The organism is Spirochaetota bacterium, assembly GCA_025061835.1.
Taxonomy (GTDB): Bacteria; Spirochaetota; Brevinematia; order DTOW01; family DTOW01; genus SKYB106.
Genome location: JANXAC010000001.1, coordinates 230,686 through 278,130, shown reverse-complemented (window position 1 = coordinate 278,130; position 47,445 = coordinate 230,686). Strand labels below are relative to the sequence as shown.

Genomic DNA, 47,445 nt, shown 5'->3' with positions numbered 1-47,445 from the left:
TCTTCTAATTCAGAGTTTCCTATTCCTGTATATGATATAAGTCTAGGGGGAGCTAAAATAGAGATTGAACAATATTTATCTAAATTTCTTGAACCTGGTGTTAAGGTAAAAATAAACATTAAGTTTGATGATGGGAAAATCTTGACATTGAGAGGTAAAGTTCTAAGAATAGATACAGAGGAAGACAAGCTCTTCGCAGCGATACAGTTTGAAGACATAAGTAAGATTGATGAGACTATTATATCTGATTTTGTGACGAAGAATAATAAGTAGGAGGTTTTATGGCTATAAAGAGAATAGAGAAGGAAAGAAAAGAAACATATCAGCAATTGTCCCAACCTATAAAATCTGAAATTGATAACATACGAAAAAAGATTCAGAATGTTGAAGTAAGTAGTATGAGGGAGAGCGGTTGGGGGGATTATAAGTATTTTATTGTAGCAAACTTATACACGGAGATTGCAATAAACTACATAAAGATGAATAGAATTAGTGTCCATGTAATGGATCTGAAGCAGGATGAATTACTTGAGAATGCCAGAAAATCGCTTTATAATGCGATAGCAAACCTTGAAAAACTAGCAGGAGATGTTCTTGATGGGGATCTAAATGAAATTAGTGAGAGGCTTAATAATATACCTAGAATGACTCCTTATAGGAGACTATACTTGGTTAAGAAGATAGAACTTACATTAAAAGTTCTATCTGAGGAATTAGAGGGAGGCAAGTGGAAATATAAATTGCTTGAAATGTTTTCAAAACTTGCCGTTGTAGCGAAGAATTTGATAAACTTTAGAGAATTCACAAGTATGTCTCCCATGAACCCAAACTATAGATACTATAATGAGTTAATAAGTTATGCTAAGGATCTGATGAAGAAGTCTGCTGATGATTATAGAGAAAAGTATGAAATATCTGGTCATGAGGTTGCAGATATGCGTAAAGCACAAGAGTTTCTAAAAGCTATAATGCGCATAAACAATGTTCTTGGTTATTACGAAGAATCAAAAGAGATAAAAAAAATAATAGATAAATGGTCTCAAAAGATGGAAGAAGATCTGAAAGTTAAGGAAAATAGGAAATAGGGTTTAAAATATGGGCAGACTACCATTTGACAAGATCTTATTAGGAATAGTTTTAGTTTTAGTTATAATAGGTTTGGTAAATTTATACAGTATTACCTATTACTCTGATAAATCCATATTTTTAAGACAGATAATATGGATAATACTAGGATTTGCTGTTTTGGTTCTACTACTATTTACAAACTATGAAACATTAATAAATTGGGCTATACCTATATACGTGCTCTTACTTATTCTTACGGTACTTACCATCTTCGTCGGGAGAGAGATTAGAGGAACGAAGAGTTGGCTAAACATCATGGGTATGGGAATACAACCTTCGGAGTTTCTTAAAATAGGTGTTATTCTTCTAACTACTAAATACATAACTAGGGAAGGAGTAGATGTCAAGAAATTCTCAACTTTTTTGGTCGTGTTGCTGATCTTCCTCATACCAATTGGAGTTATAATGTTACAGCCCGACCTAGGTATGGCAGTATCTTACTTCATACTTTTTCTTATGCTTTCACTTGTGATAGGACTAAATATTAAATACCTACTTATTTTACTTTTCATTGGATTTTCCTTATCCTTCTTCCCGTTCTTTAATGCTTATATTGACTTCCTTACAAGGGTTGGGGTCATTGAACAAGTGCCGAAGTTGATCAATGTCTTAATATCAAGAGAATTTGCTTACGCCTTTCTGGTCTCTTCGTTGGTTATATTCATAGTATCATTTGTGGTTTCAAGGTTTATGAAAGATAAGGTTAGGTTGATACTAGGTATTCTTCTTATACTGTTTTCTTCTGGATTTTTGGTCGGTAATGTAGCGTATAACAATCTTAAGCCTTATCAAAAGAATAGACTTATGGTCTTCTTTAGCCCAGAAATAGATAGATTAGGTGCTGGGTATAATGTGATTCAGTCGGAGATAGCAGTTGGGTCAGGTGGTTTATTTGGTAAAGGTTTTATGAAGGGGTCTCAAAACAAACTCAATATCCTGCCTGAAAAGCATACCGACTTCGCTTTCGCAGTCCTTGCTGAAGAATGGGGGATAGTAGGAGCGTTATTTGTAATCACTCTTTTCATAATACTGTTTTACAGACTACTTTGGCTGACAAGCAATGCTGAAAACAAAAAGGCATATCTTATACTGTGTGGTGCTACCGTTGTGATATTTGTAAACTTTGCTATAAATATGCTTATGGTCCTAGGTTTGGCGCCTGTAACTGGATTGCCCCTTCCATTTATATCTTATGGTGGTTCTTCAATGATAACTAATTTAGCATTGATTGGTATGGTGAATAATATTTACAAGGAGAGGTTCTTACTATACTAGTAAGCGTATATACCTATCTTGTTGTTCTTGGCTTGTTGTTCTGCAGTCCTTATTCGGAAAGAGTATCTACCCTTTAGCATATAGGGTTTTGCGAGACCTTGTCTTACCATATATTCGTTAACTAGAGTTCCATTTAGCCATACCCATCCTAGATTTCTCCTATACCTATCAACACCTTCTATCTCCACAGATACAGTTTTTCCCATAATCAAGCTACGGAGTCTCCATTTTGCTTGATGACCTAAATCAAGAAGCGCTTGAGGAGGAACTCTTACAAAAACGTTATATTCGTTACCTTTATATACCTTAGTTATGTCTTGTTTGAATTTTGCGTTTCTCTTGGTTTCAGGTGCGTCTATACCTAGTAGCCTTATATCGTAGTATCCTTTGCCCTTTACATATATTGTTATGGTGTCTCCATCTTCAACTTCTACAACCTCTCCAACAAGAGTAACACCAAATATACTGCTAGATAAAATGAACACTATGAAAAGTGAAATTGAAAATCTCTTCATACTGTAATGATAAAATTCTTATAACCTAAGATACATCTAAACTCATCAAGAAAGTTTATTTTGAAAATTTAGGATCATACATAATACACAATAGCAAATAGTTAAAGGAGAAAAGTATGAAGTTGTTAGGCATAATTCCACTAATAGTATTCACAGTGCTAACATCGGATCTTCTGGCTCAACAGCATCAAGGCGAAGGAAGTAAGATGGTAAAACAAACCAACGTATCTCCAGTTGTAATTATGGTTCATCTAACCAAAGACAAGGGTATGGATGCAGAAATGGCAACAAGGTTTGCTAACATCTCTTTAGATAGGGGATACAAAACTGTTATCTGGCTAACCTCCGATGGCGTTAAATTAGCAGATGTGAATGCTAAAGAAACACAGGAAGTTAAGGCAATCAAAGATTTTATTTCAAAAGGCGGGAAAGTTTATGTCTGTCCTCATTGTTCCAGAGTTTTGGGCATCAAAGAGATAATAAAGGGGACTGAGTTTAGCACTCCCGAGATAGTTTTTGGATTACTTGAAGATAGTAATGTAAAAGTCATATCTTGGTAGGTATCTGTAAATCTTCTGAAAATAAGTGTAACCTTTTTATTAAAATTCTTATCATAGTTTTAAATGGATGATAATGAATTTTTCTCCTCAGTGTTTGAGGAGGTTAAGGAAATGCTTGTTGGTTACTTCATAGCGAATGGAATTAATAGTAATGATGTTGAAGAACTTGTAAATGAGACATTCCTTCTCGCTTGGAAATACAGGACTACATTAAGAGAAAGAAGAAAAGTAAAAAATTGGATATTCACTATAGCAAGGAATGTTCTTAAGGCTTATAAGAGAATGTTGATAAAACAGAGAAGATTTTTTACCAACCTTAATGAAAACATTTCGCTACAGAAGGGAATAAGGGATGATGAAGATACTTCACTACTTCTAGACATCATAGACAAACTCCCACAAATGTATAAAGATGTATTCATACTTTTCTATGTAGAACAGAGGAGTTTGAAAGAAATATCCGAGATTATCGGAGTGTCCGAGAATAGTTGTAAAGTTAGACTCTTCAGAGCAAGAGAGAAGATAAGGAAAATTCTGGAGAAGTATAATGAAACATAAGATCATTAGAGAAGAAATAGAGGATTACATCCTTGGACACAAAACTGTTTCAAGTAAGACACTAGAACACCTAAATGAATGTGAGGAGTGTAGAAACTACCTACGAAAAATTAAGAAACTTTCTAGAGGACTTGAGAAGATAAGATTACAGAAGCACATTATCTTACAGAATATTACCATTTCACTTGATAAAAAACAGAAATTCAGAATACTAGGTATTAGTTTATTAATTCGTAGATTTAGGTATATAGTGATTGAACTTATTACAATCATCGTATTATTTGCAGGATACATATCGTTCTTTGATGGTCTAAAAGATGGCATATCCTATAGATATAAGATAGACAAGAATTATGTAGATGATGTTTATATACTTTTAGAGAATAACTCCAGCGAGAATCAGGAGATTTTTCAGACCATATTTGATTCTTATGTAGATGATCAAAAGGATGGAAGTTTTGTTTATCCTGATTATGCTGAATACTATTTTTCATTTCTAGAGGATTAATTTTATAGACTTGGCTGGTTGTAACCTAGTAAATTTTTTTGAAATCTATATTATTAGAATTCTTTGGAGGTATGTATGAGAGAGATATACAAGATTGTCAGTTTGATTGTGGCAGCTACTATATTCTTGCTACCTGCTGCATTTTCAGAGCCGCCAGATGCTTATTATATGCATTTTGGTAAAGGCAAGCATGAAAAGTATCACTTTGATTTTTCAATACATAAACTTATGAAGATACTTCACTTTTCAAAGGAATTAAACCTTTCATCTGATCAACAGGACAGAATATTCAATATAATACTACAGACAAAACAGAGAAACGATAACATCTCAACGGATATCATGAAACTCAAGTATGATATTTCAAAGGAAATGTCAAAACAACAGCCTGATTTCAACAGAGTTAAGTCTCTTAACTCACAGATCACTCGTCTAGAGAATGATTTTGAATTGAATATTAAAAACTCTCTAGCAGATATCCTATCAATTTTAACACCAGAGCAGAGAGAGAAACTTAAAGATTTATCGCCAAGTAGAAGGTTTATGGGAAGAGATCTGAAACAGCAAGATAGATAGAAAGGTTTGATTCTTCTTGAATCCTTTCAAATCTCAAACCTGTTAGACTGTAATTTACCCACGCTATCAACAAAGCGTGGGTTAATTTGAACTTCAACAAAACTGGTCCTAAAATTACTTCAGTAAGGATCTATGATAGAAGACTACTACAAATCTGTAGAAGAATACTACAATGATGATTCTATCTCCTATCAGGATAGGCTAGAAAGCAATCTAATTCTTAACTCAATGAGAGATGACTTTAGAAAGATAACTAATAAGTATATTCAAACTCTAGATAGTTTTAATAATGCCCTTGAGATAGGCTGTGGAACTGGAGTTGACCTTGAATACTTTTCTGGAACCTATCCAGATGTTTTCTTTTTAGGTATTGATATATCGCAAGGTATGCTAAATATCGCAACGGAAAGGTTGAGGAATGCAAAGAATGTAAAATTGCTTAAAGCTAAAGTTGAAGATATTGAGAAGATGGATACCAAGTTTGATCTAATATACACATATTTTGGTGCTTTAAATACAGTTGAAGATCTGAATAGGTGTGCTGAAACAATACGGGATAAAACCTCTGAAAATGGTATCGTTGTTATTACAGTTGTTAATAAATACTACCTTTTAGGATTACTGTTTAACTTACTAAGAGGTAGGTTTAGAAAAGCATTTGCGAGAGTAAAGGATAAATGGGCTGGATACTCTCCAACAAGGAAACTCAACTCTCATCCATACTCATATAGACAAGTCAAAAACGCTTTCAAAGGAATGAAACTAGTTTATAGAAAAGGTTATTCAATAGTAGCACCCCCCTGGTATTCGTATGGTAAAACCTCTATAGGACTCTACAGAGTTCTTAATAGTTTTGATAGTATCCTAAACTACTTTCCAGTTCTATGGAGTCTTGGCGAATACTCTCTCTATGTATTCAAGAAACATACTATCAAAGTTTGAGTGCTTAAAGTGGTAATTCTTGATATCTTGATGGAGTGTGTTGAGCTTTAAAGAAAATTTAAACGCTTCATATGCTTCAAAACCATGTTTCATTATTAGTTCAAAACTACCTATTCTTCTTAAGCCCAACCCAAAGTAGTTTTCCAATCTCTTACAAAGTTCTATTTGTTTTAGATTTATGTTTGAAAATAAATTATAAATGCCTTGAGGTTTATTACCGACAATCCAAAGAGACATGTTGATTGCATCATCAACACTTATGATCGTCATATTGTTGTCTCCTCCAATATACACAGGAACATACCCAAATTTAAGTTTATCAACGTAGAACATCTTGAACCATGAACCATTACCGAATACCCAAGGTAGTCTAATGATGTATATAGGTAGATCTATAACCTCTTTCAGAAAAGGTATCTCTTGTAAGAAGTAGCATCTATGATAACTTATAGGATCTAGACTAGTATTCTCAAACGCTTCATCCTTGAACCCATAAACTAAACTTCCTGAAAAAAACACAACCTTTGGAGGCTTTGTTATTCGCTTAAGAATGGAAACTATTCTACTATTAGCCCAGTAGCCAACCATAGATTTGATAATTCTACCTAGTGTATTACTTGAACTTAATCTTCCTAGATGGAATATTATATCAAAACCTGTGAGCAAAGACTTGTCAATCTTCTCAAGGCTTGATTTAATAATATTCACTCCCTCAATGTTGATAAGACTTTTGTGTTGTATCACAAAAACTTCTAACGAACTGTCAGAAATTAATCTACTAACAAGGTGTCTTCCTATGAAACCACTAGCACCTATGACTAGTATTCTTTTACAATTCAATTCCATATTTTTTTATCTTTTCATTGAAAAGTCTCAAAATTCTACTACTATTGTCGGTAAAATTTATTTTGCAAATTTTGTCGTTTATCTCAATATCTCCTGAGATTGAGTCGTATTTGTGCTTAAGGAATTCCAACTGTAATTCCATAATTAATTTTTCACTTAAAAAACTGTATAGAGCACCAAGAATATTCTTGAATAACTTCTTATCTTTTGATTTCGCTATTTCGTAAGGTCGGAAGTTTGGAAGTAAACTGTATATCCACCTGTTTGCGTCAATAAACATTTCGTAAATGCCAACATCAAAGACAGGAATTAGTTGAGCAATTTCTCTTGCTGTGTATATGTTCTTTTCGCTTATCTCTAGATTATTTTCAGATAAGAAGAAATTAAGACAATAAAACTTTCTTCCAAGAAGTTTGTTTGCTATCTTTGATATTATCATTGAGAGAAACCTTGTTTTGTAAAGTTCCTTTGATGTTATTATGAAAAGGTCAATATCTCCAACACTTCCGGCAGCGATGCTACCACTTATACCTACAAACTTAATTCCTGGCACAGTATTGCCTAGTAGATTACCAAATCCTATACCTTTTTTTAGGAGTTTAAAAGAGTCGTTTATTGTGTTTAGTCTGTTCTCAAAACTTTTCTCTTCACCTGATAAGCAGAACAAACCATTATTATAACTGATCATTCCTTCTTTCAAGAGATTTATAATATTACCGGAAAGAGAGTAATAATCAATTTCAACTTTGTATAGATACTTGTGTATTTCGTTGTATGTCAAGGGCCAATTGAATATTGATGAGTAGCACAGTGTTGAAATTATTCCTTTCTCTACATCCCCCACTGGAATATCCTGTCTATCCTAAATCCTAATCTCAAATAGTTGTCCTCCATTCCGAACATACTTGACCTTACAGTAGCAAAATATGTATTGCCTATCGTGAATAAGAAATGGTGTCCATAAGTGTCAATCTTAAGGCCGAAAACAAAGTTGTCACTTTGACCATTTACTCTCAGGAAAGTAGGATAATATTCACCTACTAAAGATACTTTGTAGCCGTCTGGTAGTTCTAGGTATCCTATGGAAGTAAATATCCCTAGTCCAAAACCTTTGTAAAGGTAGTCATACCCAACATTCACTCCGAAATCAATAACATCAAAGATAGGCATACTTTGGATACTTAACACACTGAAGATATTATTGTGTCTTGAGTAGTTGTTATCTATCATTTCCTTCGTATTGTTGTACTCAACAGTGATTGAAGGCTTAACAAAACCGAAATCGTAAGCATAACCTAAACCTATATGATAACCGCTAAAGGCGTTTTCATATCCGAAATGAAACCTAAGTCCATCAATAGGATAAAACGCTATCTCTAGATACATGCTTACACCAGTGTTGAGAAAGAAGAATGTATCAATTATATCGTTGGTTACTGGTCCTATGAATCTATGTTTTATCGTATATGTTGAACTGCCACCTTGTATTGTTGAAGGATTTAGGAAGTTTATACCGCTTCTTTCGTAAGAATGAACATGTAATGATAATAGTATAACTAAAAGTATGGATGTAAATATTCTATTCATATCTAAGCTCCACTTTTTCTAAACATTTATCCATTTTATTGAGCATCCCATAGAAGGGTGTTGCTCGGATGGGGGGTTTTTACCTTGTATCAGTAGTTCGCATGCTTCTTTAAGTTCTTCTTTCTTGACCGCTGATAAATCTTTCCAGTTGTCATCAAATCTACCGTGATAGAAGAGTTTCATATTTTTGTCAAGTAAATATATATCTGGAGTGCATTCTGCACCGTAAGATCTGGCAACCTCTTGTGTTTCATCAACTAGATATGGAAATGGTATCTTCCACTCATCAATCTTCTTTTTCATCTCCTCAACAGAATCGTCAGGATATTCTTTATTAGCGGCGTTGGAGTTTATAGCAACTACATTAATGCCTCTTTTCATAATATCTTGAGATAACTTTATTAGTCTTGGCCATATAGCCTTTGCGTATGGACAATGATTACAAGTAAAAACCACAAGCAATCCTTTCTCTCCCATAAGTTGCTTTGAGGAAAACTCCTTACCGAAAGGGTCTTTCAAACTAAATTCCGGCATAACCTTACCGATCTCAATAAGCCTAGACTCAACTGCCATAGAGACCTCCTTAAGTATATAAGTTTAAGAAATTTGGTTTTGTATGTCAAATGGATATTATTTTGCTAGAAAATCTGGAGATTTTACACTTCATTTAATATAATTACGTTTGTTAGAAAAGATGATAGTTGTATTCATGATGATACTTTGAGGTTTTGTTTATTTGAACACGAAATGAACAAACACAAGATGAAGTACTTGCTAGGTTGTAATGGCTATCTTTTTTGAAGCGCAATAAATAATTATTTAGTTGTGTAGGATTGTAGGTCAGTGATATTAGGGAATTAGTTAAGTTTTTAATTAAGGATATTTTCTTGAACTTTACATTCAGAATTTTTATACTTTTTTTAAGTAGTTGTTAAAAGCAAAGAGATTATGAAGACAAACATATCTTTTCCTAAAGGTATTGATCCTTTGATTCTTTCAGGTGTTAATGATGTTAACATCAAGATAATTGAGAGCAACTTCAAAGTTAAGGTTTATCTTACTGATAACTCGTTTGTTGTTGTTGGTGATGAAGATAGTGTTAAAACTGTCAGAAAGGTTATAAACTCAATGATAGATCTTGCTACTAACGATAAGATTGTGTCTGATGATGATATGAACATCATAATAAAACAATACAAGTATCACGATCCATCAAAAGATATAGACCTTGAAAATATAATGCTTAAGGGGGTTGTAGTTTCAAAGAAGAATAAGGTTGTAAGACCTAAAACCTACGGGCAATCTGAGTATATGAAAGCAATAGAAGAGAATGATATAGTTTTTGGAATCGGTCCAGCAGGAACTGGCAAAACATATCTTGCTACCGCTATGGCTTTAAATTACCTACACAGAAATCTTGTGGCTAGGATTATACTAACGCGACCAGCAGTAGAAGCGGGTGAAAATCTAGGTTTCCTTCCTGGCAACCTTGAAGAGAAGGTGAATCCATACTTAAGACCTCTATACGACTCTTTGTTTGACATGCTTGGACCTGAAGAGTACTTTACGCTAATGGAGAAAAATGTTATTGAAATAGCGCCACTTGCATTTATGCGAGGAAGAACTTTAAATAACTCTTTCATCATCCTTGATGAAGCACAGAACACGACAAAAGAACAGATGAAAATGTTCCTAACAAGGCTAGGATTTGGCTCTAAAATGGTTATAACAGGAGACATAACTCAAAGCGATTTACCGAAGAACAAACATTCTGGACTGATACACGCAAAGAAATTGTTTAATGGCGTTGAAGGAATAAAGATAATCTACCTAGGTAAGCAGGATGTTATAAGGCACGAACTTGTTAAGAAAATTATAGAACTCTACGAAAACGAAGAAGAATTATGAAAGAAGACATAATAACAATAGACGGTCCAGTTGGTGTAGGTAAGAGCACGATAGCAAAGATAATAGCAGAAAAACTGTGTTATGTCTACCTAGATACTGGTGCTATGTATCGGGCCTTGTCTCTTAAAGTGATTAGACTTGGTATTCAACCAAATGACACTGAAAGGGTCTCTGAACTCTCTAGAAATACTGACATATCCTTTGAAGGTGGTAGGGTATTTCTAGACGGAGAGGATGTATCATCTCTTATAAGAACCAGAGAAGTTGAAGAGATTGTCTCAATTGTCTCTTCAATACCTGAAGTTCGTAGGAATATCGTTGCAATCCAGCGAAAAATTGCAAGCAAAGGCAAGGTCATTATGGAAGGTAGAGACTGCGGAACTGTTGTAGCACCAAACGCTAGATATAAATTCTACCTTGATGCATCTGTTGAAGAAAGAGCAAGAAGAAGACTATTAGACAAGAAATACTCAAATCAGGACCTAAAACTTGAGGATGTAATAAAATCAATTCAGCAACGAGACCAACTTGATAGAACACGGCAAGACTCACCTCTTACAATACCAGGTGACGCTGTTGTCATAAATACAGATGGGTTAAGTGTAGAAGATGTTGTAAGTAGAATATTGTCAGTCATTCAAGAGAAACAATCAAAACCTTAAGAGTATTGAACTTTAGAATTCAATAAGTATAGGCGTATAAGGTCTTGTAGTAAGAAAGCTTAAGTTGATTTAAATTTTTGTGCTTCTAAGATTAGTAGTTTATCTCACTAAACTAGGCTTAAGGGAAATTGTAGGTTATAAAGACAATTTATGTAATCTGTGCTTTGTTTTTAAACAAAATTGGGTTTTTAATGCGCTTTGGCAACTTGTTTTTGCTCTTCTAGGTGTTTGATATGAGTTGTGTCCTCAACGTTTGAAGGAACTACCTTCCAAAACAGACTGATATACTTATCAAAATTATCAAGAATTTCTTTTGCCTTAGTGCTAGAAGTGTATTTATAATGTTTTTCTAGCATCTCTTTTAGGATTTTAATGTCTCCGTCGGTTGTGTCAATTCTCTGTATTGAAACCATTTGTGGGTTGTAGAGTTTTGGGAAGACATTTTCCTCATCAAGAACAAACGCAAGTCCTCCACTCATACCAGCACCGAAGTTTTTACCTACCTTACCTATTACAACAACAATACCGGCGGTCATATACTCACAACCATGGTCTCCAACTCCTTCAACGACTGCCTTGACACCACTGTTTCTGATAGCAAATCTCTCACCAACTCTACCTCTTATATAAACCTCACCACCTATAGCACCATAAAGTAAAACATTACCAGCGATAACATTCTTGTATGGGTCAAACTTAACATCATCAGAAGGTTTAACAACTATCCTACCACCAAACATTCCTTTACCGAGGTAATCATTAGCATCACCTATAAGTGTTAAATTGATACCTTCAATGATAAAGGCACCGAAACTTTGTCCAGCATTTCCACGGTATTCAATGTTTATCTTCGCATTCTTGAGAGGATTATTTTTCTTATACATCTTGACTATGTAGTTTGAGATTTTTGCTCCTACTGTCCTATCGGTATTTCTGATCTTGAATGAGAAATTAACTTCTCCGGAGTCGTTCTGGACTACTTTCTTGAAACTATCGTCGTTTATAACCTTGTCATCCAGATGTTCTCTCTCTGGAATTTCGTTCTTATTACCACTATACCTCAAAAGATTTCTATCATATCCTGAGTAGTCTTGTAATATGTATCCTAAATTGATATTATTAGTTTTTGGTAAGAACACTTCTGACTTCGGTTTGAGCAGGTCAGTTCTACCTATGATGTCTTGCAGGCTATTGTAGCCCATATTTGCAAGTATTTCTCTTACCTCTCTTGCTACGAATAATAGGTAGTTCATTACCCATTCAGGCTTGCCGGGGAAACGCTTTCTTAGTTCAGGGTCTTGTGTAGCAACGCCTACTGGACACTTGTTAGTATGACATATTCTAGCCATTATACAACCTTCTGCTATCATAGCCATTGTTCCAAACCCGTATTCGTCTCCACCAAGCAGAGCGGATATCACAACATCTCTTCCTGTCTTAAAACCACCATCAACTCTTAACTTAACTCTATGTCTTAAGTTATTTTCAACGAGTATTCTCTGTGTTTCAGCAAGACCGAGTTCCCAAGGCATACCTGCGTATTTTATAGAGCCCCAAGGTGAAGCACCAGTTCCACCATTATGACCACTTATTTGCACGGTATCACTGTATCCTTTAGTAACACCAGCAGCGACTATTCCAACTCCTGTTTCAGAGACTAACTTTACACAAACCCTGCCATCAACATTTATGTGTTTGAGGTCGTATATAAGTTGTGCTATATCCTCAATACTGTATATATCGTGATGGGGAGGAGGTGATATAAGACTTATGCCAGGATTGGTATGTCTTGCTCGTGCTATATCTCCACTTACTTTCTTTCCCGGCAATTGTCCTCCTTCACCAGGCTTTGCTCCCTGCGCAATCTTAATCTCCATCTCCTCAGCAGAGATGAGATAACTAGGACTTACACCGAACCTACCTGATGCAACTTGTTTTATCTTGCTGTTTGACTCACTAAATAGTCTTTCTTCAAGTTCTCCTCCTTCTCCACTATTGCTTTTAGCGCCTAATCTATTCATAGCAATAGCAATCGTCTCATGAGCTTCCTTGCCCAAGGCACCAAAGGACATTGCTTGAGTAGTGAACCTCTTCACTATCTCATATTCAGACTCTACTTCTTCAATAGGTATAGGTTCTCTATCACTCTTTATCTCAAGCAGGTCTCTCAAGGAAGAAGGTTGTCTTGTATTGATAATCTTTGAAAACTCTTTGTAAGCTTCTGCATCACCTTGTCTTGTTGCTTTCTGTATCGCTCTAAGCATATCAGGATTATGCTCGTGAAATTCCCCATCCTTTCTATATTTGTAGAACCCGTAATCGTCTAACATCGGAACAAAATTATCTCCATAACCTTTCTTGTAAAATTCAAGATAATCTTTCTCTATCTCATCAAGTCCTACACCTTCTATCTTGGTTATTGTCCCCCTGAAGTATTCATTGATAACTTCGCTTGATATACCTAGTGCTTCAAATATTTGAGCTCCTCTATAACTAGTGATATCGGATATGCCCATCTTTGACATTATCTTGTAAAGTCCTGCCTCAATAGCCTTTCTGTAATTTGAAAGAGTAGTTGTAAATTCGGCCGGATACTCAGATACCTTTTCAACCGCTGCAGTTCTGGCTATATCAACTACAGTATCATAGGCAAGATATGGGTTTATGAGTGAAACACCATATCCTATCAGGACTGCAAAATGGTGGTCTGTTCTAGGTTCTCCAGACTCTACTATTATTGAGCATTTTGACCTAAGATTTTCTCTTATGAGTCTGTGATGTAATCCAGCACTAGCAAGAAGTATTGGAACATAAGTATTATTGCCATCTACTCCTCTATCGCTTAAAATAACTATATTGTATCCATTTTTTACCGCTTCTACACCTTTGGTTATAACTTCCTCAAGAGCATCTTTGAGCTTTTTACCGCTTCTTGAATCGTATAGAGTGCTTATAACAATAGATCTAAAATTTTCGTTGTTTAATTCCTTAAGGTAACTCATCTCTGCGTTTGTTATGACAGGTGATGAAAATTTTAGTAATTTAGTATTATCAGGGCTATCCTTAAGAATATCTCCAAATGAACCGATGTAAGTATCAAGAGACATTACGATTTTCTCTCTATATGGGTCTATAGGAGGATTAGTAACCTGTGCAAATCTTTGCCTGAAGTAATCAAAGAGATTTCTAGGTTTGAATGAAAGGACTGGAATCGGTGTGTCATCTCCCATTGAACCTATTGGTTCTTTCCCTGTTGATATCATCTCTGCAAGTTGTTTCTCATTTTCACCAGCATCATATCCAAATGATCTTTGTTGTCTTATTAGTTCTTCCTCTATGTAGGTAGTGTGGTATGTTTGACCTGGGATATCTGGAATCTTGATCTCTACTATATTCTTGACCCAGTCTGAGTACGGATACATCTTTGAATAAGTTTCTTTTATCTCAAGGTCTTTTAAAACCTTACTATTCTTAAGATCAATTGCTATTATTTCACCTGGACCTAGTTTACCTTTCTCTACAACTTTTCTATCATCAATTTCTATCATTCCAACTTCAGACCCCATCACAATCCTATTATCTTCAGTGATGACATATCTTGCAGGTCTAAGACCATTTCTATCCAGTATAGACACAATAAACTCACTGTCAGTTAAAACCAAGGCAGCAGGACCATCCCAAGGTTCAGAGATTGTTAGGTTATACTCAAAGAAAGCCTTAACATCATTACTTGAAAATGGGTTTGACTTGTATGCTTCTGGAATAAGCATCATTATTGAGTGTATTAAATCTCTACCTGACATATAAAGTAGTTCAAGGACATTGTCAAGTTGCGATGAGTCGCTACCATAAGGCCATATAACTGGTGATAAATATTTGGTATCTTCACCCCATATATCCTTTGAAAAGTTTGATTCTTTCGCTTTCATCCAGTAGTAGTTGCCTTGAAGTGTGTTTATCTCTCCGTTGTGGGCAAGCATTCTGAATGGTTGAGCGATAAACCAACTTGGAAGAGTATTTGTGCTATACCTTTGATGGAATATCACAAAGTCCGACTCAAAATCTTCCTCATTCAAGTCAGCAAAAAATTTTGCCAACTGTGGTGCAATTAACAAACCTTTATAGACAATAGTTCTTGATGAGAATGATGCAATATAACACTCGTTGTCAAGAGCGTTTTGATAGAAAAGGTATTCTATATGTTTTCTTGTGATATACAATCTTCTTTCTGTTTCTTTTGAATTATCTGGAACTTCAATAAATAGCTGTTTGATGTCAGGCAAACTTTTGAGAGCAGACTCTCCTAGAAATTCTTTTCTTATAGGGACATCTCTCCAAGCAATTACCTTGAAACCTCTTATTGACAAAACTTCATTTATTATCTGGAGAGATTTTTCTTTTTTACTCTTGTCGGTTGGTAAGAAAATAACCGCTACTGCGAACTTACCTTCATCTAGCGAAGGAGATACAACTCTCTTAAAAAACTTGTATGGTATTCTAGTTAAAACACCGCATCCATCACCAGTTTTTGCATCAGCACTCAAGGCGCCTCTGTGAGTTAAATTAGCAACGGCACTGATACCATCAATAACGGTTTGATGATCTCTTCTACCATCTATATTTGCAACAAACCCTACGCCGCATTCATCATGAAAATTCTCAAAGTATTTCCTCCAATCTATATCCATAAAGTAACCTCTACAGTTGAGATAGTATTTTAAATAAGATACTAAAACAATTTCATTTTTCAACTTTTGAATTAAATGCCTTTCGCAGTCTTTTAAGTTATTTTATGTAGAGTGATGTGTATTGGAGAGAATCTCTTCAACTTTTTGGTATCCAAACTGGTTAATGGATACTACTTTGTATATTCTCAATGGTTCGCTTTTCCCTTTAACTTTTATAGGTTCCTGCTCTTCAAACTCAAAGAAGTCTTTTACTAGAGAGTAAGTGTTCTCACTTACGATACAGGTCTTTCCGGGTGCTGCTCCACATAGCCTAGCAGCAGTGTTTACAGCATCACCTATTACAGTGTAACTTAACCTGTCTTTTGACCCCATATTCCCTGCAACGACATTTCCCGAATTTATACCTATACCAGGCATTAGTAAAGGCTTACCTTCCTCTTTCCATCGCTCGTGAAGAGTATCCATCCTTTTTATCATCTCATAAGCAGTTACAACGGATAGTAAAGCATCATTTTGTTCTCCGAATGATACAGGTGCTCCATAAACTACCATTATCTCATCACCTACGAATTTATCAACAACTCCTTTATACCTCTTCACAATCTCAACCATTTCGGTCATATATTCGTTGAGTATGGATATAAGGTCTCTTGGATCCATTTTCTCACTCATTGATGTAAAACCTCTTATATCTGAAAATAACATGCTTACGAACCTCATCTCACCACCTAGCTCTATACCTTTCTTCATAAGTTCCTTCGCAATCTCTTCAGAAACAACCTTGTTCATTATATCTCTCATCTTCTCCTTCTCTTCGATCTGCTCTACCATACTATTGAAGTTTGATGCTATAAACCCTATTTCATCTCTAGACTTAACCAGTGCTCTAACCGTTAGGTCTCCTTCTGAAAGTTTCTGCATAGCGTTTGTTATTATTCTAGCACCTTTGGATATTCTGCTAGATAGAAAGACTACAAGCAGTATAGCAATTATTATAGCAATCAAGACACCAATCTGAACTTGTCTTTCAACAGTTTGAATAGTTTTGTCAATACTTTCTGTTGACATACCTATGTAGAGGTTCGCAACATATTTGTCAATGTCGCCTTTTATGAGAACAGGATAGGAGAAAAGTAGTCTTCTTTCACTTCTGCCACCATAACTTTCATAGTAATACTGTAGAAAACCAGTTATACCAAAACTACTACTAAAAAACTGGTCAATTAGAGAAATTATATAATTGTAATCATCCTTTGTAATTGAGCTCTTTCGGTTATTTATGAAGCTTTTAAACTTACTAAAGTATTTGTCTGCTATTTCATAAGTCACATACTCATATTCAAAAATTTCTACCAATTCTGAAAGTGCGTTTCTAAATTCATCTCCAAACTTTCCTTGATCATATTTTCTCTGAACTGACTTTATCTGCCAGTAGAGAACAGATAGTTTTTCATAACTGTTCTTGAGATTGCTATCTAAATTTCTTATCGCAGTGTTAATAAGTTTAGACGCATAATTACTATCTATGGAAAGTTTTTCAGAAGCCATGCTAATCAGTTTATCTGTTGAAACTTTGAATTTTATCTCTCCTCCAAAAAGCCTTGATATTGTTCTCTCAAAGAAGTTCTTCTTGCTAACAACAAGATTAGTAAGTAGTATGTTGTATATAATCAGAATGTCTCTATTGTTGTATGTTCCTTTAGGTAAGTTGAATTTAGACATAAAGCCTATATCTGGACTTGAGTGAGCAAGGACATTGTTATCAATATCAACAGCAGTAGCCCACATTATATCTTCAGTTTTAGGTATCTCTGCAAATGTTTCTATAAGGTTTATGTATTCTTCTTTTATCTGGAGTTCTGAAAATATGGAGGACATTATCTCTTTTGATGAGAAGATTTCTTTTTCTAGGTTAGGGTTTCTTGCGATCCTTTCAGCTATTATTGAAGATAGAATAGTAGATAATGAAGAAGATACATTCTTTGATATTGATGTGCCTCTCACCTTCATTTCGCTCTCTAGTCCTTCCGTGATTGAGCGAGTGGTTGATGTGTAAAGTATAGAAACCATCAGAATTATTACAACTAGCACTGATAGAAATATTTTTCTACCTAGACTGATCCTTATCTTAAAGGTATTGTTCATACTACATAAATAATATAACTACTTGAAAGATCATATCAAGAAAGATGCTTTTTGAACTTTTGCTATACAACAGATGATCTAAAAATGAGCCCAGGTTTGAGTTCTTTTATTGACCTAACGCCCAAGATTTTCATAGTTTCTTTCATCTCATTTTTTATCTTGTCAAAATAATTTTTGACACCATCGACCCCTCCTCCAAACGCGTAGATTGTGATAGGTCTCCCAATCCCGACAAAGTGAGCACCGATACACAAAGCCTTAACAACATCGGCACCACTTCTAAATCCACCATCAATCCCTATAATGACATCTTTATCTTTCAAAACTTCAACAATACTAGGTAAAACATCTATGGTAGAAGGTAATGAGTCATTTACTCTACCACCGTGGTTTGACACCATTATAACTCTAGCACCTGCCTCGTATGCAAGGATAGCATCTTCTGGAGTCATAACACCTTTTACAACAAAAGGTAGTTTGGTTGAAGAGATGATATACTTAAGTTCATCTAGACCTTTTGGGGAAACTTCTTGATTCTTTAATTTCATTGTAATAATTGATATTCCATCTATGTCCATTCCGACCGCTATTGCTCCAGCGTTTTCTGCTTCCCTTATTCTTTTTATTATTTCGTTATTATCTTTTCTTGGTTTGTAGATACCTATTCCGTTTCCAAAGTTCTCAAGCATTGCTCTTATACCTACTTTGTATTTGTCAGGGGTAGCACTATCACCAACCATAGCGATAGTTCCAGAATACATAGCACCCTTAATAACCCATCTTAGGTAGTCAAGTTCATCAACCACACCACCGAGATTAGTTTTAGTCCCAGTCACAGGTGAGACAACAATGGGCAAACTCAATCTAATCCCAAGAAAGTCAACCGATGTGTCAATCTCAAAAGAGTTAGTGTATATGTATCTTGGTAGGATTTTGTACCTCTTAAGTGCTTTTACATTCTCAACGAATGTTTGACCTGTCCCAACTCCTCCTATACCTGGCATCCTGCCTCTACAAGCCTCACCATTACATTCCCTACAAACGTAACAACTACCGTTAAACCTCTCTTTAGCAATCTTAAGCACATCCTCTTCACTTATTACCCTAATCTCGCTAGATACTTCTGTTGAGATTTTTATCCTTCTAATAGCATTATTCACATTCCTTATTGCTTCTTCTCTGTTTCTCCCGACTGCTATTACATTACCTGCTTTGTCAAGGTTGCTTTTAGGTTCTCTTATTATATCTCCTTCTTTAACCTTGATTATAACATCCTTGACACCTTCAAGTTGTAGTGCTTCATCAACACCTAGTATCTTTGTTACAATCCCCTTGTATGGTATTATTGCTCTCTCAACTGCTACATACTTGTATTCATAATTACCAATCTCAGGTTCTTTGCCTAGATGGATGAGTAAAGCATTCTTCATCAGATTTATACCAGTGGAATAAGGAAACGTGTGAGTTGACATAAACCCACCAGATAGCCTTGAAGCAATCTCACCTATATATGCATTACCATCTTTGGAAATCTTTATGTCTCCTTTAGCACAACCGTTCCCGATACCAACTGCTTTTATAGCCTTTTTGAATTCAAATAATGCTAAATCAACAACTTCTTTCGGTAGGTTTGTTGGCATTATATGACCAGTTTCAACGAAATATGGAGGATATTCTATTATCCTGTCCGCGATACCTGTTATCATAACCTCACCTTTATAGACTAAAGCATCAACACTTAACTCATCTCCTTCAATAAACTCTTCTACCAAAACTCTACTTTTAATTGAGTAGGAGATTGCTTCAGTAAACGCTTCTTCTAGTTCATCTAAACTTAAGACTTTCCTAACACCCCTAGCCCCCATGTTGTCAACTGGTTTTATCACAACTTCTTTCTTTTTTGAAGATAGGATAGAAAATGCTTCCTTAACTTCGTTAATATTGGAGCATAGATAAAATTCTGGAACTTTTATACTGCTGTCCTTGAGTGTTTGTCGCATAAGTGATTTATCAGTAGTTTTAAGTGCTGTATCTGTTGAGACAAGATAAGGTGCTACAATTTCGTTGATTTTCGCTACTGTGTAAGACATATCAGTCCCAACAGTTATCGCACAGATTGTCTTGTCTAGGAGGTTCTCTGATTTAAGTTTCTCTATTATCGCTTCATAGTCTCTTGTACTAATAGGAAAGAAAAGATTTGCTATCCTTGAGCCTATACAGTCTGGGTCTTTGTCAAAAACAATTGACTCAAATCCTAGTTCATTTATCTCCCTTATTATCCTCTCCTGGAGTATTCCTCCTCCAATTGAAACTATATACTTTCTCATAAGTTTATTTGTAGTTATATGATAAAGGATCAAAACCTACTTTTTCTTGACCTATACTACATTTTTCGGAAGTTTGATTATAAATTCAAATAACAGATCAATAGTAGCTATTGGGGTTATGTTGCATACTATTGAGACTTTTTCAAAGACTATACAAAACAAAAAGATCAGCTTTTGTGAATTTTAGACTTACTAGATAAAGGATAAGTATAGCTATCTCTCTTTAGCTTATTCTATACCGAAAGCAAGAGATTCTATTTCACATAAAAAGGTCTATAAAACTTGTTTCCATTCAGTTCTATTTCTTCAACTTTGTTTTCTGTCATGAGTTTTGTAACTAATTCTCTTGCTCTGAAGAAATCAATACCTTCAGATATAACAATGTCAAGTATTGTCAGTGGCCTTCTTTGCATGATACTCATTATATCTTCCTCAAGTTTTGAATTATCTTTAACAACACTCTCTGGTGAAGAATAATGCCTACTCAAGAATTCAACTTTCGGATAGTAAATTGATATGATCTCTTTGGCTCTCCTTAGTTCCTCTGATGATAAGGATTTTGCGAAAGGATAAGCTCCAGGTCTGTCAACAGTGTTTATCTGAACCATATCGGGTTTTATCATACTACAAGTCTGACCTATCTTGTGTAATTCAACTTCATCATCATTAATGCCTTTCACTAACAGAACTTCAAGTAGCATCTTACCTCTATACTCTTCCCTGAACCTTACAAGTCCTTCTATAACTTTATCTACACTTATTGATCTATCTGGTCTGTTAACCTTGATAAATACATCCTCACTAACCGCATCTAGCGATGGACACACAACATCCGCAAGAGATAATTCTCTTCTAACATCTTCTTCATAAATATTCCCAGAGTGTGTCAAAACAGCAACTGGATATTTATATCTACTCTTTATACTAGATATTATCTCTCCCAATTTGGAGTTTAGCGTTGTCTCACCAGCACCAGTGAGAGTTATGTGATCAACTCTACCGTCAAAAGAACTAAAAAACATATCAAGTTCCTGAAGTATAGTTTCCTTCTTGACATACTCCTTCCTTTGCACTACAGTTTTTTTCGTAATGCCTATCTCACAAAACACGCAATCATAATTACAAATCTTATGAGGCACTAGGTCAATCCCTAAAGACATGCCCAATCTTCTAGATGGTAAAGGACCAAAAACATATTTTAGTTTCATACCCTATAAAAATTTAACATCTCACACTTGCTTTTTCAAATACCATACCGACAGTATAACAGACTATCAAAACAGTCGTCTCATGTTATCTGAAAATTATGAGTAGATTTTTAAACTTCCCCAAAATTAAATAGTCAATCATCAAAATGTGATGTTAAAAATTCATCTATAATATTTTGAGAATCTATCTAACCAAAACTCTGCTAGAGGTCTTACTTCTTCAGAAGTTATTCTTAAAAGTATATAGATCGCTTTCTTTCGCTTGTTTAGAGCGTAATAACTTCTGGCGATATAGACATCAATTAAATCTCTCTGTTCTTGTGTCTCTACTTCCTCCCTTATCACTCTCAACTTCTCAAGTGAGGCCCTATAATCTCTTTTCAGAAAATATTCCCTTATAATTTTACTAAGTCCTAAACTCTTATCCTTATATTCCATAGTATTGTTTGTAGAGATTTCTGCCAAAGATACATTAGTTTGCAAATTTGTTTGTGTCAATACAGTATTCGTCATTATGTTTGTATTTGTATTAACTTGAAGTTTGTTGGTATATAGATTTGTTATGATGTTTGTATTTGTGGGGAATTGAGTTTGAGGTATAACATTTGCTCTTATGTTTTCATAAATGTATTCACCATTTAATACTGGGATGATAACATACTTTTTGTTCGGTTGTAAGCTGTCTGTTATTGAGTATCTACTATCATTGGTTGAATACTTAAGAATACCTAGTATTTGAAAATCCGTTAGGTTAACAGGTCTATTATTTTGTATCGTAAGTTCATTTGTTGAAGAATATACATTATAATACAGACCTCCTATAAGGTTAGTAGGTCCATACCATTGAATTAATATTAAGTTGTTTTCCAGATTCGTTGAAGAAACTAGATTATAAACATAACCAAACGAAGTTGATGCTACAATAAACAGAAAAACGAGTAAGATAAGTCTCTTCATAAGACATATTATAATATATCGTCATCATACTTTGATAAACTTTTTTGTTGATAGATTCTGATTTTCTATTAAACTAGTTCCAAACACCACTAATTACAGTTCCACAATTCGGACACTTTCCCCCTTCCACTCTCATCATCGTCACATCGTGCCACAATCTGGTTATAAGGGGTTCTTTGCAATTTGGGCAGTATGTTGTACTACCTTCACTATACCACACATTACCTGTGTATACATATTTAATTCCCATTCTCAAGGCTATGTTCCTTGCTTCTATAAGTTTCTCTTTCGGAGTATTTGGCAAATTTCTCAACTTATAGTCTGGATGAAATGCCGTAAAATGTAATGGAACACTATCACCTAGGTTTTCCAAAACCCACTCTGACAATCTCTTTATTTCTTCTGTGCTGTCGTTGAGTGTTGGTATTATCAGGTTTGTTATTTCAAACCATACTGTTCCCAGTTCCTTTAGCCTTATTAATGTCTCTTTAACTGGATCTAGGTGCGAAAGAGTTATCTTTTGGTAAAAAGTCTCCGTTATGGCTTTTAGGTCTATGTTCGCTGCGTCAACATACTGATAAACATCATAAAAGGCTTCTCTTGATATGTATCCATTTGAAACCATTACTATCTTTATACCATATTCCTTTGCTATTTTTGCAGTATCTATTATATATTCTCCTATTATTGTTGGCTCATTATAAGTGAATGCTATGCTTGGACATTTGTAATGTATCGCTAGATTTACAAGATTTTCTGGAGGAACATATACACTATTAACTTGATCTATCCTCGCTTTGGATATGTCCCAATTTTGACAGAACAAGCAGCCTAGATTACATCCTGCAGTTCCTAGAGAGAGTATTGGGGTTGATGGTAAAAAGTGAAATAGGGGCTTCTTCTCAATAGGGTCTATATGGATTGCCGCAGGTCTAGCATAGCCGATAGAGTAAAGAACACCTCCTTCATTCTTCCTTATGAAGCAGAAACCAGTTTTCCCATCTCCAATGACACAGTATCTAGGACAAAGATAACATCTCACTTTGCCATCACCTTTCTCCCACCATTTAGCAACAACCTTAGTCTCTACCATATATCCTCCATACTAATTACTATAAATCAACTCACAATATTTGTCAAATCAAATAAAAAAACAATAGTAAATCTAGAATTAAAAACTGATCTACTCGGTAATATCTCCTATCTTGAACTTTTGTATTCTCCTTGACTTTGTTGTCGGCTACTTTCCTGATTGCTATGGAATCCTGTTAAAAAAACAACAAGAAATAACAAGATGTATAAAATTCAGGCATTCAAAAACTATTCTGATTATAAATTAAGCAAATTTATTACAAAATTAAGCATAAATATTTTACTTGTCTAAAAAACAAGCAACAATTCACAGAACTTCAAAAATAAGGAATAGACTTATTTACAAGTATTTTTTGGCATTTATAGAAAAAACTAAAAACAAATTGGCACACTATTTGATACCATGACTAACCAATAACATAAAGAATAGGAGGTATATTATGAAGAGGCTGATATTAGTTCTAGCGATTGTGTGCTTAACAAGCATGGCGTTCGGAGCAAGTTTCTCCGCTTGGGTAGGAATGACGGGCGAAGGCAAATTTGCTTTAAATCCATTTATATATGTTCCTACTTCGTTTGACGGAATTACACTAGACCTTGCAGTTGCGTATGGATTTAGTGGTAACATTGATGTCATAGCAAACTTATCTTCTCTTTCCTTTAGTAGTGCTGGCTTCGGTTGGGGTGGAGCATGGATAATGCCAAGATACGATCTTGGTTCTGCTGGGCTATTACCATATAACATAATAGCACTACAGTTAGGTTATTTAGGTAATTTACTTGCTTCGCTTCAGTATCACACATTGATTAAACCGATTGATATATTCGGAATTGAATTTAACGCAAGTGTAAGCTACTTGGCACCAGATTTCATATCACTAGGAGCTATAATAGCACCAGTCGTGAATATTTTTGGACCTTTAAGCATATACTTTGAGTTTGACCCTAGTTTTGCAATATCCCCAGAATCAGGTTTTGGATACACACTCATAGGTGGTATAGACCTAAACTTCGGTAGCGCTGGAGAGTTAAGCCTAGGATATAACATCACTTCAAGCACGATTGTAGCGTGGTATTTCATCGTATTCTAATCTAACAGGGAGCACTGCTCCCTGCGAATATAAAATTAATAACTCTCAAAAACCAAACTCTTTAAAAATTCCAAGTTCTCTCTGAAAGTGTATTCCTTCAAGAAGATGTCGTAAATCATCTTCGCGACAGCATACGCTATTGAAAATGGCTTAAAAACGATGTAGTAAGGAACAAAATTTTTCTTGAGATATTTGAGGAATGAAACCATCTTCATTATTCTCTTGTGATTTGAGACCTTAAAACTACCACTCTCAAGATGTATTATCCTTGTCTCTCCAAGTAATCCTATCTTATATCCACTTCGTAAGACCCTTATCTGTAAATCTGCCTCTTCAAAATACATAAAAAACCTATCATCAAATCCACCAACTTTCTCTAAAATGTCTCTTCTTATAAACATATCCGCACCAATTATATAATCAACTCTAACAACTCTTTGACTACCAAAAAAGTCTCTTACAAAATCTTTATATTTCTTGTCTTTGAAACTAAACTTGTTCTTCAAACTTCTAGGTAAGAATGGCTTGAGAATATATTCTGTTATACCAACCTTGACAGGAAAGAAATCACCCCAAGACTGAACAAAGTTATCATCTTTATCAACCAAAACAACTCCTATAACACCATACTCCGGATTGCTCTCCATAAAGTCAAACATAACTTTGATTGAGTTTTCAATAAGTATCGTATCTGTATTCAAAAACAGAAGATACTTACCACTAGCATATCTACTCCCGAGATTACACCCCCCAGCGAAACCTAAATTACTTCCACTTTCAATTATTACAACTTGAGGAAAACTATTCATAACAGCCTCAACAGTCCCATCCCTAGAATCATTATCAACAAGTATTATCTCGTAGTCCAAATCCTTTGTCTTATCTAGTATGGAGTTTATACAGTTCAGAGTAATATCTCTGGTTTTGTAACTTACCAGTATCACACTAACATCTTTCATAATGTCAGCCCTTCGCAAATTCTCTTCATATTTATTATAAACTCTTACCACTCACTGATTGCTAATAGGTTAAATGATTTATCAAAACCAAAACTCCAGTTGAACTATATTTTTCAAAGGTCAAACTGATCCCATATAACGCATCTTCCGCATATACCTGAAAAATCATTTATAAAGTGCTTTTTCAAAACATCTGCTTTTCTATTAGCAATATCCTTAACATCTTCATTCAATACATTACCAATGATGTTATCCAACCTTGTATCGTTCAAACAAAGTGCAACATCCCCGTTTGGTAGAATTACCAAAGTTGTATGTAGTTTATAGCAAGGAAGCCTGTATGGTAGAATTGTATTGACTGCAACTATTTCTTCTATTTGAGGTCTTTGTATTATCAAGTTCAAATTCTTGTATTCCTTATGAAAAGAAGGTAAAATATCATCATTATATTTGCTTCTGACAAATTTTACATAAAGTCTCGTTGGGTCAATCTTGAGTAGTTCGTTTAGATTAGACATTACCTTGTCGTAGTCAAGTTCTTTAAGTGTTTCAAATCCTTCTTTCCTGTTGCTAGGTATATCAACGAAGATGCTAAAAAACGGATATCCTTTGAAACCTTTTGTATCTCTAGTCTCCGAGTAAATTTCCTTTAGAGTGTCAGGAAGTTCGGGCAAAGAGGTGCTTAAAATGAAACTGATTTCACTTTTTTTGTAGTTTAGAATTTCTTTGATAATCTGATTGAATCTCGGATTATAAATAGGTTCGTTGAATGCCCCTAGCATTACTCCAAGGGTTTTTGAATAATCTACGACTTTATTGATTATCTTCCTAAAACTTTCTTCCGTTATGTTTTCAACTTCTTTACCCCAAGATGGAGTGTATTTTGTATTGACTTTGACGTTGGAAATCTCAATGTAATAAAAGGACGGTATCTCTGTGATGATAAAAGGTTTGGAAGAAATTAAACTCACTAACTGTTCCACAACATTACTAGAAAAATCAATCTCATCAACAACTCTTTCAAACATCTCCCTACCTTTATAAGTTCTTAAGTCAAAATCCCATCTATACATCCTTATATCTCTATCTAAAATATCAACAAAATACAAAGACTCATCAAGCTCAGTAGATGATAAGATGTTTCTTAAAGGTTTATCAATTTTCTTATACTTCTCTAGAACTTCGGTGAGTAATTTTGTATCCCAAACTTCAAACTCCATATACTCTGGAAGATTTGCAATAAATAATATCTCTCCTCTTTCCTTTGAGAGTCTATCAATAATAGAGACATCTAGAAAAGCGGATGAATTCCAAGTTACCACCACTCTATCCAAGTCCTTCAAGGACGCTTTCAAACTCTCGTAGTTAGGTTCTACGAATATCTTTTGATATGGTAGTTTATCAAACAGATGATTCTGATAGTCCGTATCTTTTATCACCACCAGAGGAAGCATAAAGAGATTATATGTTTTGCTAGTCTTTGATTGCGAATTTGAATTAACATCAAGGAATTTCTATCCTATCATTTACTCTTTTCTCGCTGAATAATCTAATCTTTAATCTACATCCTAATAGAGACAAACATAATATCTAACCTCCTCATTAGCGGAACAATCTAATCTCTGTCAAGCCTTTTAGCAGGAATAAACTAAAGTTTTTACTGTTTGTTTTTTGCTAGCAGATTGGGATCACTTGTGATCCTACTATCTTTTAGTTGAGTTACTTGACCTTTTTATTGACACTTCTGTTATTGGAAGAACAAGTGTATTAAGTCCTCGTTCCTAGGTTTATGTTTGTCCCAACAACAGCCATCTTACAATTATCTCTAACTTCGCAGTAGAATAACTTGTATAACTTACTTCTTATGCTTTACCAACAAAATGTTTTAGACTAATCTCTAGTTATTGTCTTTATAACATTTCCTTTTGGATCAATCACTTCAACCTTCAATGGCATCTGACCGATTGCGTGTGTTGAGCAAGATAAGCAAGGATCGTAGCATCTTATACCTGCTTCTATTCTGTTGAGTATTCCTTCTTTTATTTCTCCGTTTCCGTTCTTTAAGTACGCTTTAGCAATCTGAAGGACAGTTTTATTCATTGCTAAGTTATTCTGACCCGTTGCTATTATGAGATTAACTTTCTGTAGAACTCCGTTTTCATCAACCCAGTATTGATGGAATAGAGTTCCTCTTGGTGCCTCGGATACTCCAACGCCTATTTCTTTATTAACACCACCTTGAGCCCTTACTTTTCCTTTATAGATTATTGGATTCTGGACTATCTCCTCTATTTTCTCAATACAGTGCACTATCTCTATCAATCTTGCGTAGTGATACAAAAAGGAACTTGTTACTACTCCTGTTGGTGATAGAGATTTAAACTCTTTTAACTCCTTATCAGCCAAAGGTGTTCCCATACTTTCAGAAACATTTAACCTCGCTAAAGGTCCAACTCTATACATTCCCTCTGGAAACCCAAAAGCCTTCAGATATGGGAATTTCAGGTATGAATGGTTAGAACTCGCTTCTCCTATGTATTCATAGTATTTTCTAGGATCAACTTTGTCAAAAACTATATTACCATTTGAGTCAACAACTCTCAACAAGCCATCATGATGGTTGAATGAACCATCCTCATTAACGAGTCCCATGAAGTAACTTGGAAAATTACCGAAGTTTTCAACTAGATCCTTATTCTCATCGATATACCTCTTGAAGAACTCAAGTCCAATCCTTACGGTTTCTTTTACCTCTGGCATCCAATCAAGGATTATCTGCTTCTTATCCTCTGACAAAGGTTCTCTTACACCACCTGGCACAGCCCAAGCGGGATGTATTTTCTTACCACCTAGCATTTCAATAACATCTTGTCCAAACTTTCTAAGTCTGATTCCTCTCCTTGCAAGGTCTGGATACTTCTCTATCACACCGAATATGTTTCTCTTTGCCGGGTCAGAGTCAAAACCTAGTAGAAAGTCTGGTGATGATAGATGGAAGAAACTCAAAGCATGCGACTGTGTAAGTTGTGCTGAATTCATTAGGTATCTTAAGAGTCTAGCAGCTTCTGGAACTTCCACACTCATTATGTCATCACCAGCCCTAGCCGATGCGAGCAAATGACTTACAGGACATATACCGCATATCCTCTGCGTTATCCCGGGCATTTCGGTAAACATCCTGCCTTCGCAGAACTTCTCAAATCCTCTTACCTCAGTAACATGAAATTGAACGTCATCAATACCACCATCTTCGTTTAGGTATATACTTATTTTAGCGTGTCCTTCTATCCTAGTGACTGGATCAAGAATTATTCTTTTTGTCATAGGTCACCTCCTTAACCGTATCTATAATGTTCTTTTGAAAACTCTGGTTCCTTGCCTTCAAGAAGGCATTTTATAGTATACCAAATTGAGTCTGCTGAAGGAGGACAACCAGGCATAAAATAATCCACTTTCACAACATGAGATATAGGAACGACTTTGTTAAGTAGCCTTGGAACGACTACTCTGTCGGATGGTATCATCTGGTTATGTGTTGCTTTGTCAAGATACACTGAGTTTAACACATCGTCAGTCTTGAATAGGTTTCTGTAAGAAGGAACGTTCCCAGTTACTGCACAATCACCAAATGCAACAAGTATCTTACTTCTCTCTCTCACAAGTTTCAAAACCTCAACATTATCTGTATTAACAACCGCACCTTCAACTAAAGATATATCAACTTCTGGATAATCTTGATACTCTTTTACAGGAGTGTGTAGCTTCCAATCTGTTATTGGAGAGGACATAATTTCAGCAACTTGAGCAAGTTCTATAAGCCTCTCATCTAGATCCAAAAATGACATATGACAACCTGAACAACCACCGAGCCAAACAGTGCCAATCCTTACCTTACCCATATTTTAGCCTCCCTACCTTCAAGGATTCTTTCTAGGAAAGATCTATCCTTTATCATTTCTGAAGTTGTAGCAGTTTTTTCAAATAATGCCCCAACAGGACAAACTTGAACACATTTACCACATTGAGTGCATTCCTTAACCTGACCCCAAGGTTCGTCAAGACCAGAAATGACTCTTACATTTATTCCCCTACCCTTAAGGTCCCAAACATGAGCTCCCTCAACCTCATCGCAAACTCTTATACATCTAGTGCATTTGACACATTTGCTTTGGTCCATTACGTATCTAGGATGCGAAGCGTCTATTTGGAACAACTGCCACAAATAGTCAAATCTTACACTCTCCATCCCTACCATGTAGCCTAGGTTCTGTAATTCACAGTATCCGTTCACAACACAGGAAGCACAGATATGATTACCTTCAGCGAAAAGCAGTTCCACTATCATCCTACGATAATTTCTTAATTTTTCACTATCTGTATAAACTACCATTCCCTCCTGAATTTTGGTAGTGCATGCAGGAACAAGTTTTGGAATTCCCTTTACTTCAACTAGACAGAGCCTACAAGCCGCAACTGGTGTAAGACCTTTCAGATCACATAGAACCGGTAGAGATATTTTATTCTCTTTGATGATATCAAGAATCGTTTGTCCTTCTCTACCAGTGCATTGAATATCATTAATAGTTAAAGTTAAGACACTCATAAATCCTCCTTACAGATAAGTATTAACAACATCAAACTGTTTAACTTCACAAACATTAGCAATACATCTTCGTTCATTTATATGTGCCAAGTATTCTTCCTCAAAATACATTATTGAACTCAAAACAGGATTCGGTGCAGTTTGTCCAAGACCGCACAAACTCATCTCACGAACCATATACGCAAGGTCTTTAAGGTTTTGATAATCTCTCATTGTTGCTCTGCCGTCTGTTATCTTTTGGAGTATATCCTTCATAATAACTGTTCCAACTCTACAAGGAATACACTTTCCACAGGACTCGTCAGCACAGAATTCCATAAAGAATTTTGCAACATCAACCATACAAGTGTTTTCATCCATAACTATAAATCCACCAGACCCCATTATAGATCCAACTTCCCTAAGACTTTCATAATCAACAGGTAGATCAATGAACTTCTCTGGAATACATCCTCCAGAAGGACCTCCCGTTTGAACAGCTTTGAACTTCTTACCTCCTTGAATACCTCCACCTATCTCGTATATCATCTCTCTTATTGTTACACCCATCGGCACCTCAACAAGACCTGTGTTGTTTATCTTCCCCGCAAGAGCAAAAACTTTTGTTCCTTTACTTTTTTGAGTCCCGATACTAGCGAACCAATCTCCACCGTTATTGATTATCGCATAAATGTTGGCATAAGTTTCTACATTATTTATCAATGTAGGATAGCCCCAGAGACCCTTTTCGGCAGGAAATGGTGGTCTCTGTCTTGGCATTCCTCTCTTACCTTCTATTGAAGCAAGCAAAGCAGTCTCCTCACCACACACGAAAGCACCAGCACCTACTCTGATGCTTATATCAAAACTAAAGTTAGTTCCCATTATGTTAGTTCCAAGTAACCCTGCTCTTCTTGCATCCCTTATCGCTTTGGAAAGTCTTTCTATCGCCAGAGGATACTCCGCTCTTACATATATAAATCCTTGAGATGCTCCAACTGCATACGCTGCTATAGTCATACCTTCAAGCAATCTATGAGGCATACTCTCCATAACGCTTCTATCCATAAACGCACCAGGGTCTCCTTCATCTCCGTTACACACAACAAATTTAGTCTCAGAAGGTTGTTTTGACACAGTCTCCCACTTTATTCCTGTTGGAAATCCTGCTCCTCCCCTACCTCTTAACCCACTCTTTTTAACCTCTTCTATCACATCCTGCCTACTCATCTCCAGAAGAGACTTTGCAAGCGCTGTGTAACCCCCAAAAGCAATATATGAATTTAGGTCGGCAGGATCAACATTACTAAAGTCTTTCAGAACAATATAGAACTGCTTTCTGTAGAACGGATCATCTGCTCTCATTACTCCATCTTCCCTAGGAGTTCTCTTAACAAAATGTCTCTCCACTATATCTGCGACATTTTCAACAGAAACATTAGTGTATATAATCCCTTCCGGTTCAATTTTAACAAGAGGCCCCTTACCACAAAGACCAAGGCAACCAACATTCACAACAGCAACACTATCCTTTAAGTCGTACTTCGCCAAAACATCCTCAACTATCTTCTTAAAAGAGACACTACCTAATGAGTGACAACTCGCACCCCCACATATCAATATCCTATGCTTATACTTACTCAAAACATCGTTTTGCTTCTGGTATATATCCTTTAGTTCCTCTACATTCATAACAAACTCCTACAACTACATCAAAATTTTATTAATTACATCTCATACCTTTGTATGGTCATTAAAAATTATACCAAACTTGTATATTTTACTAGAACTGATCTCTAACTCTTATGGAAAACTAGAAACTTGTTAGACAAAACAAATTTTTTAGTGAATTTGAGAGTAGGTAAAAACTTTATTAAAATTCTACCTATAAAAATTTTTAGGGAGGTGAGAGGTAGAGATGGAAAGGATAAACTCTCTTGGTAGGCATTTGCTTGTTGAGTATTACGATTGTGATGCAGATGTGCTTGACAGTGTTGAACAGATTAGTGCTGCTATGGTCAAGGCAGCAGAACTATCAGGAGCGACAGTTATAAACAACACTTTTCATCACTTTAGTCCCTTTGGTGTTAGCGGAGTGGTAGTTATTGCAGAATCACACTTATCCATACACACATGGCCCGAATACGGATTTGCTGCTGTTGATCTCTTTACTTGCGGGGATGATGTTGATCCTTGGATAGGGTTCAACTATCTAAAGGATGTCCTAAAGTCAAAATATTTCACAGTTATGGAAATGCGAAGAGGTCTCATTGAAACAAAAAATGGAAAACTTTTATTCAAACCAGTATCTTCAGAACAATTATCTCATAACAGAATATGACTGGATAGGATACCTATAACAAATCTGAAGAGAATAAACTTCAATTAAGAAGATAAATTATCAACTACTATTTTAACAATCCTATCAACGGTTCCTGAACTATCCACTAGTTTTTTGACTCTGTTTTCTAGATTTATATAAGTATCTCTATCGTTAAAGATCTTTTCAACATACTTTACTATGACCTTGGCATTAACATCATCTTGTAGTAGTTCAGGAAATAATTTCTCTCCTAGGAGTATGTTAGGTAAGGATATATACTTTGCTTTCACTAATCTCTTACCTATTTCAAATGTTAGCCTTGATACTTTATAAACAACTATTGTTGGCTTTTTAAGTAAGGCAAGTTCTAGCGTTATAGTTCCTGATGCCGAAACTGCAAGGTCACAAACATCTAGTAAAGCATAATCGTTGTTGTTATCAAAAACTTTCACAGTATTCTCCAATTTCATATCCCCAATCATTCCAACTATGTAATCTCTATAAGTAGGATGTGCTATGATCGTGTAGAATTCCACTCTAGTAGGGTCTATACTCGTTTCACCTGATAAAATCAGTTTGACAACATCTAAAATAGGTCTCAAAAGCGTTCTAACCTCTTGTTCTCTACTACCGGGCAAGAGAAGAATTTTTTTAGTTCCTTCTTTAAAGAAATTTTTGTATTTATCCTTTGAAGAGTAGTTTCTTGAAATTCTGTCAATAAATGGTAGCCCTACATATACAGCACCATCTGAAACTTGTTTATAAATATCATAGTCATTTCTAAAAGTGCATATTATTTTATCGCAGTATTTAGCAACTTTATACTTCGTATTCTCCCCCCAAACTGATACCATCGGCGGAAAATAGTAAAATACTTTCAAGCCAAGTTCCTTTGACACTCTCGCAAGTAGTATGTTAAAACCTTGATTATCTACAAGAAACACTAAATCTGGCTTATTATCCTTAAGATACCTTTTCACTCTACTAAGTAAGAAGAGTTTGTAAGGAACGAATTTTAGCGATTCAACAAAACCTACCGAACTCGTTATACTCTCATCAGTTTTAGTTATATTAACCATTCCTGCTTCCTCCATCTTCCTGCCCCCTATTCCAACACACTCTACACCAACTTTTGTAAGTTCCCTTATTACCTCAGAAGCACTTAGATCACCAGAAACTTCACCAGCCGAGAAGAAAACTCTCATCTTTCTCATAAGTTCATTTTCTATGATTTTTAGATTACTTTTCTAGAAACCTTAAAACATAAACTTCTAGTGAAATCAAGCCTATCCCTACTAGAAATGAGTATCTCTCACTTCATAGCGAATTTCTATCCTAGATGAGAATATGTCAGGAACTTCAAAATATAATTTCTAAAATGTAATCTGGAACAAATTTATATTAGATGGAATGTATGAAATACTACCTACTCACCATAACTATATCCATAGGAAGTAATGTCTGATTGGTAAGATAGGTTATTCTACTAACAACATAGAAACCATCTGAATAGATACCTACTCCCCTAGCGAAAGGTTCTTTTGCACCTTGTTTGAAAAATGATAAACTGTATGAACTGTTAGTAAATTCTTCTTTTAGCACAACAAGAATATTCGTCTTGTCTCTACTATCAACAACACAACCATCTGCATTCCTAAGGCTTCTTAAATAAGACATTACAAAATAATTCAGAGTTCCTAATTTTTTGATAAGATAAGAGTTAGTAGCATTGAAATGGTCTAGATACCTTCTTGTAATACTCTCGTATAGAACCAAAATTCCCTCATAAATATCTTCTTGACTTCGGATTGCTGATGGAAGAGAGTTAGTGAATGGTATCTTGCTAATCTCATCCATTATCAGTTTCCTATTCAGTATCCTCTCAACAATCTCATTCACATAATTTGATATTTCACTATCAAGAAGTGGTAATTCATATAGATTGCTGTAGTTGTACCTTGTAGGTTTAGTATTATCAATTATACTAATTACTCTCTGATCTTTAAATATAGGATTATATCTCATCGTCAAAGTATCTACTAGATTGCTAAAATACTCGTTCTGATAGTTAAGATATCTGTTGTAATTTGATACAAGAGTTCTTAAATTTTTTTGATTGTATCTTCTTTCTTTGGAAACCTCTATATCAACTATCCTCCTTTGAGATACCAACAGTTCAGGTGATAGAGCCAAAATTTGAGGTTTTAACTCTTGAACCGCTCTTCTCAATTCCTGTATGTTTGATATCCTTTCTTCTATAAGACTATCATAATAATTACTTATCCTCCCCAAAGATGATGCAAAATTGTTGCTAATATTCTTAAGAACCTTCGCTATACTGTCTTCAGATATATCAGTTCTACTCAAGGTCAAAAACACTTCCTTATCCAGTCTATCTTTCTGAAATTCTATCTCAAGATTTCTTAGGAACTCAAGATTTTTTATATCTCTCTGGTATGATTGTATGTAAGACAGTTTGTCATAGTAACTATTTACCATATCCTCTGCTGATAAATCCTTGAGTTCTTTCTGACCTATATCAACATCATAGGATCTTCTAGAGATGCTATCCATAACGAAATAGGTTGCTATTCCTATAAGTAGGAAAATGAGAAACACAACAGGTATGATATAATTTTTGTTTGATTTGGTTTTCTCAAACTCTTCCTCCAAATTGTATATATTTTCAGACCTTGTCTTTGATTTAATTTCATGTTTAAGAAAATATCTTACTATTTCTTTTGAACTTCCTATTTTTCTTTCATCTCCCATACACCACCCCATCCCTGAGGAGCAACTCCTACTCTCGTTCTTTCAATGAAAATATCAACAAAAGGTAAATTTACTGAAGCAAATATATTATAAGCCTCTTTCCAATTTCCATCGTAGTATAACTTAAGTGCTTTTGAAAACATCTCAAACTCCCTCTTCATACTATCAGAAATTTCATTCTCAAATATAGGCAAGTATATTCTTCTTGATTCCTTCTTACCCTTAACAGCAACGTTATCAATCTCTAGGAATATTATATCCGACTTATAGTATGGCATATTTTCAACATCATTTTTAACATACTCTGAAACTATAACAGGTAGTTTGTAGTATTTTGTAAGCCCCTCTAGTCTTGAAGCAGAATTTACGGCATCTCCTATAACTGTGTTAGTCATCCGCTCGTAAGAACCGACATTTCCATAGAATATCTCACCACCATCTATACCTACACCTACTTCTATCATAACAGCCTTGTATATCTTCTCCTCCTCTTCGGTTAAGTATCCTTTCATAGAAATTAAATCATCCCTCACTCTTTTCATATCATCTCTAAGCATCTTAGCGGCTCTCTGAATATCGTAAGCAGATTTAATAGCATCATAGGATTTACCCTTATCACTTATAAGCCCGAATACCACCAGAAGAGCATCTCCTATTATGGATATTACCGAACCGTTGTTTTGAACGATCTTACTTATAGCGTTGCTGTAGTGTAGATTAAGAAGGTTTATTATGTTGTTACCAAGAGTTTCTGTCATGAATGTAAAACTTCTTATGTCAGAGAATAAAATTGATAATTCTTTTGTATGTCCTTCTAGTCTTACCTCCTTTTCTTGATAGACCTTCATAACAGTATCCTTATTTACAAACCTCTTAAATATATCAAGAAGAGTGTTTATGAGAGATGAGAGTGAATTGAAAGACATCGCAAGGAATGTTATATCGTTGTTGTCCGCTTTGCTGACATCTATAATTCCAAGTTGCTCTTTTTCTACCATTTCAAGTATTGAATTGGTTATCTTTCTTATGTACCTCAGAATGTAGAAAACAACTATCAGTCCAAGTCCAAACATTATAAGAGTTATTCCAACAACAATCAGGGAGATGTTGAAAAAAACTCTCCTTGAGTATTCATAAAACTCATTTTCATTCTCAGCCCTTACGATATGAAAGTTGAATTTCTGGTTGAATTTGTAAAAACCAAAATACTTATTACCGTTTATCATAAATTCAACAGAACCTTCAAGGTTAGTAAGAGTAGTAATAGAGATATTAGTTATCTCAAAAGTTGATGAGGAAAATATAATTTTATTGTTTGATATTCCAATACAAACTGAACCTTTATTCTCAAAAGTATTAATACTCCTTGCCACTATGTTTGAGAATGCTTTCTCAAAATTACCGGTATTCACAAAAAGGTCATACTGATTGTTTGCGTAGTTGTATATCAACCTTAAGTCATTTGCTAATATCTTTTTGGACTGATTAACTATCTCAACATTGTTAAGAGACAAGTTTATATAATTCGTGATCAGGTTTGAAAACAAGATGAATATAGAAAAGATTATAGCAATCCTTAAAGGAGTGGACTTAATCTTTAAGTTTGAAAACCTTCTCACACTTTACCTCATACAGTTTTGATTATAACCAACAATGAAATGTAAATGCAATATACACTAGTTTTTACTCTCAACGAAGTCCAGAATCCTTTTGAGAGATTTTACAACTATTAATGAAGATACAAGGACAAAAAACTAAAGATAATATTGCTAACGGGATTATCAGATTAAAAGTATCAAGCACAAAACCAATTTACATCGGTTTCTAGACATTTACTGTTTTACCCTATCAACCCTTGATTCACACTATCTTACCTTTCATCGGTTCTTGATACCTTAACTGACCTCAAGAATCCTTTCACAAACAAAACGATGTAATCAATACCAGAAATTATAGTAACTAAAACCATCAACAACATAGTGTAGTAAGGTATTAAACCTAACAACCCAAGATTAGATAGTATAGATTCCTTTGAAAGTTCTTTGAAAATGAAGTTGATTACCAACATATAAACTAGTATTGAGATAATACTTACAAACTGTATTGTCGTTTTAAGTTTTGCGAAAAATGTTGTAGGTATCGGAAAGCCATTTCTATCCGATATCGGCTTCAGTATTGAGACTAAAACATCTCTGAAAAGTATGATGAAGAAGAAGTAGAGTGGTATCATCAAATAATCAACAAGAGAAATCGCTAAAAGTGTTCCTAAAACTAAAAACTTATCTGCTATCGGGTCAAGTATAAAACCAAACTTTGTCTGAAGGTTATACTTCCTTACTATCATCCCATCAAAAGCATCAGTTAGAGCACCAAGAACAAAAAGTATAAGTGCAACAACAATGTTTATAATTCCGCCACTGCTTATTAGTATGAATATTATAGGAAACAGTAATATCCTTAACGATGTAAAAATATTTACCAAAGCAACCTTGAGTTTAGATCGTTCTTGCGTACAAGTCATAACCTACAACCTTTACCACAAAAGCATCAACAACATCACCTTTACTCAATTTTCTCGTTGATACAAGATGTATTGCACCATCAATTTCAGGTGAGTTAATTTCGGACCTTGCTATGTAATTTCTATCATCAAGGACAGTATCAATCATAACCTTCTTAACCTTGCCAACTAACTTCCTCAATTCCTCTTCGGTAATCTTCTGTTGTATCCTAAGAAGAGTATTCCTCCTTCTAGACTTTGTTGATTTAGGTATATTATCATTCATTGAGAAAGCATAAGTTCCTTCCTCGTGAGAGTATGTAAATACACCCATCCAATTAAACCTAATATTACCAACGAATTCCTTTAGCTCCTCAAACTCTTCCTTTGTTTCTGAAGGAAAACCTACAATAAATGTAGTTCTTATTGCAACATCTTTGACCTTCTCTCTAATCCTACTTATAAGTTCAACGTATCTCTCCTTATTACCCCCCCGTCGCATAAGTTTGAGTATCCTATCGCTTACATGCTGTAAAGGAATGTCAAAATATTTACAGACTTTACTCAGACCTGCTACTGCATCAATAAGTTCATCACTAACTTCTGTTGGATAAAGATAATGTAATCTAATCCATTCTAAACCATCTACTTGATTGAGTCTTTCAAGAAGTTCTACCAGTCTTGGCTTACTGTAGATATCAATTCCGTAATTACTCGTATCCTGTGAAACCAGTATGACTTCTTTAATACCATTATCCACTAAAAACTTTGCTTCATCAACTATACTTTGTATTGTTCTACTTCTTTGCTTTCCTCTTATGAGGGGGATAGCACAGAAAGAACAAGTGTGATTACATCCTTCGGATATTTTCAGGTATGCGTAGGGGAATTCTGAATTTACAACCCTTTCAAAATTTCTATCCGAAAATATTATATCGTTATACTCTTTTGTTGTATCTAATATCTTTCCGTTATGTTTTCCGTTTAGAGTGTCTAATAAAACAAGATAGTCTTTAACACCCGATATAAAGTCTATCTCTGGTATCTCCTTTATTAATTCCTCTTTGTATCTCTCTGCAAGACATCCAAAGACTACAAGTTTTTGAGGTACTTGCCTTTTCTTGTTGAGTTCTTCTTTCATTCTTGCATATGTCAGTATGTAGTCAATAGACTCTTGCTTGGCATCCTCTATAAAACCACATGTATTAACCATAATTATATCTGCTTCTTCTGGAGATTCAGTGATATTCGCTCCTTTTGTCTTGAGAACGTAAGCAACTCTCTCAGAATCTACTACATTTTTAGCACAACCAAGTGTCTCTATGAAGACTTTTTTTGAGACTATTTTTGAATTATTCAAATCCAACATAACTTGTATGTATTTTAAAGTAGGATAAAATATCTTTTCTAGAAAAGTCCTAGACAGGCCTGAAATTATGAAGTAATATTGCGTATAAGCCAACTAGAATTGAAGATGACATACATATAGATTTGAAAAAAACTTATGATTTTTGAAAGGGTAAGAATTAGGTTTATATAATTCTGAGGGGTTGTTTATGAACAGAAAAATCATCATCTTCATTGTAATTTCATTTACATTTAGTTGGCTTGTATCTCTTGCAATATGGATACCAGGTATCAACAAAGGTGAAAATAGACTAATCCTAACCCTATTAGGAGTAGTCTACATGTTTGGTCCAGCCATAGGTGCGATAGTATCTCAAAAAGTTAGTGGAGAAAAAGTCTTATCACTAGGTGTTAGTTTTAAACCTAACATCTGGTGGTTGATAGGAATATCTCTAACCTTAGCAATATCTCTACTTAACATAATTATATCTCATCTACTAGGTTCGGGCTTTAATTCAAATTGGGAGCAATTTAAAGAGAGTTTATACCTTATGTATGGTAAAGACCAGGCATCAGGCTCTATCCTGGGGCCGGTAGATAAATTAGGAAAGTTATTTAATTACAATGTATTTATATTCTATTTATTTTCTATAATTATGGGAGTTATAGCAGGTTTAAGTTTGAACTCTATTATTGCTTTTGGAGAGGAACTGGGTTGGAGAGGATTAATGTACAACGAACTCAAGGATAGCGGATTTGTAAAATCATCTTTTCTGATAGGTCTTACTTGGGGCGTCTGGCATGCACCTATAATATCACTAGGACACAACTTTCCAATGCATCCTTTTGAGGGAATATTTATGATGATAGTATTTTGTATCGCTATGTCTTTCATTATGAACTACTTTAGATACAGATCAAACTCAGTTGTGTTATCTTCTATGATGCACGGAACATTCAATGGAGTAGCAGGACTATATATTTACACGAATTACCTCAAGAACGATATTCTCTATAATATCACTGGAGTTTCAGGAATAATAGCAATTATTTTAGTGTTATTATTCATATTAATCTTTGACAGAAGCATTCTCAAAGAAAAACTACAATAATAACAAAGTGAAGACTTTAATAAACTCTGAAACTCACAACTAGGAGTAATCACCGCTTATCCTTTCACAACAAGTACCCAAGAGATTTAGCATAGAGTGAAATTTTAGTACTGATGAATATGTACAACCACAAGGATATAAGTAAAAAGTCTATTATCCTTTCCAATCATCCTACTGAAATTATAACTTATTGACAAGACTTTATTTTGTTTTTACGATATTGTTATTTTATCATATAATTCAAGAAGGTGTTGGTATGGGGAAGTGTATAGTAGTTGCAAATCAAAAAGGTGGGGTTGGCAAGACAACAACTGTCATAAATATATCGCACTACATTGCAATGAGAGGCTACAAAGTTTTAGCAGTGGATATAGATCCTCAAGGTAATCTTGGCAGGGGGCTTGGAATAGAACTTTCCAGTTCAAGAAAGGGAACTTACGAAGCACTTATGAACCAAGAAGACCCAAATGATATTGTTATACCCTCTAAATATGATAATTTATTCATTCTTCCTGCTAATATTCAGTTGGCTGGAGCACAGGTTGAACTAATGGACTATGAAGATAAGGATTTCAGACTAAAAAATTTTATTTCAGAAGTTAAAGAATTCTTTGACTTTATCTTTATAGACACTCCACCATCGCTGGGCATTCTTACAATAAATGGACTAGTTGCTGCGGATAGTGTTTTAATTCCTTTGCAGACAGAATTTTTTGCCATGGAAGGATTAGTTCAACTTCTCAAAACCATAAAAACAATTCAGAAATCTCTCAATACTTCATTGACGATTGAAGGATTATTACTGACTATGTATGACATAAGGACGAAGTTATCAAAAGATGTAGCAGAGCAGGCAAAAGATTATTTCAAAGAGAGAGTATATAACAGTTTTATCCCTAGAAATGTAAGGCTATCTGAAGCACCTAGTTATGGCAAATCAATATTTGATTATGATCCGACCTGTCCGGGAGCAATAGCATACCAAAAGGTAGCAGAAGAAATATTAGCAGCAAATAAAATCTAACTATGGAGGTCTATATGAAGGAAAGAGGACTTGGGAAGGGGATAAAAGCATTACTTGAAGACTTTGATTTAGAAGATAGATCAAAAATAACCAATGTTAGTATTGACAAGATAAAGCCAAATCCAAATCAACCAAGAAAGAACTTTAATGAAAACTCTTTAAAGGAACTTGCAGAATCAATAAAAGAGAAGGGGATATTACAACCTATAATTGTTAGAGAGAGGAATGGATATTATGAGATAGTAGCGGGTGAGAGGAGGTGGCGTTCAGCAAAGATTGCTGGATTATCGGAGGTTCCAGTTATAATTAGAAATGACATTGATGACACAAACAGTTTGGAACTAGCATTGATAGAAAATATTCAAAGGGAAGATCTAAACCCGATTGACCTAGCTAGCGCTTACAACGAACTTATAGAGAAATACAATCTTACACAAGAGGACATATCAAAAGTCGTAGGTAAAAGTAGGTCTGCCGTTGCGAACACTTTAAGGCTACTAAAATTACCAGATAAGGTTAAAGAATATATAATTCAAGGAACACTTTCAGAAGGTCATGGTAGAACACTACTTTCACTAGAAAGTGATGAAGAAATACTAAAAGTGGCAAAGGAGTGTATAGACAAGAATTTATCTGTTAGAGAACTTGAAGAACTTATCAATTTTCGCAAAAATTCTGGTATAACTCTGAATGTTTCACGTGAAACAAAACAAAATAAAAACATTTCAAAAAGCATGGAAATTTCAAACATAGAAGAAGACTTTATAGAAAGATTAGGAACCAAAGTTTCTGTAATAGGCGACTTAAATAAGGGAAAGATAGTAATAAATTACTACTCTAGAGATGACCTTGAAAAAATTTATAGTATCTTGATGAACAAAAAATAAACTGTTTCACATGAAACATAAACGAGGTATTTATGTCTCTCAAAAGTAGGATTGAATTTGAAAAAGCAAGAGCAAGAAGCAAACTAAACGAAATAATAATGAGTTTATCCATAGGAGCAAACGAACTCTTCTCTCTTGATGAAGTTAAACTATTAACAAAATCCTACGCCTACAGGTATAGAGGTATTCAAAGCATTCCACTGTCAAAAATAAAAGGTAGCGAAGGTAGGTATAACGACTTTGATAGAGAGTTCTTACCTAAACATGAAGGAGTAAGAGATAAATGGGAAAACATGATGGACTTCATTGATAAAACACCAAAAATACCACCAATAGTTGTCTATAAGATTGGAAACAGCTATATAGTAAGAGATGGAAATCATAGAGTTTCGGTAGCAAAAAGACTTGGTCTTGAATACATTGACGCAGAAGTCATTGAAATGTTAACAAAATTTCCTATAAAAGAATTATCCGAAAAAGAATTACTATTGGCAGACGCATACCACCTGTTCATTGAAGAAACACACTTTGACAAAGTTCTACCAAACGCTCACATAGAACTCACAAACCCTTGGGGATACATAACATTAATTGAACACATAAAAACTTACAAATACTTCGTAAGCGAAAGACTAGGAAGAGAAGTATCAATTGAAGAAGCAGTAAAAGATTGGTATCAAAATATGTTTCTCAAGGTAACTGAAATCATAAAAAAGAAAAAATTAACCAAATACTTCCCTCACAGAACTCCCGATGATATTTACATATGGATTATGGATCATTGGCACTACCTGAAAGAGAATACCGAAAATCCACTACTTCCTATAGAGAAAGCCATTGAAGACTTTGAAAAATTCCACCAAAGAATAGATATCAGTAGAATAAAAAAAACAATAATAAGCCTAATACTCCTACCAATAAAACTTCTTTACAAATTCCTAAGGTTCTTGCTAAAGAAAGTAATCTAACTTGCCAACTTACAGATTATCCAATAAATTACAAACTTAAGAAACTTACAAACGTCTAGAAGGTTACGAAGACCATGCAAGTTTTATTAATAAACAATAATGTCAGATTTAAGATTAGTTCTTAACTTTGGATTTGATGTTTCAGACTAGAGTACAAAAAATTAGAAATCTACCCAACTACAATAACAAAAAAGAATGATCAAAACACTTTTATAATCCCTACCTCTAGACATAGTAGAAATTAGAAATCTACGCTAATATGGATATTCTGTAGAATTATATATCACTATTATATCACCAAGAGTAATCATTTAACTATTTATGTAAGTTCTGCAAAACTTTTCAATCCTAGCGTTAATACACCTTACTATAATATTCACTAAACTTTAAGTTCTTTAAAATCCAAATTTTCTAATTTCATTTATCCCCAACAAATACTACTAACAGTATGCATAGCACTATATGTAAGATCCTTTAACTTAAATTCCTATCAACTCTAATAAAAATCTCTTGACTACGCCTAAAAATTTTTATATACTATATACAGTATATATGTATATCAAAGGAGGTAGACTATGGAAGTCAAAGTTTATTCTACACCTAGTTGTCCATACTGCAATATGGTTAAGAATTACTTAAGGTCAAAAGGTATAAAATTTGTTGATTACGATGTATCCAAAGATGAAAGAAAGGCTATGGAAATGGTTAGGATTTCAGGACAGATGGGAGTTCCTGTAGTGGTCATAAACGGAAAAGTTATAGTCGGTTTCAATAAGCCAATGATAGACAGGATGTTAAATCTTTCATAGGATGGTGTAAAAATCTATAGAAGGCATATAACGAGACATATTTCTTCCATAATTGTCATAAACTACTCAAAACTACAATTTGCTATAAAATACTCTTTATTCTTACGATGTAAAAAGTGTTTCTAAAACAAATGTTTGTTGTATCTGTAAGTATATACTTACCAATCTTCTCTATTAAGATCTTAAACTATATTTTTGAACTTAATCAATCACTTACAAAAGACTAGAATATTATATTTTTCTTCATCAAAAACTCCCAGAAAATGACTACAATCCGATAATAACTAGAAGTATGATAAGAGTAATATTCACAGTATTACTATTAATCTTTGGATGGAATACAAAAGTACTATCCTCACAGATCATATTGAAACTTGAAGATTTTGGGTTTGTAAGTGAGAGACTAGATGTTATGAATATACCACCACAGAGCATATTCCTTGACCTTTCAAAAGATCAACCTGACGATATGAGATTCATAAAATACTCCTTTGACACTCAACTTGTTGGTAGTAAAAAAGTTGGCAAGTTCTTTACAAAGCACCATGGCATATCGTTCATATCATCTCAAAGTCTAATAGGAGTTCCTATAATAAGCAGCATATTCTCAATTTATCTGTCATTTTGGGCTTCTAGACTTGATGAAGGAACAGTTCTGGCTAGGTTCTACTCTATTGAAGATACCAGTAGAAGTATTGAAGTATTCGTAAGAAAGTCAAGAATACACATATCCATCAAAGGCATTGTGGTCAAACCTGATGGAGAGAGGAAGGAAGTTGAGTTAATTTCTGATGAAACGATAACACCAAAAAATTGGTATGAAATATCTTTGGTTCTTGATACTATAAATTCTAGAATATCATTCTACATAAATGGAATTGAAACCGACAGAGAGATAGTCAAACCAGCTAGTATTGAACTAGCAACTACTGAAAGCATAATAGAATTTTTTACAGACTTTTTTGGGTATGGTGAAAGCATATTAATTACCCCAACATTTATAAGATCAATGCCTAAAAGAACTATTCAAATTCCTAATTTGATTTCTAAAGTAATAGATACTAGAGATCCATCAACGAGAATTGATAAGATCATACTAAACGGCAAAGGTAAATTTATAATCCAATATAGAATATCAAACAATCTATACGAACTACTAAATAACGTAGCCGATTGGAAGGATATCAACGAAATCAAAGATAGGAAAGGAAGGTATATACAAGTCAAGATAACCCCTGTTATGGATTACGAACAGAATGCACTTGAAAGTATAGAAATACATACGATTAATGATATACAACCCCAAAGACCTTCAATACTATCTGCAGAGTCTAGGAAAAACGGAGAGGTAACCGTATATTGGAAGAACGATATTGATGATGAGATTGAATACTATGAGATATATTATGGTCCTTTTGACAGAAAATATTTTGGAAGCGAATCACTGAACGGAGTATCACCGATAAGGGTCAAAAAACCATTAAAATTCTATCCAGTCCTTAAATACACCATAAGAGGATTAGCAAACAATAAGACTTATTACTTTGCCATAAGGAGTGTAAGGAAAGATGGATCAAAGAGTGAATATTCCGAAGAAACAAGTGCTGTCCCATCAATAAGTGTGAGTAGAGGTAATTAGGGTTAAAAACATTTAGTTATTCCTTTGATTTGTAAAAGAGCCAATTATATGTTTATAATGAGTTTAGAGGTTGGGGTTTATGAATCTTTTTGGTAGGATTACAGATGCATTTACAAATGAGATTGGAGTAGATTTAGGAACAGCAAATACACTGATTTATGTAAAAGGAAAGGGGATAGTTCTTTCGGAACCTTCTGTTGTATCAATAGAAACTAGGACTGGTAATGTGATAGCAGTAGGATACGAAGCAAAAAGAATGCTTGAGAGAACACCTGGTGAGATTATGGCTATCAGACCTATGAAGGATGGTGTAATTGCAGATTTTGAGGCAGTTGGTAAGATGCTTAAGTATTTTCTTTTAAAGGCTCAAGACAGAAAACTTATAAAACCAACTGTGGTAATAGGAGTTCCTTCAGGTGTTACAGAAGTTGAGAGAAGGGCGGTCCGAGAAGCAGCAGAACTTGCAGGTGCAGCAAAGATATATTTGGTTGAGCAATCATTAGCAGCAGCAATCGGCGCAGAACTACCTATAAGCGAACCTTACGGACATATGGTGATAGACATAGGCGGAGGCACTACCGAAATAGCAGTTATATCTCTCGGTGGCATAGTTGTTTCAAAATCAATAAAAGTCGGTGGTGACAAATTTGATGAAGCGATAGTTCATTACTTAAAGAAAAACCATAACTTACTTATTGGAGAAACAACAGCAGAAGAGATAAAGAAAAACATAGGCAGTGCATCTCCATTACAAGAAGTTCTAACTATGGAAGTAAAAGGTAGAGATACGATAACAGGATTACCAAAAACTATAAGAGCAGATAGCACTGAAATAAGGGAAGCACTACAAGGACCTCTACAGGAGATACTAGACGCTGTAAAGCAGGTTCTTGATGAAACTCCAGCAACTCTATCCGCTGACTTGGTTGATAGGGGAATAGTCCTTACAGGTGGTGGTGCTTTACTAAAGGGTATGGATAAGTTCTTCCAACACCATATGAAAATACCAGTTATAGTAGCAAGCAATCCTATGGCTTGTGTTGCGGTAGGAACTGGTAAATATCTGGATTTCTTAAGGCAACACAAGATAGGACAAATAATATAGTATGGATGTAAAAAGAGCAAAATACACATCACCGTTCTTGGTTTATGCGATAGTTTTGTCAATATCTATAGTATTGCTAATATTCACCTCAATAACACACTATGTGAATCTTTCCATAAAGTTTGTTGGTAATGTTATTCTAACACCTATCATACTCCTGTCAAATGTATCATCCCAAGCGTTAACATCTCTTTCATCAAGTTGGACCAGCTTTACAAGAAGTATTGAACGAATAAGAGAACTTGAGGAGGAGAACGAAAAATTGAAGAAGAAATCCGCATTAGTTGACTACTATGAGACAGAAAACAAAAGATTATCAATAATGTTAAATGTCGTTCAATCTCTACCATACAAAGTTGAAGTTGCTAATATAATCTCTTCTGGTTTTGACTCTGCTGAAGAGACGATAGTTGTTGATAAAGGTATGGCTAATGGAATAGTAAAGAATATGCCTGTAATTGCTTACTTTATGGGTAATATAGCACTGGTAGGAATAGTAAAAGAAGTATATCTAACATCAAGTGTCATTGAAACAATACTTTCACCCAATATAAATGTTGGTGTTATGCTTGAATCATCACAAGAAGTAGGCATACTTTATGGAAATGGGAAATTAAACGGAACATCTAGCGTAAAATATATATCGGATAATATTAATGTAAGAGTGGGATCTGAAAGAATATTCACATTTTCCAAGAGTCTGAAATACCCTGGAGGTATTCTAGTAGGAACCGTTATATTATCAAAAAAACGAGAAAGAAGTAGATACCAAGAAGTAGTTGTAAAACCTGCTATTGACATAAAGAACATCTCATCAGTTATGATAATAAAGGAAAGATAATTTT

General features: G+C 34.7%; 43 protein-coding genes (1 of these 43 only partly in view). 20 read left to right on the top strand and 23 right to left on the bottom strand.

All coding sequences use genetic code 11. From position 1 onward, the window contains the following. The 3 genes from NZ579_01295 to rodA all read left to right on the top strand — a co-directional run. On the top strand, positions 1-273 hold a 273-nt coding region (locus NZ579_01295; GenBank protein MCS7298580.1), incomplete at its 5' end, for a PilZ domain-containing protein. Between the two features lie 8 nt (positions 274-281). Beyond that, positions 282-1,085, top strand: coding sequence for a hypothetical protein (locus tag NZ579_01290; protein MCS7298579.1), 804 nt, complete (start codon positions 282-284; stop codon positions 1,083-1,085). A gap of 10 nt (positions 1,086-1,095) precedes the next feature. Next, positions 1,096-2,403 carry a rod shape-determining protein RodA gene (gene rodA / locus NZ579_01285; protein ID MCS7298578.1) on the top strand — a complete coding sequence of 436 codons (1,308 nt, stop codon included), beginning with the start codon at positions 1,096-1,098 and terminating at the stop codon, positions 2,401-2,403. Here the strand turns inward: rodA and NZ579_01280 are convergent. Next, positions 2,400-2,918, bottom strand: a complete 519-nt coding sequence (locus NZ579_01280) for a thermonuclease family protein (protein MCS7298577.1) — start codon at positions 2,916-2,918, stop codon at positions 2,400-2,402. The two genes, rodA and NZ579_01280, sit on opposite strands and share 4 nt — an antisense overlap. 116 nt (positions 2,919-3,034) lie before the next feature. Here NZ579_01280 and NZ579_01275 point away from each other — a divergent pair, with 116 nt between their 5' ends. The 5 genes from NZ579_01275 (at position 3,035) to NZ579_01255 (ending at position 6,062) form a co-directional block, all read left to right on the top strand. Next, a complete protein-coding gene (locus tag NZ579_01275; protein ID MCS7298576.1) occupies positions 3,035-3,478 on the top strand; it encodes a DsrE family protein in 444 nt (147 codons plus the stop codon). Between the two features lie 63 nt (positions 3,479-3,541). Beyond that, positions 3,542-4,036 carry an RNA polymerase sigma factor gene (locus NZ579_01270; protein MCS7298575.1) on the top strand — a complete coding sequence of 165 codons (495 nt, stop codon included), beginning with the start codon at positions 3,542-3,544 and terminating at the stop codon, positions 4,034-4,036. Then, complete coding sequence (locus NZ579_01265; GenBank protein MCS7298574.1) at positions 4,026-4,544, top strand: hypothetical protein; 519 nt, start codon at positions 4,026-4,028, stop codon at positions 4,542-4,544. The genes NZ579_01270 and NZ579_01265 overlap by 11 nt, the downstream gene beginning before the upstream one ends. Positions 4,545-4,619: 75 nt before the next feature. After that, positions 4,620-5,120 carry a Spy/CpxP family protein refolding chaperone gene (locus NZ579_01260; protein ID MCS7298573.1) on the top strand — a complete coding sequence of 167 codons (501 nt, stop codon included), beginning with the start codon at positions 4,620-4,622 and terminating at the stop codon, positions 5,118-5,120. 132 nt (positions 5,121-5,252) lie between these two features. Then, positions 5,253-6,062, top strand: coding sequence for a class I SAM-dependent methyltransferase (locus NZ579_01255; protein ID MCS7298572.1), 810 nt, complete (start codon positions 5,253-5,255; stop codon positions 6,060-6,062). On the opposite strand, the gene NZ579_01250 is transcribed toward NZ579_01255, so the two are convergent. The 4 genes from NZ579_01250 to NZ579_01235 are packed head-to-tail and all read right to left on the bottom strand — an operon-like array spanning position 6,003 to position 9,068. Next, positions 6,003-6,908 (bottom strand): NAD(P)-dependent oxidoreductase, encoded by a 906-nt coding sequence (locus NZ579_01250; GenBank protein MCS7298571.1) that lies wholly within the window; start codon positions 6,906-6,908, stop codon positions 6,003-6,005. The two genes, NZ579_01255 and NZ579_01250, sit on opposite strands and share 60 nt — an antisense overlap. Beyond that, the gene (locus NZ579_01245; GenBank protein MCS7298570.1) at positions 6,892-7,752 is read right to left on the bottom strand and encodes a hypothetical protein; all 861 of its coding nucleotides are present in this window, start codon (positions 7,750-7,752) and stop codon (positions 6,892-6,894) included. Before NZ579_01245 ends, NZ579_01250 begins: the two co-directional genes overlap by 17 nt. Further along, positions 7,740-8,495 (bottom strand): hypothetical protein, encoded by a 756-nt coding sequence (locus NZ579_01240; GenBank protein MCS7298569.1) that lies wholly within the window; start codon positions 8,493-8,495, stop codon positions 7,740-7,742. The genes NZ579_01245 and NZ579_01240 overlap by 13 nt, the downstream gene beginning before the upstream one ends. An 18-nt stretch (positions 8,496-8,513) precedes the next feature. Continuing rightward, a complete protein-coding gene (locus NZ579_01235; GenBank protein MCS7298568.1) occupies positions 8,514-9,068 on the bottom strand; it encodes a thioredoxin family protein in 555 nt (184 codons plus the stop codon). A 375-nt stretch (positions 9,069-9,443) separates the two neighbouring features. On the opposite strand from NZ579_01235, the gene NZ579_01230 reads away from it, so the two are divergent. Together NZ579_01230 and cmk are read left to right on the top strand one after the other, a co-directional pair. Beyond that, complete coding sequence (locus NZ579_01230; protein MCS7298567.1) at positions 9,444-10,403, top strand: PhoH family protein; 960 nt, start codon at positions 9,444-9,446, stop codon at positions 10,401-10,403. After that, positions 10,400-11,065 (top strand): (d)CMP kinase, encoded by a 666-nt coding sequence (cmk, locus tag NZ579_01225; protein MCS7298566.1) that lies wholly within the window; start codon positions 10,400-10,402, stop codon positions 11,063-11,065. The genes NZ579_01230 and cmk overlap by 4 nt, the downstream gene beginning before the upstream one ends. A 188-nt stretch (positions 11,066-11,253) precedes the next feature. Here cmk and gltB read toward each other — a convergent pair whose 3' ends face one another. The 6 genes from gltB to amrS all read right to left on the bottom strand — a co-directional run bounded on the left by gltB (position 11,254) and on the right by amrS (position 23,483). Further along, a complete protein-coding gene (gltB, locus tag NZ579_01220) occupies positions 11,254-15,753 on the bottom strand; it encodes a glutamate synthase large subunit (GenBank protein MCS7298565.1) in 4,500 nt (1,499 codons plus the stop codon). A gap of 102 nt (positions 15,754-15,855) precedes the next feature. Further along, positions 15,856-17,898 (bottom strand): adenylate/guanylate cyclase domain-containing protein, encoded by a 2,043-nt coding sequence (locus NZ579_01215; GenBank protein MCS7298564.1) that lies wholly within the window; start codon positions 17,896-17,898, stop codon positions 15,856-15,858. A 62-nt stretch (positions 17,899-17,960) separates the two neighbouring features. Further along, positions 17,961-20,225, bottom strand: coding sequence for an alpha-hydroxy-acid oxidizing protein (locus NZ579_01210; protein MCS7298563.1), 2,265 nt, complete (start codon positions 20,223-20,225; stop codon positions 17,961-17,963). A gap of 254 nt (positions 20,226-20,479) precedes the next feature. Next, on the bottom strand, positions 20,480-21,433 hold the full coding sequence (locus tag NZ579_01205; protein MCS7298562.1) for a radical SAM protein: 954 nt from the start codon (positions 21,431-21,433) through the stop codon (positions 20,480-20,482). 162 nt (positions 21,434-21,595) lie between these two features. Continuing rightward, positions 21,596-22,390 (bottom strand): hypothetical protein, encoded by a 795-nt coding sequence (locus NZ579_01200; GenBank protein MCS7298561.1) that lies wholly within the window; start codon positions 22,388-22,390, stop codon positions 21,596-21,598. A gap of 73 nt (positions 22,391-22,463) precedes the next feature. After that, the gene (amrS, locus tag NZ579_01195; protein MCS7298560.1) at positions 22,464-23,483 is read right to left on the bottom strand and encodes an AmmeMemoRadiSam system radical SAM enzyme; all 1,020 of its coding nucleotides are present in this window, start codon (positions 23,481-23,483) and stop codon (positions 22,464-22,466) included. Between the two features lie 439 nt (positions 23,484-23,922). On the opposite strand from amrS, the gene NZ579_01190 reads away from it, so the two are divergent. After that, positions 23,923-24,573: a hypothetical protein gene (locus NZ579_01190; GenBank protein ID MCS7298559.1), complete on the top strand. Its 651-nt coding sequence runs from the start codon at positions 23,923-23,925 to the stop codon at positions 24,571-24,573. A gap of 35 nt (positions 24,574-24,608) precedes the next feature. Here NZ579_01190 and NZ579_01185 read toward each other — a convergent pair whose 3' ends face one another. From NZ579_01185 to nuoF, 6 genes are all read right to left on the bottom strand, one after another. Beyond that, complete coding sequence (locus tag NZ579_01185) at positions 24,609-25,532, bottom strand: glycosyltransferase family 2 protein (GenBank protein MCS7298558.1); 924 nt, start codon at positions 25,530-25,532, stop codon at positions 24,609-24,611. Positions 25,533-25,645: 113 nt separating this feature from the next. Continuing rightward, the gene (locus tag NZ579_01180; GenBank protein MCS7298557.1) at positions 25,646-26,986 is read right to left on the bottom strand and encodes an SPASM domain-containing protein; all 1,341 of its coding nucleotides are present in this window, start codon (positions 26,984-26,986) and stop codon (positions 25,646-25,648) included. 436 nt (positions 26,987-27,422) lie between these two features. After that, on the bottom strand, positions 27,423-28,856 hold the full coding sequence (locus NZ579_01175; protein ID MCS7298556.1) for a Ni/Fe hydrogenase subunit alpha: 1,434 nt from the start codon (positions 28,854-28,856) through the stop codon (positions 27,423-27,425). 11 nt (positions 28,857-28,867) lie between these two features. Then, complete coding sequence (locus tag NZ579_01170; GenBank protein ID MCS7298555.1) at positions 28,868-29,431, bottom strand: oxidoreductase; 564 nt, start codon at positions 29,429-29,431, stop codon at positions 28,868-28,870. After that, positions 29,419-30,135 carry a bidirectional hydrogenase complex protein HoxU gene (gene hoxU / locus NZ579_01165; GenBank protein MCS7298554.1) on the bottom strand — a complete coding sequence of 239 codons (717 nt, stop codon included), beginning with the start codon at positions 30,133-30,135 and terminating at the stop codon, positions 29,419-29,421. The genes NZ579_01170 and hoxU overlap by 13 nt, the downstream gene beginning before the upstream one ends. 9 nt (positions 30,136-30,144) lie before the next feature. After that, positions 30,145-31,806, bottom strand: a complete 1,662-nt coding sequence (gene nuoF, locus NZ579_01160) for an NADH-quinone oxidoreductase subunit NuoF (GenBank protein MCS7298553.1) — start codon at positions 31,804-31,806, stop codon at positions 30,145-30,147. 226 nt (positions 31,807-32,032) lie between these two features. Between nuoF and speD the strand changes: the two genes are divergently transcribed. Beyond that, complete coding sequence (gene speD / locus NZ579_01155) at positions 32,033-32,455, top strand: adenosylmethionine decarboxylase (protein ID MCS7298552.1); 423 nt, start codon at positions 32,033-32,035, stop codon at positions 32,453-32,455. 44 nt (positions 32,456-32,499) lie between these two features. Here speD and lpxB read toward each other — a convergent pair whose 3' ends face one another. From lpxB to rimO, 5 genes are all read right to left on the bottom strand, one after another. Next, entirely contained in the window at positions 32,500-33,651 is a 1,152-nt protein-coding gene (lpxB, locus tag NZ579_01150; protein MCS7298551.1) for a lipid-A-disaccharide synthase, read from the bottom strand. A gap of 208 nt (positions 33,652-33,859) precedes the next feature. Beyond that, positions 33,860-35,209: a hypothetical protein gene (locus NZ579_01145; protein MCS7298550.1), complete on the bottom strand. Its 1,350-nt coding sequence runs from the start codon at positions 35,207-35,209 to the stop codon at positions 33,860-33,862. Next, on the bottom strand, positions 35,188-36,828 hold the full coding sequence (locus tag NZ579_01140) for an adenylate/guanylate cyclase domain-containing protein (protein MCS7298549.1): 1,641 nt from the start codon (positions 36,826-36,828) through the stop codon (positions 35,188-35,190). The genes NZ579_01145 and NZ579_01140 overlap by 22 nt, the downstream gene beginning before the upstream one ends. 251 nt (positions 36,829-37,079) lie before the next feature. Continuing rightward, entirely contained in the window at positions 37,080-37,730 is a 651-nt protein-coding gene (locus NZ579_01135; GenBank protein ID MCS7298548.1) for a CDP-alcohol phosphatidyltransferase family protein, read from the bottom strand. Beyond that, complete coding sequence (rimO, locus tag NZ579_01130; protein MCS7298547.1) at positions 37,705-39,078, bottom strand: 30S ribosomal protein S12 methylthiotransferase RimO; 1,374 nt, start codon at positions 39,076-39,078, stop codon at positions 37,705-37,707. The genes NZ579_01135 and rimO overlap by 26 nt, the downstream gene beginning before the upstream one ends. A 187-nt stretch (positions 39,079-39,265) precedes the next feature. On the opposite strand from rimO, the gene NZ579_01125 reads away from it, so the two are divergent. The 8 genes from NZ579_01125 to NZ579_01090 all read left to right on the top strand — a co-directional run bounded on the left by NZ579_01125 (position 39,266) and on the right by NZ579_01090 (position 47,441). Continuing rightward, on the top strand, positions 39,266-40,168 hold the full coding sequence (locus tag NZ579_01125) for a CPBP family intramembrane metalloprotease (protein ID MCS7298546.1): 903 nt from the start codon (positions 39,266-39,268) through the stop codon (positions 40,166-40,168). A 256-nt stretch (positions 40,169-40,424) separates the two neighbouring features. Then, the gene (locus tag NZ579_01120; protein MCS7298545.1) at positions 40,425-41,192 is read left to right on the top strand and encodes an AAA family ATPase; all 768 of its coding nucleotides are present in this window, start codon (positions 40,425-40,427) and stop codon (positions 41,190-41,192) included. Positions 41,193-41,206: 14 nt separating this feature from the next. Beyond that, positions 41,207-42,079 carry a ParB/RepB/Spo0J family partition protein gene (locus tag NZ579_01115; protein MCS7298544.1) on the top strand — a complete coding sequence of 291 codons (873 nt, stop codon included), beginning with the start codon at positions 41,207-41,209 and terminating at the stop codon, positions 42,077-42,079. A gap of 32 nt (positions 42,080-42,111) precedes the next feature. After that, positions 42,112-43,047, top strand: coding sequence for a ParB N-terminal domain-containing protein (locus NZ579_01110; protein ID MCS7298543.1), 936 nt, complete (start codon positions 42,112-42,114; stop codon positions 43,045-43,047). Positions 43,048-43,622: 575 nt separating this feature from the next. Continuing rightward, a complete protein-coding gene (locus tag NZ579_01105) occupies positions 43,623-43,856 on the top strand; it encodes a glutathione S-transferase N-terminal domain-containing protein (GenBank protein ID MCS7298542.1) in 234 nt (77 codons plus the stop codon). A 292-nt stretch (positions 43,857-44,148) separates the two neighbouring features. Next, positions 44,149-45,495 (top strand): fibronectin type III domain-containing protein, encoded by a 1,347-nt coding sequence (locus NZ579_01100; protein MCS7298541.1) that lies wholly within the window; start codon positions 44,149-44,151, stop codon positions 45,493-45,495. A gap of 79 nt (positions 45,496-45,574) precedes the next feature. Further along, positions 45,575-46,600 carry a rod shape-determining protein gene (locus NZ579_01095; GenBank protein MCS7298540.1) on the top strand — a complete coding sequence of 342 codons (1,026 nt, stop codon included), beginning with the start codon at positions 45,575-45,577 and terminating at the stop codon, positions 46,598-46,600. A gap of 1 nt (position 46,601) precedes the next feature. Further along, complete coding sequence (locus tag NZ579_01090; protein MCS7298539.1) at positions 46,602-47,441, top strand: rod shape-determining protein MreC; 840 nt, start codon at positions 46,602-46,604, stop codon at positions 47,439-47,441. A gap of 3 nt (positions 47,442-47,444) precedes the next feature. Here NZ579_01090 and NZ579_01085 read toward each other — a convergent pair whose 3' ends face one another. Next, a protein-coding gene (locus NZ579_01085; GenBank protein ID MCS7298538.1) for a rod-binding protein crosses the window boundary here: on the bottom strand, position 47,445 shows a 1-nt sliver of it. Its footprint extends 302 nt past the window's final position; just 1 of its 303 coding nucleotides falls inside the window; the start codon falls outside the window, past its right edge; its stop codon straddles the right edge of the window (only 1 of its three bases is visible, at position 47,445).

What these genes read in the sequence shown, in the direction of transcription:
- NZ579_01275 (MCS7298576.1), top strand. Translation starts at nt 3,035, where the DNA reads ATGAAGTTGTTAGGCATAATTCCACTAATAGTATTCACAGTGCTAACA.
- NZ579_01215 (MCS7298564.1), bottom strand. Translation starts at nt 17,898, where the DNA reads ATGAACAATACCTTTAAGATAAGGATCAGTCTAGGTAGAAAAATATTT.
- rimO (MCS7298547.1), bottom strand. Translation starts at nt 39,078, where the DNA reads ATGTTGGATTTGAATAATTCAAAAATAGTCTCAAAAAAAGTCTTCATA.
- nuoF (MCS7298553.1), bottom strand. Translation starts at nt 31,806, where the DNA reads ATGAATGTAGAGGAACTAAAGGATATATACCAGAAGCAAAACGATGTT.
- NZ579_01270 (MCS7298575.1), top strand. Translation starts at nt 3,542, where the DNA reads ATGGATGATAATGAATTTTTCTCCTCAGTGTTTGAGGAGGTTAAGGAA.
- NZ579_01260 (MCS7298573.1), top strand. Translation starts at nt 4,620, where the DNA reads ATGAGAGAGATATACAAGATTGTCAGTTTGATTGTGGCAGCTACTATA.
- NZ579_01145 (MCS7298550.1), bottom strand. Translation starts at nt 35,209, where the DNA reads ATGGGAGATGAAAGAAAAATAGGAAGTTCAAAAGAAATAGTAAGATAT.
- NZ579_01095 (MCS7298540.1), top strand. Translation starts at nt 45,575, where the DNA reads ATGAATCTTTTTGGTAGGATTACAGATGCATTTACAAATGAGATTGGA.
- NZ579_01265 (MCS7298574.1), top strand. Translation starts at nt 4,026, where the DNA reads ATGAAACATAAGATCATTAGAGAAGAAATAGAGGATTACATCCTTGGA.
- NZ579_01110 (MCS7298543.1), top strand. Translation starts at nt 42,112, where the DNA reads ATGTCTCTCAAAAGTAGGATTGAATTTGAAAAAGCAAGAGCAAGAAGC.
- NZ579_01180 (MCS7298557.1), bottom strand. Translation starts at nt 26,986, where the DNA reads ATGCTTCCTCTGGTGGTGATAAAAGATACGGACTATCAGAATCATCTG.
- NZ579_01230 (MCS7298567.1), top strand. Translation starts at nt 9,444, where the DNA reads ATGAAGACAAACATATCTTTTCCTAAAGGTATTGATCCTTTGATTCTT.
- NZ579_01190 (MCS7298559.1), top strand. Translation starts at nt 23,923, where the DNA reads ATGAAGAGGCTGATATTAGTTCTAGCGATTGTGTGCTTAACAAGCATG.
- rodA (MCS7298578.1), top strand. Translation starts at nt 1,096, where the DNA reads ATGGGCAGACTACCATTTGACAAGATCTTATTAGGAATAGTTTTAGTT.
- NZ579_01280 (MCS7298577.1), bottom strand. Translation starts at nt 2,918, where the DNA reads ATGAAGAGATTTTCAATTTCACTTTTCATAGTGTTCATTTTATCTAGC.
- NZ579_01255 (MCS7298572.1), top strand. Translation starts at nt 5,253, where the DNA reads ATGATAGAAGACTACTACAAATCTGTAGAAGAATACTACAATGATGAT.
- NZ579_01170 (MCS7298555.1), bottom strand. Translation starts at nt 29,431, where the DNA reads ATGGGTAAGGTAAGGATTGGCACTGTTTGGCTCGGTGGTTGTTCAGGT.
- gltB (MCS7298565.1), bottom strand. Translation starts at nt 15,753, where the DNA reads ATGGATATAGATTGGAGGAAATACTTTGAGAATTTTCATGATGAATGC.
- NZ579_01100 (MCS7298541.1), top strand. Translation starts at nt 44,149, where the DNA reads ATGATAAGAGTAATATTCACAGTATTACTATTAATCTTTGGATGGAAT.
- cmk (MCS7298566.1), top strand. Translation starts at nt 10,400, where the DNA reads ATGAAAGAAGACATAATAACAATAGACGGTCCAGTTGGTGTAGGTAAG.
- NZ579_01185 (MCS7298558.1), bottom strand. Translation starts at nt 25,532, where the DNA reads ATGAAAGATGTTAGTGTGATACTGGTAAGTTACAAAACCAGAGATATT.
- NZ579_01120 (MCS7298545.1), top strand. Translation starts at nt 40,425, where the DNA reads ATGGGGAAGTGTATAGTAGTTGCAAATCAAAAAGGTGGGGTTGGCAAG.
- NZ579_01115 (MCS7298544.1), top strand. Translation starts at nt 41,207, where the DNA reads ATGAAGGAAAGAGGACTTGGGAAGGGGATAAAAGCATTACTTGAAGAC.
- hoxU (MCS7298554.1), bottom strand. Translation starts at nt 30,135, where the DNA reads ATGAGTGTCTTAACTTTAACTATTAATGATATTCAATGCACTGGTAGA.
- lpxB (MCS7298551.1), bottom strand. Translation starts at nt 33,651, where the DNA reads ATGAGAAAGATGAGAGTTTTCTTCTCGGCTGGTGAAGTTTCTGGTGAT.
- NZ579_01105 (MCS7298542.1), top strand. Translation starts at nt 43,623, where the DNA reads ATGGAAGTCAAAGTTTATTCTACACCTAGTTGTCCATACTGCAATATG.
- NZ579_01290 (MCS7298579.1), top strand. Translation starts at nt 282, where the DNA reads ATGGCTATAAAGAGAATAGAGAAGGAAAGAAAAGAAACATATCAGCAA.
- NZ579_01175 (MCS7298556.1), bottom strand. Translation starts at nt 28,856, where the DNA reads ATGACAAAAAGAATAATTCTTGATCCAGTCACTAGGATAGAAGGACAC.
- speD (MCS7298552.1), top strand. Translation starts at nt 32,033, where the DNA reads ATGGAAAGGATAAACTCTCTTGGTAGGCATTTGCTTGTTGAGTATTAC.
- NZ579_01250 (MCS7298571.1), bottom strand. Translation starts at nt 6,908, where the DNA reads ATGGAATTGAATTGTAAAAGAATACTAGTCATAGGTGCTAGTGGTTTC.
- NZ579_01205 (MCS7298562.1), bottom strand. Translation starts at nt 21,433, where the DNA reads ATGAAACTAAAATATGTTTTTGGTCCTTTACCATCTAGAAGATTGGGC.
- NZ579_01210 (MCS7298563.1), bottom strand. Translation starts at nt 20,225, where the DNA reads ATGAGAAAGTATATAGTTTCAATTGGAGGAGGAATACTCCAGGAGAGG.
- NZ579_01125 (MCS7298546.1), top strand. Translation starts at nt 39,266, where the DNA reads ATGAACAGAAAAATCATCATCTTCATTGTAATTTCATTTACATTTAGT.
- NZ579_01240 (MCS7298569.1), bottom strand. Translation starts at nt 8,495, where the DNA reads ATGAATAGAATATTTACATCCATACTTTTAGTTATACTATTATCATTA.
- NZ579_01200 (MCS7298561.1), bottom strand. Translation starts at nt 22,390, where the DNA reads ATGAAGAGACTTATCTTACTCGTTTTTCTGTTTATTGTAGCATCAACT.
- NZ579_01135 (MCS7298548.1), bottom strand. Translation starts at nt 37,730, where the DNA reads ATGACTTGTACGCAAGAACGATCTAAACTCAAGGTTGCTTTGGTAAAT.
- amrS (MCS7298560.1), bottom strand. Translation starts at nt 23,483, where the DNA reads ATGGTAGAGACTAAGGTTGTTGCTAAATGGTGGGAGAAAGGTGATGGC.
- NZ579_01090 (MCS7298539.1), top strand. Translation starts at nt 46,602, where the DNA reads ATGGATGTAAAAAGAGCAAAATACACATCACCGTTCTTGGTTTATGCG.
- NZ579_01235 (MCS7298568.1), bottom strand. Translation starts at nt 9,068, where the DNA reads ATGGCAGTTGAGTCTAGGCTTATTGAGATCGGTAAGGTTATGCCGGAA.